Here is a 57,622-nt window from a genome sequence, read left to right as displayed (position 1 = left end):
GCTCGGGATGTGTATAAGAGACAGTTTTTATACCCCCCAGCAGATTTCGACCAACCTTTCTCGAATCGTTATACTTGATAGCCAAAAACCAAGTGAAGGGAAAAAAAAGTATATTAATAACCTGCTGGACTTTGCTTGCGGCTCTGGTTCTCTTCTAATTAACGTTAAAAAGCAACTTGAGCCAAACAGCATTGGGCAGATATATGGACAAGAAAAGAATATCACGACTTACAATCTTGCGCGTATGAACATGCTCCTTCATGGATTCAAAGACTCTGAATTTCAAATATTTCACGGAGATTCATTATTGAATGATTGGGACATTTTCAATGAAATGAACCCAGCCAAGAAATTGGAGTGTGACGCAGTTGTAGCAAATCCACCTTTCAGTTACCGTTGGGAGCCGAACGATACACTTGCTGAAGATTTTCGTTTTAAAAACTATGGATTGGCACCGAAATCAGCAGCAGATTTTGCTTTTCTACTTCATGGTTTCCACTTTTTAAGCGATAGTGGCACAATGGCAATCATTCTGCCACATGGTGTTTTATTCCGTGGTGGTGCAGAAGAAAAAATAAGGACTAAATTGCTTAAGGACAATAATATCGACACGATAATAGGATTACCCGCAAACCTCTTTTTCTCTACTGGTATTCCGGTCTGTATTCTTGTGCTAAAAAAGTGCAAGAAATTTGATGATGTGCTGTTTATTAACGCAAGTGAGTACTACGAAAAGGGGAAACGTCAAAATATCTTATTGCCAGAGCATATTGACAGAATAGTTGACACATATCAATATCGAAAAGAAGATGACAAAAAATATTCTCGCCGTGTCTCCATGGAAGAAATTGAAAAGAACGGCTACAACCTGAATATATCAAGGTATGTAAGCACAGCTCCGGAAGAAGAAATTATTAATCTTGCGAAAGTAAAAGAGGACTTAGACTGCATTGAAAAAGATATAAATGAAGCCAAGGAAAAACACAATCGGTTTTTAAGAGAGCTTGGGTTGCCGGAGTTGAAGTAAGCTAGATTTCGCTATTAGGTGTTTGTCGGTCCAATAAATCATCCAAAGGTGATCTACAATAATAATTTAGAGATGCCACCTTCACTTTGAAGAAACACTTTCATTTCTGCGTCTTAATACTTTTCAAGAAATTTATTAAGTCTTCTAACTATATTGGCTGAATGCGAAAGACCACCTTCAACGAATGCGAAGGTGGCTTCTCATGCCAATTTATTGCTGACTCCCTGTTTTTTAATCCACCTCGTAAAAAACAGAATACCGGGTCGTTATTCGCATACGTATAGCGGTTTAGCGAAAGCGGATCATTGATTTTCCCCTCGTACGTATCCTCGGAAATAAACCGCCCGATATACGGATCATAATACCGCGCGCGGAGGTAGTACAGGCCCACTTCGGCGTCGTAGAATTCCCCGGCGTAGCGGATGGAGCCGGCGTACATTTCGACCGTCAAGGTCGGGTTGCCGAAAATGTCGTAGTCGTACCGGTTCTCGACTGCGCCGCTCTCGCTCACGGTCTGCACGGCGTCGCCATGTCCGTTGAACAGGTAGTAGGACAGCTTGTCCGAAGCGTCGATCCGGGCGATGTAGTTGATGCCGCGCACGTAGCGAACTGCTGCGTTGCCCGAGGCGTCCGTCTCCTGGATGACATACCGGCGGTCATAGAGATAATTCGTGACCTTTGCTGCGTATCCTGCTTTCGAGCTGCGGACGACTTTGCGGGTGCGCAGGCCGTCGCCGTCGTAGGTGTACTCGGCGATATTGCGCTCGCCGGCTTGGGTTCGCTCGGCTTTCTTCAACCGGTTGAAGCCGTCGAACGTGTTGCTCACTTTCTCGAGCAAGGTGCTGATCTCTCCCGTGATCCCGTCGCCGACCGGGTTCGCGCCGCTCACCTGTCTCCTGTCGCGGCTGTGCGGGCGAAGGTAGCCGGTCTGCCGGCGCACTTCGTTGCCGTTGCCGTCGTAGAGATAGGCGTCCGTCTTCTCCAGCACTTCCTTGCCGGCGGCGTCCTCCATCCGCTCGATAAGCTGGAGCAGCTCCCCGGCCGCGGAGTAGACATACTCGCTTTTCTTGACGAGGTACGTCACTTCCGCTTTGCTGTTCGGGTCGGCATACCCGCTCGGCTGCTCGGACGTGTACGTCTCCTGGAGCGAGATCCGGTTGCCGTTCTTGTCGTACGCGTAGACGGCCGTCTTGCCGGGCGCCTCCACTTTCTGAATGCGGCCGGCCGCATCGTAGGCGTAGTTCGTCGTCCCGTAGCTGTCGGTTTTGGACATTTGCCTGCCGGCCGCGTCATAAACGTACGAGAACTCGGACAAAATGCTGCCGCCGGGCTTAAGATTCTTGAGCGTCAGCAGCCGATTGGCCCGATCGTACGTATACGTTTCCTGGACGCCGCCTTCATACGTAATCGACTTTCGGTTGCCGTTCACGTCGTACGTATAAACCGTCGTCTTGCCGGCGGCGGTGACGGTTGCCATCCGGCTCGATTTGTCGTAGGCATAGGCCGTGGTGAAGCCGGTCTTGTCCGTGACCGACTGGACGTTGCCGATGGCGTCGTAGGTGTAGGCAAGCTGCACGGCGCCGTCTTTGGCGATTTCGGCCAGACGGCTGTTCTTGTCGTACGCATAACGGGTCGTGCCGCTTTCGTCGGTCATGGAAGCGCGGTTGCCCTTCCCGTCGTACGTATAGGCGATCCGGTCGCCGGTCTCGACGACCGTCTTCTCGAGCAGCAGGTTCCGGCTGTCGTACGCATAGCGGGTATTGCGGCCGTTGCGGTCGGTCATCCCGGACAGGTTCAAAGCCAGGTCGTAGCGGTAGGACACCGGCTTGTTCGCCGCGTTCACGACTTCGAGCAGCAGGCCGAATTCCCCGTAACGGTAACGGGTCGCTTTGCCTTTGCCGTCCGTCATGTCCACTTTGTTGCCCGCCAGGTCGTAGCGGTACGAAACGGCGACGCCGAGCGGGTCGGCAACCTGCATAAGCCGGCCGGCCTTGTCGTATCGGTACGTATAGGCCTGGCCCAGCGCATTCGTCTCCTGTACCTTCTCGCCGGCCGGGTTGTACCGGTACGTCTTCTCCGATCCCTCCTGGTCGACCTCCATCACGAGCCGGTTCGCCAAGTCGTACGTGTACTGCGCGCCATACCGCTCCGTGTCGGCGCTTCCCGAGAGGTACCCTTTGGCGTCGATCTTCTTGACGATATTCCCGTTCGCGTCGTACAGATTGCGGGTAATGACGACGTTGTACGGGTCTTTGACGGTGACGAGCCGGTTCAGCTTGTCGTAGGCATACGTCATGCTGTTGTTGCTCGCGTTGGTCTCGCTCGTCTTGTTGCCGGCCAAGTCGTACCGGTACTTGAACGTACGGCCTTCGGGATCGGTCACGGCCGCGACCCGGTTCGCCTCGTCGTACGCATACAGGGTGACCATGCCGCGCTCGTCGCGCTCCGCCGTTTTGTTGCCGGCCTCGTCGTACGCATACTGCACGAACAGATCGACGCCGTTCACCGTGCGGAACACCTTCGAAGGACGGTTCAACGCATCGTACGTGTAAGTGACGGCAAATCCTCGCGGATCGGTTTCTTTCGTCCGGTTGCCGAGCACATCGTAGGCGTAGCCGGTCGCGATGCGGATTTTGCCCGGGTACGCTTCGTCGCGCAGAGCGGCGGCGGCGGACAGGCTGTCCCCGTCCAGCACGCCTTCGTCGACGAGACGGACCCGTTCCACCATCCGGTCCTGATTGTCGTACGCGAAGGTCTCGATATCGGAGGCGGACGCGTTGCGCAGTTTCTCCGTCCTGATCAGGTTGCCGTTCTTGTCATAGTCCTTTTTGATGAAAGCGCCGCTGTTGTCGGACTCGGTCTTGACCCGGTTGCTGTCATCGTACGTATACGTGGTTTCCCGCAGGAAGGACGCATCGTTCGAGCCGGACAGGCTTTTCCTGAGCAAATTCCCGTTCACGTCGTACGCATACGTTTCCACCGCATACACGACGCTGCCGCTGCCGTCCCGGTCCAGGGGCATTCTCTTCTCGATGAGCCTGTTGTTGCCGTCATACTGAAACAGGGTCGCGCTGCCCCGTTTGTCCTTGGACGAGAGGAGATTGCCGGCCAGATCGTATTTGGCTTCGGTCGTATAGCCGTAAGCGTCCTTGACCGTCTTCTCCTTGCCGAACGCGTTGTAGGCGTAAAAGGTCGCCGCGCCGAGCGGGTTCGTCTCGGACGTCTTCCGGCCCAGCCTGTCGTAGGTGTACGTTAGCGTTCCGCCATCCGCATTCGTCACCTGAGCCAACGTGCCGTCGCCGTTGTAAACATAACGGGTCGCATTCCCGCGGGCATCGGTCATCTTCGTCAGATTGCCAAGCACGTCATATTCGTAGGTCGTGCTATAACCAAGCGCGTCCGTCTTCTTCGTCATCCGGCCCAAGCCGTCGTAGACAAACGCCGTTCCGGCCGACGAAGCCATATTTCCGTCGTACCTCAGTCCGTCCACGACTTTGGCGGCGCGTCCGAGGGAGTCGTACCGGATGTACTCCACGCCTTGGCCGTCGGGCGAGACGGTGGAGGTACGGCGGTCCATCGCATCGTACGCATAGCCTGTTCCGATCATCGCCAGCTCGGATGAGGCATTGTCCAGCGAAGGATCGTACCGGTTCGGAGATATTTGCTTGATGAGATTGCCGACGGCGTCATACACGTATCTCGTCGTGGCGGCGGAACCGTCCGAGGCCGGCGCCTTCTTGCGGACCAGCCGGTCCAATTCGTCGTATTCGTATCGAACGGAGACGCCTTTGGCGTCGATTTCTTCCGTCAAGTTCCCTTTCCGGTCGTACCGGTAAACGAACGCCGCCTGCAGAGGATCGATTTTCCTGATAAGCCGGTTGTCAAGGTCATACGCAAACACGGTCGCATAACCGTTGGCGTCCGTTTGTCCGGTCACATTCCCGTTTTTGTCATAGCGGAACGTCGCCGTGGACAGCACCCTGTCGGCGTATTCATCGTCAAATCTCGCTTCGGCCAGTTCCCCTTCGCTTACGTCACCCGTCCTGACGAGAAGCGACTCGGCGATTTTGCGCGACCTGGAATCATAGGTGAAGCGGGTTGCCTCGTCGTACCCGTCGGAAATTTTTTTCCTGACCTTGACGACGTTGCCGGCAGGATCGTACTCCTGGGCCGTCTCCCGTCCGTTCGGCCCGGACACGCGGACAAGCCTTCCCGCTTTGTCGTAGACATTGTCCGTTCGGTCGCCGGCCGGCGTTCTCGTTTCCGAGAGTCCGGTTGTTGCCGGCTTGCGGAGCTTGAACGTTTCGCTGCTCAGGAGGCGGTTCGCTTCGTCATACCGAAGCTCCGTCAGCTTGTACGCCGCATAGGCGTCGTCCGCTTCGATAAACTCCTGTTTCCGGATCGGGTTGCCGGAAGCATCGTATTCGTAAAAATGGGTTTGGCCTGCCTGGTCGATTCGCCGGATCAGCTCGCCTTTCGGGGAGTAGGCCATCTTTTCTACAGTACCGTCCGGATACTCGATCCGATAAGGCTTGTCGAAGACGGTCTGGAACGTCCGGGTCACCCTTCCTTTCCGATCTTTCTTCACGATCGTCGCTTTCCCCGTCAGATCGTAATCGTACGATTCCTTGCCGCCGTCCGCGAACGTCTTCTCTTGCGGCAATCCGTTCAAGTAATAGGCATACCGCATCTTCCGGCCCAGCGCATCGGTGTCGGAAAGCACGTTGCCATTGCCGTCGTATTCGTAGCGGGCCGTCGCATAGGCGGTGCCATTCAGCGCGTTGTCCGCCATCGTCTGCGCGGAGACGAACGCGATTTTCCGGTCGTTCGCGTCGTACTCGTAGACGTTGCCGTAGGACTTTTCCGGCTCGGACGGATTATAGCCTTCGCCGCCGGCTTCCAGGACGACATTGCCCCGCCCGTCATATCTCTTGTAACCAACCACTTCCCTCGACCGGCCATCGAAAGCGGTCGTGAGCACAAGGCGATTGAGCGCGTCGTACTCGTACTCGATTCCGGGCGCCTCGCCTGCGGACAGCGCCTGATAACGGGGATCGATCTCCTTGATCCGGTTCCCGTTCGCGTCATATACGTACCGGGTCATGTTGCCGAGCGGATCGATCCTGGCGGTCGTTCTTCCGAGACCGTCCGGCACGAGGGATACCGTCGCATCGACTCCTTGCACCGTTAACGTCTCGGTCAGCAGTCGGCCGGCTTTATCGTACGTATAGCGTGTCCGCTTCCCTGCGGGATCGCCGCCGTAGGGCTCGGTTTTCGATGCGACCTGGTTCCGGTAATCGTAAGCGAATTGCGTCGTGTCATACCCGGAGGCGCTTGCGACCTGCTGCTTCACGACGTTGCCGGCGTAATCCCGTTCATATACGGTTTGGTAGTTGCCGTATTCGACAATAGCGCCGTCGGCCTGGATCTCGCGGTAGCTTCCTTTCTCCTCCGTCACTTTCCCGGCAAAATCATAGCTGTATTCGAACAGGCGATATTTGTTTCCGTCCTCGTCTGCATATTCCGCCGTGCGCGTTCGGTTGCCGTTCTTGTCGTACTCATGCCGGATATGACCGGTTCTGGTTGCGTCCATTTTCCGGTATTCGTCGGTCATCCGGTTCAATGCATCGTAAGCATAGCCGATGTCGGACGCGGGCGAATCCGCCCCCGCCGCAACGGCGCCTTGCCTCATACGGACGACATTGCCGGCGGCATCGTACGTGTAACGGATGTACGTGTAATCCGCCGAGCCTTCGAAATACACCTTCCTCTCGGTTACCCGTCCGAGCCCATCGTAAACCAACCCGGTCGTTTTGTTTCCCGGTTCCTTCTGCGTTACCGCCTGATCCAAGGCGTTGTATTCGTATGCCGTCTCGTTGCCCAGAGCGTCTCGCTTGGCGATTTGCCTGCCCAGGTTATCGTACACGTATTCGGTCGTGACATTTCTCGGGTCCGTTTCGCTTATGACGTTGCCCGTGTAATCGTAAGCGTAGTCGGTCGCGTCATAACGAACGCGATCCGGCGTCGTCTCTTTCTTCACAATCCGGTTCAACATGTCGTAATAAAACTTGCTCGGATACCCTTCCTCGTCCGTAATCGTCACCAACAGCGGAGTCGCGGAATTGTAGCCGATTTGGTATCCGACGGTGACGGAGCCTTTCAGCACCGAGCCGTTCTGATAGAACGACTTCTTGACCAGCCGGTCGTCGCTGTCGTATTCGTAGCGGATGCTGTGCCCGTTGGCGTCGGTTTCCTTGACTTTGTTGCCCATAAAATCGTATTCGTAAGATTGCAGCAATGCCCATTTTCCCTGATCGAAGACGCTGGCTTTCGCCAAATAACCCATGATGTCATATTCGTACCGGTACGGCACTTGCAACGGGTCCGTTTGACGGATGGCGAGATTGGCGAACGGATTCTCCTCGTAGACGTAGGTTTCGGCCACGCCTAGCGGCTTGGCGGTCTTGACGAGCCGGTTCAGGACGTCATACTCGTAAATCGTCTTGTTCCCGTTCGGATCGATCTCGGCCGTCCGGTTGCCGGTCTGCATGTCGTACCCGTACTTCCTAGCGATCACGGTGCCGTTCAGCGTGCTGAATTCCTTCGTCAAGTAAGCTCCTTTGACGTCGGAGCCGTTCGCATCGGTTCCGTACTCGTATTCGGTCACGAAAGACCGGCCGCCGGATTCGGCGCTTTTCCGGGTCAGGTTGCCGTACGAGTCGTACCCGTAGTCGGTGACGACCGAACGGTCGGCATTTTCCGTGTTAATCTTCGTCTCTTTCGTGACGTTGCCGGCGTTATCGACGGTATAGAGAATCTGGTTCGTCGTGTCCTTGTCCTGCTTCCACGTCTTGGAGGTCAGCACATGGAATTTGTCGTAGGCGTACGTGTAGACGACGGTGTACTCATTGCTGAGCGGAATCCCTTTGTCGTCCCTCGGCGCTTCGGGTCCGGTGTAGTTGGTCAGGTTCCCGAATTCGTCGTAACGGTAATTTTCGATTCGCTTGACCGGACTCCCCGCGGCTTGTCCGTTCACCGTCCGGTAAAGCCGGCTTTCCTGCTTTTTGACCAGCTTCATCTCGTCCCGCTCGGTGTACAGAAGTTCCTTATGCTCTTTCCCCGACTTCTCCGTCTCGATCAACTGATGAAGCCCGTCGTACGTATATTTCGTTTTGCTTCCCCGATAGTCGGAAATCTCCGTAAAATACCGGTAGGTGTTCCGCAAATAGTCGTCTTCGTATCCCTTATACCCGTCATAACCGAAGCCGTCCGCCTCATTGGTGTATTGATACGTCGTCTTGTCCTTTACGTCTGCGGAGAAACGGTCTTCGAACTTCGTCCTGGCCGGATCGTAACCCTTCTTGACCAATTCTCTTTTTTCGAAAATTTTCCGGTACTGCATGCTGCCCTGGCTTAATCTCTGGGTGTAGGAATTGTAAAGGTACCTTGTCATTCGGTTCGTCTTGACGTAATCGATCTGGATCAGATTCTCGTACCGGTTATAAGCGGAATATCGGGTTCCGTTCGTGAACGTGAACCCCAGATCCGGCTGCTCGTACCAGAAATGGTATTTCGGCAAGCCGTCGGCATCGTAAACCCGCTGCAGCCTCGTCCGGATGACGTTCTTGGACGGGCTGACGAGAACCGCCGTTTTGTCGTAGACGATGCTTTTGCCGTTCGGCAGGCGGATCACGACCTGGAATTTCCCCTGCAGATCGCCGGAATCGATATTGTTCGGATTTTGGGAGGCTTTGTATCTCTCTTCCGCGCTGTATGCAGGATTCGTGATCGGCCCGACCTTGAACTGATCGTCCTGTTTGTATTCGATGGTCGTGACTCTGCCGATAGTGTCCGTGATGCTGGCGATCAGCTTCTTCTGAATCGCGACACCGTCGATGGTGTACGTAAGCGTGGAGTAGCGAAATACGATGGAATTCCCGTAGCGGTCCACGATGCCCAGAATTCTTCCGTCGCCTGTGAAGTAGGTTTTCTTGCCGTTTTTCCCTGCCATCACGAACCTGGAGACGCCGTCGCTTTGTCCATTGCCGAACTCGGACGTTTCACGGACGACGACATCCTTGATCGTCTGCCCTTCGGGCAAAAAGACCGGTTTCCCGTCCATCGTGGCCGGTTTCAACCGATAGACGTCTCCGCTTTCGGTATGAAGGAACCGATAGCTGGTGCCGTCCTCGTTGGTACGGACTTCGATGCTCGGGAACGAGAACCGCGTCCCGATCCCCAGGTTGTAACGGTCTTCGTAGAAGGATGAAGTCTTGGCGTCGGATTGGACGTAATCGACCCACGCGCCGTTCACGTATTGCACGTTCATCTCCTGAACGTTGGAGATGCCGCTTTTGTAGATCCGCTTGATTTCCAGATCCAGTCCGTTGCGTCCCGGCAGGACGTAATCGGTCTGGATCAACGTAAGCTCGCCGCTTTGAGGGCTGATCGATTCCTCGTTCGTGTTCGTTCGCAAATAAACCGGCGACAGCATCGTATTGTACTGCTTCTGCGGCCCGATCAAGTTTTTCATTTGTTCTTCAAGCGTTTCCGCGTAAGCCAGTTGGCCGGGAACGACAAGCAGAAAAAAAGCAAATACCAAAAGAGAAACCCAACGTTTCACGATTACACCCCCGGCTTGTCCGATCGCGGATTAGTTGTATTTTTCCGTGTAGCTTTCCGCCATGACGGCTTCTTCGGTCTTTCCGGCTTTCATGAGTCCCGCTATCGTTTCCGGGGTTTCGCCGAGCTTCTGCGCCAGGACGAACGCTTCCGCCACCTGCCGTTCCGTGAATGTCCCCGACACGAGCCTGGCCATCTGCTCTTCGGTAATCTGAACCCTCGGCAGCGTTGAAGCGCTGTGGAGAATATCCAGGTCGGCGGCGATCTGCTTCCAGGTTTTTTGCGACTCGAGCTTGTCCGCGATGATATCTTTCACGGGAGAACCGGAGACGAAGGAGATTCGGTCGGCCAGCATAATATCGTCAGGGGTCATTCCAGCCGTTGTCGTCAGACTCTCCAGGTAGTCCGGTTCGAACGATCGCGGGACGAAATCTTCGTGATTTCGGTTATATTCTGCAAACACGGCGGACCACGTTTTGCCCGATTCCTTCTGAGTCGCCAGAGATTCCAACTCTTGTTTTTTGCCGAAATTCTGATAGAGAAATTCGTAGGCGATGAGCAGATCCGGAAGATCGTGTCCTTCGAGGATGAGCCGCTCGATTTCGTTCTTGAATTTCTCATGTACGTTAAGAGTGAGCAGCAGATTTTTGAAGCGGCTCACATTGAGATCGTACCGACCGGGATCCGTTTCGTTCAGCTTGTTCAACACTTCCTGGGAAATGTCGGTATTCACGGCATCGCCCGCGGCCGGCGATTCCCCCGACAGAGCGGTCTCCGCGAGTACGCGGCCGATTTGAATAACCGCTCCCAATGCCAATAAAACGACCAATGCCCGGGAAATTTTTTTTATGTTCAGCTTCAATTTCGCTAACCCCTTTACGGCCGATTTGGATTCAAAGCTTCGACTTCTTTCATGATTTGCTCCGTCGGATTTTCCGGTCTTACATCTGCAAGCCCGGGTTGAGGAACGTCGGGCAGCAGCGGCTCCTTCTCGGAATCCGGCGATGGTGAGGAGACAATCTGCCCCGGCTGCACGGCGAATCCGCCATCGGCCGCCATTCGATTGTCCTGTTGGACTTGCTCGAGCAGGACCGTTTCCACAACGGATACGGTAATGATTTCGTCCTGCGCGAAGCCGGCGCTCTTCTCCTCTTTCTCTTTCAAATAGGCTTCTTTGTCATCGAGATACTTCTCGAAACGGATGCCGATCTGCAGGGCCAGCAGATATTCGTCCAGCGCCGCCTCCAAACTTCCGAGTTCTTCTCTCAGCATCACCATGCCGTACACCGCCGCGCTCAGGTCGAACTGTCCGGCCAGCTTGCGAATCGTCTCCGTTCTCCGGTCCTTCTTCCCTTCTTCCGTCATAGCGGCGGGCAGGGGGATTTCCGGCCGAGCAGCGCGATCGTTCGCCATTTCTTGCAACTGGAACTGAAGTCTCTCCGCCGCCATCTTGGCTTCCAGAATGTCTTCCTCTGAGAAACCTTTCTTCTGCAATTGGGAAATCGTCTCTTCCATCCCCGCTCCGGCGAGCAGCTCGCTCCGTTTTTCCCGATCCGCCCGGTTATCGTTGCCGTTTTTCTTCAGTTTTCCCAGCACTTCGTTCCAGGTAAATCCCGATTGTTTGAGCTTCAAGATGTCTTCCGCCTTGACCCCGGTCATATTGGAAATATCCGCGGCGATCGCGGCATCCTCCCGGGCTTCGGGAACGGCGGCCTTGCCCCGGCTTGCCTTGCCATTCAGGACAAACGCAAACGTCTGTGCAAGGATGGCGATGCCGACGGCCAGGGCAACCCATTTGGAATGCTTCTTGAACATCAGTTCCATTCGATCAACCCCTGCTGTCTATTGGATTATTCGACGAACGCGTCAATCGTCATTTGTCCGGTCACTTTGGACTTGAACACGACCGACGCGATCTCCCCCGACCAGGACGTTCCCGGCACGACGTTCCGATTTGCCTTGAAGGTGATACGGCCAGGGGTGTAGGCGGCTTCGAGCGGCGAACCCGGAATTTTACCTCCGCTCACATCCGCTTGAGGCGTGAATTGATACAGGTCGACGACGTCCATTTCATTCGGGTTATACGTTACGACATACGTCAGTTCGCTGAAATCCTGAACGTTATAGGCGAACAGCGATAAGTCGAACTCGGCTCCTCTTGTTCCGTTGACGAGATACGACGGGCTGTTCGTACTCTGCACGATCGAGGGGCTCCAAGCCGTCACGCCCGTGACGTTCTTGGCGCGGACACGGTACGTATACGCGGTGCCCGGGGCCAGATCCGGATGCAGATAGGTCGCTTCGGCCCCGACGCTGACCGTCTTTCCGTCGATCTCGAGATCGTATCCGGTTGCCCCGTCCACCTTCTCCCAGCGCAGTTCGATCGAGTTGGTCGTCGGGAAGGCCTGGATGTTGGTTGGCGCATCCGGCGGGTCCGGCAGCGTCGACAAGGAAAGAACCGCCACCCAATCGCCGATGCGCTCCTGGTCTTTGACCCGGATTCGATAGGTATGGAACTCGCCCGCCGCAAGGCCCGTATGGTTGTAGATCGTGTTGCTGCCGTTATCCATCATCACCCCGTCGACTTCGACGTCATATTGGGCGTTCGGCGCCACTGTGTCCCAAGAGATGGTAATGAACGTATTTGTGACGATTGCCGCGATGTTGGTCAGCGATAAGGCCGAATTTGGGCCGCTCGGCAACGTAGCCATCGTGACCGGACTGCTCCACTCGCTGTCTCCGCTGATATTCTTTGCCCGCACCCTGTACGTATGGCGGCTGTCCGGACCCAGGTCAGGATGCACGAATTGGTTGTCGGTCACGTTCACTATGTTGGCGCCGTCGATCTCGACGTCATAGCTGTCCGTATACGGCACCTTGTACCAGGTGACCGTGATCGAGCTTTGTTCCGATGTGGCCATCAGGTTGGTCGGCGCCGTCGGGATTTCCGGGTGTGTCATAATATCAATCGGGGGGCTCCAGGCGCTCTTCCCGCCGATGTTCTTGGCGCGAACCCGGTACGTATGGCCGGTCACCGGCTCCAGCCCATTATCCGTGTATTGCGTCTGATTGCCGGTATCGATAAGGAATCCGTCCGCTTCGATCTCGTACCCGGTCGCTCTTTCCGCGGCGTCCCATGTAACGGTAACCGAGCGAATCGAGGGCTGCGCGGCTACGTTCTCCGGAGTCGGCGGCGGATCAGGCCATGTCGTGACCGTGATCGGCTCGCTCCAACCGCTGATGCCTCCTATATTTTTGGCCCTGACCCGGTATACATGCGGGGTCTCCGGCTGCAATCCGGAATGCGTGAAGGTCGTCCCGCTTCCGGCATCCATGACCTTGCCGTCCGCTTCAACCTCATAGCTCTCCGCTCTTGCCGCGGCATTCCAGTTCAAGGTTACGTACGTCTGCTCGTAGGCGGGCACAATATCGGTTGGCGTTTCCGGAGGATTCGGCAGGGTGAAGACCTGCCGTTCTGCACTCCATTTGCCGATGCCCCCGGCGTTTACGGTTCGTACCCGGTACGTATGACGCGTGTCGGGGGACAAGCCCGTATGCGTATAGCTTACTGCCGTTCCGTTCGCGATGACGATGCCGTCCGCTTCGACGTCATATGCCGAAGCCCCGCTAACTGCAGGCCAGTTCAATGTGATCGAGGTTTGGGTTCTCGTTGCCGCGATGTTCGCTGGAGGATAGGCAAGGGTTGTTCCCGCTACGACCCCGCTCCAATTGGTTGCCGTCCCTTCCTGATTGATCGCCGATGCCTGAAGATTGTAAGTTGTACCCGCGATCAGCCCGTTCACCGTGGTTTGTTTGTTGATCAGGGTGATCGGGACCGGGCTTGCCGTGAGGTTTCCGGCTGCGTCTATGTATTGGTTTCCAACTTTTATCTGATAGCGGGTAGCGGAAGGATTACTGTCGCCGATCTTGATCCCCAGCGTTGATTCCGCAGACTGGATGACGCTGACCGCGGGAGTCTGCGCCTTCGTATACACAACCTGCTGCTTTGCCGAAATACGTTCAAGCTTGTCCCTTGCCTCAACGGTTACCGGATATGCCGTATCCGGGGACAACTGATAAAACGTATAGGGATTGGCGGTCCATTCGCTTCTGCTGTTTCCAATCGTATAGCGGTAAGGCGTTTCCGCCAAACCGACGCCGCTGTCCGTTGCCGATCCGGCCACCGTAATATTGCCGTATGTCGACGAGCTTTGAATGTTTCCGATCACCGGACCCGATTTATCGACATAGAATTCAACGGTTTGGACGACGGGATTGTAGTAATTGTCCGTAACGGCAACTTTCAGGATATGCCTTCCTTCGGATAATCCGTCCACACTCAAACGGCTGAAAGCGACCTCCTGCGCTGTAGCCGTATTGGATATGGTCCTGCTTTCCCTGACGGCCGATTCCCCATCGATGGTATACGTGCTTGTCAAGGTGTCGCCGTCCCGATCGGATACCGATATTCTGGGAACGAAGGAATCGGCCAGCCATTGGCCGTTCGTCGGAGAGAGAATCGCCAAGCCGGGCGAAGTTCCCATCACCGGGCCGCTGGTTACGGATGTCGTCCTCGTCACATACCCGTATTCCGGCGAAACCCAATAGGTTTCATTGATCCAGCCGTATTCAGGCGGTACATAGTAGGTTACCGTGACATACCCGTACCGATCCGGAACCCAGACCAACCTGGTGATGAGGCGGGTCGTTTCGTTTTCATCTTTTACGCAAGGAGTCTTATGCTCGTACGTAATGCCGCTGTCCGATCTTCCGACACACCAAGACTCCTGAATCTCTGTTCGTTCATAATGTCCGGGTTCGACGATCTGCCATTCTTCCCGTGTATAACTATATCCGTTTCTGACGATGCCCCAAACACTTCTTGTTCGGTAATATCCGCCCCCGATTTGTTCGTAATTTTGATAGTTCAACGTATAATTGTAGCCGGTGCTATAGCGAAGTGCGCTATCGATGTAGCGGGTGTCGGACCCGCTGTAGATCTGGGTTCCACCCCGGTATAGAACATAGGGCCCGCTTCCGGTGCCCGCCCAATCCAACTGAACCGTGCTGTTGTCTGTCACATTTGCAGTCAGCGCCGCAAACGCGGTCTGCGGTTGCCGGAATATCCCCACCATGAATAAAAGGAAAAACGCTGCTGCAAGCCCTATTCGTTGTCCTCTGCCCTTGGTCATGTTCGGTCACCTCGCCCCCTTCACATCGGCAATGTAGAGGAAATGTAATAGTTGTTCGATTCTTTGTCGTATGACGCGACGATTTCCAGATTCCCGAAGCTTGCGCGTATCCGCCCGTCGATTTGATATCCTTTTTCTTTCGCATACCCGGCAAGGTTTTGATTGATCTTGTCGCTGAAGCTGTGTCATAGGAAAACATGCTGGCGAGCAGCTCGTATGCGACCTCCGGGTCCGCAACGTCAACGTTCGTGATCAAATCCCAAGTGAGCGTGCCGTCATCGGCTATTTGATAGGAGGAGGAGTAAAGAAACGAATCCTTGGCCGTTTGATTGGATGAATCGTGATTCGAGACAAGTTGAATAAACGTCCTGCCCGACTGCTGGTAGGTTTTCATCTGAAGACCGAGCTTCTTGGCAAATAGCTCATGCTTGGCCAGAATACCCTTTTGGTCTGCAAACGTTACGTTTTTCAACGCTCCCCAATCGTCATTTGAAACAACCGCCTTCAATGAGGTCAGGCCGGACTTGTTCACAAAACGGTAGACAAACTGGACGGCTTCCGCCCTTGTCAACGAATCGCCGGGCATGAATCCCTTGATCGTTTGATCCGTCTTTCCGCTGGATAACCCTCGACTATAGAGATCCGTGATGGACGATTCCACCGATCGGGCACTGTCATCCGGATAATAAGCGCCCAAGGCAGAGGACAGAATGATCGCCACGTTTTTCCGAAGAATCGGTTTATTTGCCGCCGTTTTATCGGATAATCCTTTTACAAACCAATTTTTTTCATAGGCATAGGCATAGTATTTGTCGTACCAGCTTCCTCCCTTGCCGGACAAAGATTCGTAGGATGAAATGAGAATCTTTAAAAATTCCGCTTCCGTAACCGGCTTCTCAGGAGCAAACGTTCCATCCGAAAATCCGTCCAGCACCTTTTTCCCGACTCCCCATGTTATCGCGTCGAACGCCCAGTGCTCTCGGGAAACATCGGAAAATCCCGTTCCTTGTTCCGCGCTTGTCGGAGGTAATACGGCAATAAAGAAAACCGCTAGCGCCATCAAAAATGACATGACCGGCCTTGACATAAACGAACACGCTCCGTAATTGGATTTTTTACTCAACGGTGTAAGTGATCTTCGAGTATTCGTTGGATTTCGCCTGGAACTTGATCGTATTCATGATCGTCTTATCGGCATTGATCACGTCGTAAACGATTCGGCCGCCGGCGAACTCGATGACGGTCATGTTCGTGCCCGGAATCGGCCCCGCCGCAAGCTCCATCTCCGGCGTAGCCGCGCTTAAATCCAGAACCTCAAGCTCTTCCGGGTTATAGGCAACAATCATTCTTCTCCTCAAACCGTCCGGTTTCTTGGGCACCACGACGACGAAGTTGAAAATCGTGTCCTGTCCGGCGTTCACCGTCAGTTCGGGAGTCGTCCGTTGCTTCAATGGATCCGACCATTCGCTTGCACCGTTCCCGTTCACAGCCCGCACCCGGTAAATATGCATCGTATTCGGTTTCAGGCCTTGATGCGTATAGCCGGTTCCGGTAATCACGCTTACGATCTGCCCGTCGACCTCGACATCATAGCTTAGGCTTCCGGCGACCGCCCCCCATTGCAGAGTGATGGAGGCGGTCGCAGCCGTCGCCGCTAAATTTGCCGGCTTCTCGGGAGTTGTCGATTTCGTCGCAAGGGCGCTCCACCCGCTCCATTCGCCGACCTCGCTGCCGATCCTGGCCCGGACGCGATACGTATGAGGAGTACCCGGTTTCAGGCCCTGATGCACGTACCGCGTTTCCGGGCCGACATCAACAATGCTCGAGTCCACTTCCACCTCATAACCGGCCGCTCCGGCCACTTCTTCCCATGCCACGGTAATTTGCGAGCTGGCGGCGTCGAGCCGGATAATCTTCGGAATGCCGAGCGAAGTCGCTTTCGTAATGGCGCTGCTCCAATCGCCGGCGACCGCTCCGTTCTTGGCTCTGACGCGGTAAGCGTGCCATGAATTCGGAGCAAGCCCGATGTGCGAATAACTCGTGACGGAGCCGACGTCAATCAGTTCTCCATCCACCATCAGGTCATATTCTGTCGCGCCCGGAACGGCATTCCAGGATACGGTTATCGAAGCAGCCGTCACGGCCTCGATGACAGGCTGCGGTTTGTCCAGGCCGGTCGATTTCGTTACAGCCGCGCTCCACTCCCCGGCTCCCGCGCGATTTCTTGCACGGACTCTGTAGCTATGCTCGGTGGAAGGTTGCAATCCGCGGTGCACGAAGGTTGTGTTTAAGCCGTTATCCTTCAGTTCCCCATCGACTTCCAAATCATATCCGGTTGCGCCGATGACCGGATCCCAGGATACCGTAATCTCCGTGCTGGAGACTGAAGCCTGCAGGTTGCCCGGAATATCGGAAGGCGTTATCTTGGTTAACTCTGCGCTCCATTGTCCGATGACCGCTCCGTTCTTCGCCCTCACCCGGTAGATATGCTCCGAATTCGGACTTAAGCCGGTATGGACGTAAGTCGTGTCCGCACCGTTATCCAGAACGGCCCCGTCCGCTTCCACATCATACCCTGTCGCCCCGCTTACCTCGGACCAGGTCAGAACGATGCGGTCGGCGCTAACGTCCGCCTGGAGTTGTCCAGGCACGGACGGCAGCGTCATAACCTTAATTGCAGAGCTCCACGCGCTCGCTCCTTGGGCGTTGACCGTTCTCACCCGGTAGGTGTGGGCAGTATTGGGCAAAAGTCCCGTATGAACAAAAGTCGGTTGGGTCAGCTTCTCGATCAAGACACCGTCTGCTTCCAGGTCATAACCGGTTGCTCCTGCAACGGCATCCCAGGTCAACGCAACGTCCGTGTCCGAAGCGGTCGCGGTGAAACCTGCGGGCACACCCGACAAAGTCGATTTGGCGATGATGGCGGTCCATTTGCCGGCCCCGCTTGCGTTAACGGCGCGAATCCGGTACGCCCGCTGGGTGTTCGAATTTAATCCGGCCTCGGTGTACTGCAGCGAGTTCCCGTTATCTTCGACGGTGTTATAGATGTCGAGCTCGTATCCTTCGGCGCCCCTTACCGCTTCCCATTGAATCGATATCGAAGTGCTTGTCGCGGATGTTCGTATCCCGGTCGGGATATCCGGCAGCGTCCACTTTCGCGCCAATGGCGACCAAGCGCCGGTGACCGCTGCCGTCTTCGCCCTCACCCGGTAGCTGTGTTCCGTCCCTGACAATAGCGATACGTGCACGTAATTCGGCGATTCTCCCGCATCCACGATGACTCCGTCCGTTTCGATATCGTAACCGGTCGCTCCCGGAACCGGCGCCCACGAGACGGATATGGCCGTTTCCGTCGCCGCCATCTCCTGTATGGTTGTCGTCCCGAGCTTGGTCGCCACGGTCGCCGATGAACTCCATTCCCCGACAACGATGCCGTTCTTGGCCCTGACGCGATACGTGTGGAGCGTCCCGGGAACAAGTCCGTCATGGACAAAGGTTGTGCCCGATCCGTTATCGACCACCACTCCGTCGGCTTCGACCTCGTAACCTTCCGCATAGCTGACCGCTCCCCACCGGAGGGTAACCGACGTCTCCGATGATCCGGCCGCCTCAATCCCAGGCACTCCAATCGGGTACAGCAAGGACGGGGGAATCACGGATTTTCCTTGCGAGGCGCTCTCCCAAAGCAGCTTGATGCGCGACGTTCCGTTCGTTTCCCTGTATTCCAATTGAATGTCGTAGCGTCTGCCGGCTTCAAGGGCGATGGTCCCTTGCCGATAGATCATGTTGCGCCGCTCCCAGTCGTCGATCAGCAGCCGATTGTCCACCCAAAGCCTGACGCCGCCGTGCGCTTCCACATAAATCGTATACGTTTCGGAAAACAGAGGCTCGATCTGCCCGGTCCATCTTGCGGAAAATTGATCCGGGTCGATTCCTGCCGCCGGAGCGCCATTTCTCCAGTCAAATTCAACCGTTTGGTCAATCCGTGTTTCTTTCAAAGCCGACAAATTTTCCTCGTCAAAATATTCCCCTTTCAGTCCGATGCCGCGACCGGCCTCAGGCAACGTGGATTTGCTGATGAAGACGCTCCACGCTCTCGGGCCGTCCGCCGTTCTCGCCCTGACGCGGTAGGCGTGCGAGGTGTTGGGCGCCAAATCGCTATGCGTAAACGCTGTGTTCATGCCATTGTCCAGAACCGTCCCGTCCGCTTCCACGTCATAGCCCGTTGCATTCGGAACCCCGTCCCAGTTCAGTGTTATGCTGCGGCTTGTTGCGCTTGCCCGGATATTGGTCGGAGCCTCGGGCAGAATCGTCTTCTGCAAGATGGCGCTCCAGTCTCCGGCACCTCCGCCGTTCCTCGCCCTGATTCGGTAAGAATGCTGTGTATTCGGCATCAGTCCGGTATGCGTATAGGCGGTTTCGGCGCCGTTATCGATCAGGCTGCCGTCCGCCTCGATGTCATAGCCCGTCGCTCCGGCCGCCGCGTCCCAAGTCAGAACGATGCTCTCGTCCGAAACCGTCGCGGCGAAATTGGCCGGTACGGCAACTTTCGTACGGATCGCCTGAAGATTGCTCCAGTCACCCTCGATTTCCGGCACTTTCGCCCTGATACGGTAAGAATGCTCCGTATTGGCCGCCAAGTTCGAATGCGTATAGGTCGTATTTGACCCCATATCGATCACCTGGCCGTCCGCCTCCAGATCGTACCCGGTTGCCCCTTCCACCGGATCCCATCCGATCGTCACCGTATAACTGGTCGACGCAAGCTGCATGTTCGCCGGAACGCCCGGAATGAACGGAGGGTTCAGCTGGCTTTTCGGTATGACTTCCTTCGGCTGACTCGCGCTGGACCACAGAAGCTTGGCGTTGGCAGCCCCCTGGTCCTCCTTGTACTCCAACTGCAAATCGTAGGAATTCCCGGCCGTCAACGGAATCGCTCCGCTCTCTTTGGTCATGCCGTTTCCGTCCCATCGGTCGACTAGCAATTGCTGGTTCACCCACAAGCGGACGCCGCCATGCGCTTCCACGTAGAAGGTGTAGAGCTCGGAGTATCGCGGCTCCGCTTTGCCGCTCCACCGAACGGTGAACGCATCCCTGTCCAAGCCCGGGTCGGGAGAATTTCCTCCCCAATCGAAACTGACCTGATCGTCCAGGCGAATGATTTTTCGGTCGGTAAAATCCAGGCTGTTGAAGTATTCCGCTCTCAATCCGCGGCCTTGACCGTAAGTGGCAGCTGGAACCGTCGTATCCCCGTAGACAGAATCTGTGACACCGGTTTCTCCATAGACCGGCGCAGCGAACTCAAACGATGCGAACCCTATCGGAACCATAAGTTGCAAAAACAGCGATAAAACCAGAAGCTTTGAAACTTTCTTTTTCCAAACCGACATCCGTGAATCCCCTCCGCATCCCCAAGTAGATTGACCTGACATAGCCGAGCGAGCGAGCAAGCTTTGTGGCTGCTCCTTCATGATTGGCAAAAAATAAAACCCCGTGCAAAAGCCATAGCTTTGCCCAGGGTTTACTAGATGAAAAATGACAAAACGCGCTTGTTGTCGAGACCGTTGGCAACCTGGCAATCAGTGGCCCCGCTGTCAACGAGGCTTTAGACCCATGGCTTTGCGTCATTCCCTTTCGGGAATTTTGCCTTTTTCATAAGTTTCTGGAACTACCTGAATTATAGGACAAATCTCCCTATTAATCAATATGTTTCCTGAATTTATGTCGAATTTCAATAGGATTTCAGTAAACCCATGTCGAAATCATGGACAACCAACAAACGATATAGGGAATTACGAGGTTACTCACCGAGCGGTAAAAGACAAAATCAAAAACGCCGGGGAATAGGAAAGGAGCCGCGCAAAAAACGGCTCCTTTCGTCTGTTCCTATGGTTTTCGGACTGCCCAGCGTGATGCAGCCGAATTTACATTGAGCATATTAATCCAGCTCATAGTCCGCCAGGCCCGCCGGAAGCGGCGCCGGCTTCGCGCAGGTGCTGCGCATCGTGTAATGCCGGCCTTGCTCGGACGCGTCGTGAAAACCGTGCATCGTCTCCAGCACGTGATAGGCCAGCTCCCCGGCGGCGCGGTAGCTTCGCCCGGTGCGGATCGCCTTGGCCATATCGGCCGCGCCGATGCCCCGCGCATTCTCTGCATTGGCATGCGTCAGCGCGATATCGGCCCACTCCCTGGAGCCGGCGCGCGACAGCCGGATTTCGCCGCTGAACATGTTCGGATCGGGCACGACCAGCGTTCCCTCGCTGCCGTATACTTCAATGCGCGGGAGCACGGAACCGCCCTTCACGTCAAAGCTGGTCAGAATCGTGCCGATCGGACCGGACGCGAAGTCGATGATGCCGGCGACATGCGTCGGCACGTCCACCGTTATCCGCTGCCCCTTCAGCGGCTCGCTTGTAATCAACCGCTCCGGATAGGAGATGCGGGCCGATCCGGTAACCCGGCTGATCGGCCCGAGCATGGCGATTAATGCCGTCAAATAATAAGGCCCCATATCGAACATCGGGCCGCCGCCCGTCTTGTAGAAAAATTCCGGCGCCGGATGCCACATCTCGGTACCGCCGCTCATCATGAAGGCGGTTGCCCCGATCGGCGTGCCGATCGCGCCGTCTTCGATCAGCTTGATGCACGTCTGGATGCCGGCGCCCAGAAACGTGTCCGGCGCACAGCCGACGAGCAATCCCTTGCTCCGCGCAATATCCAGCATGCGCGATGCGTCCTCGCGCGTGACGGACAGCGGCTTCTCCACGTATACGTGCTTGCCCGCTTCAAGCGCCTGGATGCATACGGGAGCATGCGCCGCCGGGATCGTCAGATTAATGACCATTTCGATCTCCGGATCGGCTAGCAGCTCCTCCACCGAGCAGCCGCGTACGCCGTGTTTGGCGGCCTTGGCCTTCGCCCGCTCCACATCGAGATCGGCGCATGCGACGATTTCCATCGACTCGAAGCGGCCGCCGTTCTGAAAATAAATGCCGCTGATGTTGCCTGTGCCGATGATGCCAACTTTCACTCTATCCACGCTGCTTCTCTCCTTCGTCTTCCAGCTCTAAAGCTGATTATCAGCCATACCCGAATAGGCTTCGCGACGCCCCGTCCCGGCCTTCCCTGCCTCGTGCTTGCCTTCCGCAGCCCACAGAAAGCCGCGGCGCATCAATTCGGTTACGACAGGCATCCGCACGATGTCGGCCACATGGCCGAGCGAATTGTAGTAGACGCGGCCGACTCCCCAGCGCTTCGTCCATACGACCGGCATATCGACGGGCCCGTTGGGCGAATGCGGTCCCTCCACGACGGGAAACCGCGTCGTCGCCAGCACCTCGACCGCCGGGTCGACGTGCAAATAATATTGCTCCGACTTGACGCCGAAGTCCTCAATCCCCGCCACCAGCGGGCTGGAGCTGTGCTTGACGTTCACGACATACTCGACGCCGTCGTTCCCCGGATGGGCCACCCATTGCCCGCCGGTCATGAATTGCCAATCCACGTTCTCGCGGAACGCGTCGCACATGCCGCCGTGGCAGCCGGCCAATCCCACGCCGCTCTGAACCGCCGCCGATACGTTGTCGACCAGCTTTTGCTCAATTCGTCCCATCGTCCAGACCGGCACGATCAGGTCCAGCCCGAGAAGCTTCTCCGCATCGGCAAACGACTCCAGCGAATCCGATACCTCGACTTCAAAGCCGTCCCGCTCCAGCATCCCGCGAAAATGGTCCGCGACCCGCTCGGGCTCATGCCCGTTCCAGCCGCCCCATACGATCAACGCTTTACTCATGGTCATCACTCCCTGTCTTTACACGCATTCAGCCCTTCGGCGGACCAAGGTTACATCTCTTCGATTCCGACCCAGCGCCGCTCCTCGATCGACCGCTCCACCGCTTCGAGCACAGCCTGGCACGCAACCCCGTCACGGAAGTTCGGCACCGGCTGGCGGTCTGCGGCGATCGCATGAAGCAGTTCCACTACCTCATGCGTGAACGTCTGGCCATAGCCGATCGTATGGCCGGCCGGCCACCAGGCATTCATGTAGGCATGCGCCGGATCGGTCGCAAGCACCCTGCGGAAGCCCTGCACATCTTCGGCGTCATCGCCCAAATAAACCTGCAGCTCGTTCATTCGCTCGAAATCGAATTTGACGCTGCCCTTGCTGCCGTTGATCTCGAACGCATTCGTGCACCGGTGGCCCGATGCGTAGCGCGTCGCCTCGAAGCTGCCGAGCGCGCCGTTCGCGAAGCGCGCCAGGAATAGCGTAGCGTCATCGACCGTAACGGGCCCCTTCGGGGCGTCCGCGCTGCCTTTGCCGCTTAGACCGGTCATGGAAGACGGCATCGGACGCTCCTTGATGAACGTCTCGCTCATGCCGATGACCTCTTTCATGCCGCCGATGAGGAAATGCGCGAGATCGATCAGATGCGCGCCGAGGTCGCCGTGCGAGCCGGAGCCGGCGATATTTTTGTCCAGTCTCCACACCAGCGGAAAATCGGGATCGACGATCCAGTCCTGCAGAAACCAGGCGCGATAGTGGTAAATGCGGCCTAGCCGCCCTTCCTCGACGAGCTTCTTCGCCAGCTGCACGGCCGGCGCGAACCGGTAATTGAAGCCGACCATATGCTTGACGCCGGCCGCTTCCGCAGCCTCCAGCATCTCGCGCGAATCGGAGAGCGTCAGCGCAAGCGGCTTCTCGCAGAATAAATGCTTGCCGGCCTTGGCCGCGGCGAGCGCGATCTCCTTATGCACGTTGGACGGCGCGTTGATATCGATCAGATCGATATCGTCCCGGGCCACAAGCGCCCGCCAATCCGTCTCCGTCGATTCCCAGCCGAATTGCGCCGCCGCTTGGGCGAGTCCTACCGGATCGCGGCCGCAGATCGCCTTCATCACAGGCGTCGGCGCATCGGGAAAAAACATCGGCGCATCCCTGTACGCCTGGCTGTGCGCCTTCCCCATAAACTTGTAACCGACCATACCGACATTCAGCTTCATCTCTTAACCCTCCCGATAAAATGGTTATCTTGCCGATGATTTCCTGATTACCAGCTCGGTCGGCATCGTCCTGCGGAAAACGGACGCCTCGCCCGACCAGTCGGGAATCCGTTCCAGCAGCATGTCCGCCGCCGTCAAGCCCATCTCATAAAAAGGCACCTTCACCGTCGTCAGCGGCGGGTCCGACATACGTGACGCGTCGGAATCGTCATAGCCGACGATGGGGATGTCGGCCGGCGCCCGGCACCCTTTCTCGCGCAGCCCTTGCAGCAGTCCGATCGCCATCCGGTCGTTGGCGGCGAATATCGCGTCCAGCTTTTCCCTGTCCGCATACACCGCCGCGGCAGCCGCCCGGCCGCTTGTCATGCTGTAATTTCCCTCATACAGCAGCCGCGGATCGAAGCCTAGTCCCGATTCCTTCAGCGCCTGGATATACCCCGCAAGCCGGTCGGCGCTGGTGGAGTAGTGGGGGGACCCGTTAAGGAAGCCGATTCGCCGGCAACCGCTTTCAATAAGGTGTTTAACCGCGAGATAGCTTCCCGTCTTGTGAGCCGCGACAACGGTGCTGGCACGCGGATCGTCGAAGCTCTGGTCGATCAGGCAGAACGGCAGCCCCTCCTCCGCCATAGCCGCAATGCCGGCCGTTTCGGACGGCAGCGAGCTGGCGCCGAGCACGAGACAGCCGTCGATGCGTTGGGTCCGGAACAGCGACACGTAGTCGTACGGCTCCGCCGGATCCCGATACAGCAGCAGCAGGCCGCAGCCGTGCGCGCGGGCCGCTTCGCCGATGCCGCTCATCATCTCCGAGAAATAATAGGTGGAGAAAAGACGCACCTTCGGCACATGCGGAATCACGACACCGAGATTGCCGCTTCGGCCGCGGGCGAAGCTCGAAGCGATGGCATTCATATGGTAATTCAGCTTTTGGGCCGCTTCAAGCACCCGCTGCCGCGTCGACTCGCGAATCGGGCCGACGCCGTTCATCACTCTCGAGACCGTTGCCTCGGACACGCCGGCCATGTCCGCAACCTCTTTGCGTGTAGCCATTTTTGTCTGCCGAAACCACCTTGAATCGCATTATATGTACGCGCGTACATTTTCGCATGCAAACCATCGTTTTGTCAATCGGAAAAAATGTCGAAGGGCGGCAGGTCTCACCGGCTGCCGACGCAGCCCGATGAAGCCTCCCGCCCTTATCGAGAATTACTTATTCGAATCCGTGCCGTCGAGCCAGACCGTTTTATCTGCGGCCCGCCTCCGCCTGCCGGCAGGCGCCGGCATGTCCGGCACGCCCGCATACACAAGCCCGACCGGCCACTCGTTCTCCTCCAGGCCGAGCGCCTCTTTCATCCGGGCATGATACAGCGGTTCGCCCGACCGCCAGATGGCGCCAAGGCCGAGCGCATGAGCCATTAGCAGCATATTCTGTACGGCGGCGTGGGCCGCGGCGAATTCCTCGATCCGCACCACTCTCGGGTTGTCCGACGGCTTGACCGCAACGGCGATCACGACCGGCGAACGGTACGCTTTTGCCCCATGCTTGGCTTTGAGCTCCGCCATCGCCGCTTCGTCCGATACTTCCGCCTGCTCTGCCGCGATGTCTCCGTACGCTTGCGCCAGCACGTCCCTGCCGCCGCCCGTCATGACGATGAACCGCCAAGGCTCGGTGGCATGGTGGCTCGGCGCCCAGTTGCCCGCTTCCAATATTTGCTCGATCGTCTCGCGCGGGATCGGATCGGCCTTCACCCGCCCGATTGACCGGCGTCCTTTGATCGCTTCCATCAGTTCCAACGCTCATCCGCCCTTCCCCTGCCTGCCGGCAGCCTTACCCTGATTTTACCTTCCTTCCGCACGCGGGGCAAACGGCAGCCGCCTAAAGGCGACAAAAAACGCCATCCCGCGGCAGACCGCGGATGGCGTTCATACGTTGTGGCGGCTTACCGTCTTTAGCCTTATAGTTTCGACAATAAATTGTATATCGCCTGAGCGCCCTCGGCGCGGGTCACCAGAGCCGCCGGTTCGAATGTATGATCCGAACGGCCTTTGAGAAGGCCTGATCCGGCCGCGTCCGCAATCGCTTCGGCCGCCCATGGACGGAGGCCGGCAGTATCCCGGAACGCCACGCTCAAACGGTTCGCCGCCTTGTCCGCAACAGTCGAATGTCTGTAGGCCCTCATGAGCATAACGGCCATTTCCGATCGTGTCATCGCGGCATTCGGCTCAAAGGCGCTGCTGCTCTTGCCGTTTACAATACCTGCGGCATAAGCGGCCGCAACGTCGCCGGCATACCAGGTATCAGCCGGAACGTCTCCGAACGGCACGGCTGTCTCTTCGCCGGTTGGCAGACGAAGCGCACGAACCAGCATCGCGGTGAACTCGGCCCGGGCCATGCTCCGGGACGGAATGAACTGTTCGTTCTCCATGCCTTTCACCACTTGCTTGGCAGCCAGCGCCCGGACCGCCCGGAGCGCCCAGTGCGAAGGGCCGACGTCCGTGAACGTCTTGACAACCCGAAGCACCGCATATTTGCTGAAGTGGCGGACCTTCGCGGATACCTCGCTTCCGTTCCAGTCGCCTCCCGCGTACTCAAGCTTCCCGTCATCTCCGATGAAATAGACGCCGCTGATGTCCCGATCCGCTTCTCCGTCGACGTCAAAGGTCAGCGTAATCGGCTGCTCGAAGGCGGTAAGGAATTTCCGGGAAGCATCCGACCCGACAACGGACAGGCGGAACTCATATACTTGGCTGAGCGCCCGTACGCCGCCGGCCGTTCCCGCAACCTGTCCGATTGTCGCTTGCGCTGCTGCTGTATCCGCAGGCTTCATCTCCAATGAGATCTGCATGCCGCCCGCCGCTTCTCCCTCCGCCAGACTTTGCAGCGCTTTCAGCACCTCGGCCGGGATTTCGATATCCAGCTTGCTTTGCTTCAGCACCAGCTTGCCTTCGTTGACAATTTCCGCCGCCCGGAGCGGCAGCAATACCTGCTGCGCGCCGTCGGCGATTTCGACGGTCACTGCCCCCCCTGCTTTCGGCGCTGCTTCTAGAGCGGCTTCATTCACCGTCCGGGACGGCGCCGGCCGGTCAGTCGGAGCGCTTGGGGCGGCACCGTTACCCGAGCCGAGCCCCGGTTCCGGCGGATTACCCGCTCCCAGGCCGGCCCCCGGTTCCGGCGGATTACCCGCTCCCGGGCCGGCCCCCGGTTCCGGCGGATTACCCGCTCCCGGGCCGGGCCCCGGTTCCGGCGGATTGCCCGCGCCGGAGGTGCGCGTGATCTTAAGTTTCAGCGTCTTCGTCGCCTGTCCGGCACGCCCCTTGTCGGTATACCACGGCAGATTGAGCGTCTCCTGCGTCGGTTCGATACGAAGCTCGAACGCATTCGGCCCCGGGTTCAGCGGAATCGATTCGATATCGACTTGACCGAACTCATCCATCGCATTGTCCGCAATCGGCTGACCGTTAATCGTGAATTCAACCCCGTAAGGAACGTTCGCCTTCAGCCGGAAACGGTCGTCCGCCGTCGTATATTCGATATCCTCGCCGTATGAGATTCTCGGCATCGAAACGATCATCGGCATATCGGCCCAACGCAGCACATAATCGTTCACGAGCATCCTGTTGCCGCCCTGGTTTGCGATTTTCAGCTGCATGTTCGTATCCGTCGAGCTGTACGCCCAGTTGCCCATGTCCGAAGTGTCGTTCGGTACCCTGCTGTGGCTGGCAAAAGCTTCAGTCGCCCAGCTTCCGCGGGCGTACTTGTATTGGATGGACTTGCCGGCCATCATTTTGAACGAGTACTCCAGAACGCTGCGATTCGTCGCGCCGCTCGGCACCGCAAGCTTGGTCGACTGCACGTTCCAGCCGTTGAAATCGCCCGCGATGGTAATGTCATCGGTATCCGGCGTATAATCCGGGATTTGGAGCCTCATCGTCACATCGATCATGACCAGCTTCGGCGTCACCGACTGCTCGCCCGACATCGTTCGGTTGTATGCCTGATCGTATGCCGCGACCTTGTACTTGTATTGGATGTCGTTGTTAACCGTAAAATCGGTAAACGCCATAACGTCTTTTTTCACTACGGCGATTTTTCTCCAGGCCGCGTCAATGGATGAAGAACGATACACTTCAAAACCGGCAATCGTGTCGTCCGTCACGCTCCAGGCCAACGCCGCTCGGCTTGATTCCTGAAGGATGGCCGCGAGCTCCGGAGCCGCCGGAGGCGTCGTATCTTCTGTGTCCGGAAGAACATTCACCCGGTTTGCCGCCGAACGGGTCCATGTCTCGCCGTTGTCCGTGGAGAAAGCGGCGTAATAGTTGTACACGCCCTGCTCCGTCGGCTCAAAGGAAGCTTTGTATATCTTGGCGTTCCCCGAATCCTGTTTGTACTTCATGTCGACCGATGCGGCTGACTCCTCCGGTGTACTGCCGCTGTAGTAATAAAGCTTGCCCATCAGATTCGGCGCGCTTTGTCCCGCATAAACCGAGTCCGTCAGGCCATAGGCGGTAACGGTGACGGTGATCTCACCCGTTTTGGACCCAACCCCCAACGTCACGTCTGCAGCCGCCGAAGGCGCCGACACCTCGCTGATCGGGAAAGAAGGCGTAGCGGACACCGTTTCGGCCGGCACGCTCTCGGACGTTCCCGCAAAGGCGGTTACCGTGTAATAATACTTCGTTGCGTTCGTGACGTTCGAATCGGTGAAGGATAAACCCTCCGGTGTTCCCATCAGCTCCGCTTCGCCTCCGTCGATTAGCGACCGGTAGACGCGATACCCCGCCGCCCCGTTCACTGCGTTCCAGGCAAGGTCTACCTTGCCGTTGCCGGCTTCCGCCTGAAGGTTCGTTACGGAAGGCAGGCTGCTCAACGCTTCCTCCGATACCATCATCACACCTGTCTTGGCCGGCAGCGTAATCGTTGCCTTGCCGCCTGCCGTAACCGCCGTGATCGCACCGCCGAGCCGGTCGACAAGCGTCAAGCCATCCGGCAGGAAACCGGCCGTCTTCGCCTCGATCGTCTGCGCCGCGCCGCTCCGGTTGATCGCCACCAGGCCGCCCTTCGATGCGCTCTTCCTGGCATAAGCGATAACATCGCCTTCCGCATAAACCGCCTTGATCTCGCCCGTACGGAACAGGTCATAGCCGTTGCGGACGGCGGCCGCCGTTTTGTATGTGTCGAACAGCTTCTCATACCGTCCGACCCCTTCGTAATTGCCGTCGCCGCCCGCAACCCGTTCCCATGGGAACGTCCTGCGGGAATCCGGGTCCTTCGTGCCCGCCAAGCCCACTTCATCCCCGTAGTAGACGGTCGGCGCACCCGGATAACCCATTTGGAAAATCGCGACCAGCGCCTGGTCCGCCAGCGCCGCATCGCTCGCTTCAGGCGCGATTTTCGTCCGCTCCTCCTCATAATTCGGGAAGTCCAGCTTCGTGATCGAACGCGTCGTATCATGGGAGCCGACCAGATTCAGCATGACCCGCCACGCTTCCTCCGGATAATCCTCCCGAATCGATTCGAGCGCCTGATTGAAATTGGCGGCGTTGCCGCCGATCATGAAGCTTTGCAATGCGCCCCTGAAGCGGTAATTCATGACCGAGTCGAACTGATCGCCGAGCAGGTAACGGGTCGCTACACCCCACTCTTCGCCGAGGATGATCGGTTCCTCGATCGGCTGCCCGTTCGCGTTGGCGCGGCCTTCCTGCGACTTTACGGCCTCGCGGAATTTTTTCCAGGTGCCGCTCGAGACGTCCGGCGCGACGTCCAGCCGCCAGCCGCTTGCTCCCATCCAGTTCCAGCGCTGGGATGCGGTATTCTTCATTTCCTCTTCGGCCTGCCCGTCCGAAAGCCCGGACAGATCATATCCGATGACTTCCTCCCGGTAGTTGACGTTGTTCCATTCATGAACGCCTGCAAGCGCTTTTGAATCGCCCGCTTGCGGCTCTACGGCATCCATTGCCGGCAGCGAGTCATACCCCCACCAGGCGTCATATTTGTAAATATCACTCGTCCCGTCGCGGTCTTTCACCAGCTCATTCTTAATCGTGAACCAGTTCACGAATTTGAAATCGTCCGGGTAGACGTAATTCTTGCCCGTCTGCGGATTGATCAGGCCTGTAAAATAATCCCGCGCCCGCTCCTCGGCCTGCTCCGCCGTCATGCCCGGCGTTGCGTTCTGAATGTCGTACACTTTCGCCCAGTACTCGTAAGAACCGATCTCCGGATACTTCTCGTACCGGTCGAAGTAAACCGAATCGTCGCCGACGTGGTTGAACACGCCGTCCATAATCAGCTTGATGCCTTTCTCGCGGGCGGCGTTGGCAAATTCGATGAACACCTGATCCGATGCGATCCGCGTCGCCTCGGCATCCAGGCCGCTGGCAGGATCGCCGGGCGTGTTGTAAACCGGCTGGCCGAACATCGGATCCAGATGCTTGTAATCGGTGGCGTCGTATTTATGGTTGGACGCGGCCCATGCGATCGGGTTGAAATAAATCGCCGTCACGCCTATCGATTTCAGGTAGTCCAGCTTCTGCCGCACTCCTTGAATGTCCCCGCCGTAAAATTCGTTGGTCCAAATGCCGTCCGTTTCTGAATCCGGATAATACGGCTTGTTCTCCGGCAGGCTCCGGTCCGGGTTCTCGGGAATGCTGCTCCAATCCCCCTTCACCTGTCCCGGGGCGGGATCGTTCGCCACGCCGCCGTCGAAATATTGCAGCGGATAAGGCGTAATCGTGCCGATGCCGTCGCTCTCCGAGCGGAAGCCGCGATAGCCGTCCTTCAGCTTGGCCCGGTTGTTCGCTTCGCTGCCGTCAAAGAAACGGTCCGGGAGAATTTGATAGACGACGGCATTTTTCATCCAGTCCGGAGTGGTGAAGCCCGGATCGTATACCGTCAAATCGAAAGGCACAGCCCCTTCGTCGACGGCGGTTCCGCTGCCGCCGCGGTTCGTGTCGTCGCCATACTCGACCTTGGTTCCCCCGTCGATCAGAATAAATTTATAGCCCCAAACGCCGATACCCGCGAAGACCGTCTTCGGTACGGTAACCTCGAAGTAATCCTTGTCTCCGAGCGCCGTCGCCTTGCGCATATCGAACGTGGACGCCATGCCTTCGCCGCTGTTCAACTCAAGCCGCGCAAGCTGCACGTCGTCCTTCGCCGCCGCGATGCGGAACGTCACGTCCTGCATCCCTTTCTTGACGGCGCCGAACGGCTTCTTGAATGTGACGCTGCGGCTGTCGAACTGAAGGCTTTGCTTCTTGATCCGGCCGTCAAAGCCGCCGGTCGGCAGAACGGTTTCCGCCGTAAGCAGCTTGTCGCCCGTGTAATTGATCGAGAAGATCGTATATCCGCCTTCAACACCCGCAACCTGCAGATTGGCCCCGTCCATGCCGGTTGTTCCGTAATTTTCGCTCCAGTCGGAGCCGAACGTCACCTTCGCCTCGTAAGTTCCCACCGGAACGGTGCGCTGCAGCTTATATACCGAGCCGTCGAAATTGTAATCCGCGAAATACAGCGTCGACGTTCCCGGCGACCACTCGGCCGCTTCCCCGAGCGCCGTCTGTATGCTTCCGACCAGTCTGGGCCACTTGGCGTCCGTTAATGCCGGGGTATATTGGGGAAGCCCCGTTACGCCCGCAGCCGAAATTCTGGCCTGATTGATCTCCTCGTTCACATATATGGCAATGGGCGTTTCCTCCGTCAACGTCAGGGAAAAGTTCCCCCCATTGTTGTCGAATCCGTTCCACGTATCGTTCTTCGTCAGCTTGAATTCGTGCGTGCCTGCCGGCAAAACCGTGTTATAGATATACAAACCGCCGACGATGTGCCGCATTTTGCCCTGAGTGTTGGATGGATCCCACGCGGTGAACGTACCGGCAACCACCCACTTGCCGGCGCCTCCGGGCTGCTCAGCCCATTGATTCTCCATCGGCGCGGACGCGGCCGGCGTGAGGAAGACAAAGGCGGACAGAATCTGGAACAACAAAGCGGCGGACAAAAGCGCTGAAATCATGGTCATACGTCTGGAACGCATCAGGTGCATGAAACGGACTCCTTCCGGATTAGGTTGGTGAACGTGCCGAATATTGGGGCGCAGCCCCGTCAGATCGCGATGAAACGACAATAGATGAGCTTTCTCCCCCCCTTTCATGCGGCAGGCAGTGCCGACAGGACGACCAAAACCGACAGATCGCGCAAACGTTTGCATGAAACAGCGACGATGACCGGCTTCACAAAATCATAGGGCAGTTTCATGAAAACGCTTTAATTCTTGGTAATTATCATAAGCATAGTCGCAATCGATTGTAAAAAGTTATTCTTAGCCCATTTTCCGGCTTTACACTAAAGAAAATCTTATTTTCTTATATTATCTAAATAATCCTCACTATTTCTTGATTTTTTGGTATATGTATTTATCCTCCCACAAAGGACTTCCGTACCTTAAAAACTTATTTACATACCGGGTTGATTGCGCTAACATAGTAAAAAAAGCGGCCGCCGCATCCCGCGCCCTATATAATTCAATCGTTTGCATCGGAGGTGACCTCTTGAGCGTAACTATAGTCGATATCGCGAAAAAAGCGGGTGTATCGCCTTCCACGGTCTCCCGCGTTCTGTCCGGACATCCGAAAATCAGTCCGGCCACGGCGCGAAAAGTAAAAGAAATTATGGAAGAGCTGAACTATCATCCGAACGTGATGGCCAAGAGCCTCGTCTCCAAGGTGACGAGCACGATCGGAATCGTGCTGCCGAGGCCGGCCGAAGAGCTGTTCCTCAACCTGTTCTTCTCCGAGGTGATCCGCGGCGTCGTGACGCAGGCGACCCGTTCCGGATACGATCTTATGCTGACGACGGGCGCGACGGAGCGCGAGGAGGTCGAAGCGGTTACCCGGCTCGTCCGCGGCCGGCGCGTGGACGGGCTTATCCTGCTCTATTCCCGCGACCGCGATCCGGTGATCGGATTGCTTAAGGAGAACGATTTTCCGTTCGTGCTGATCGGCCGCAACGAAGAGCATGACGACATTCTGACGGTCGACAACAACAACGTTCAGGCCGCTTACGACGTGACGCGCCATTTCATTTCCCAGGGCCACGCCCGTATCGGCTTCGTCAGCGGCCCTCCGGATCTCACCGTTTCCAAGGACCGGCTTGCCGGCTACCGGAACGCGCTGAAGGAAGCGGGCCTCGAAGCCCGCGCCGACTGGATCGTCGAGGGCGACTTCCTTCAGGAAAGCGGCTACCGAGCCATGTCGTTCATCATGAACGTGCCGGACCGCCCGACGGCGCTTGTCGTCATGGACGACGTCGTCGCGCTCGGCGTGCTGGGAGGCGTCACGGAGCTCGGCTACAAAGTGCCGCAGGATCTGGCGATCGCCGGCTTCAACAACATTCCGATGTCCGAGCTGACGTCGCCGCCGATCAGCTCCGTCGATATCGGCATCTACCAGCTCGGCTACACCGCGTCCCAGACGCTGCTTCGCGCGGTTAAGGGCGAACCGGTTCACCAGCATCGCCACCTCATTCCGCACCGGTTCGTACCGCGCGAATCGTCGATTTACACACCGTAAACGCCGGCTTTTTACAGAGCGGTTCGCGCTTGAACGAGAACACCAGGCGGGAAATCCGGGATGCCGTGGCAGGCATCCCGGATTTCCCGCGTTGCTTGGCGGCAAGGGTTATTTGAGCACCTTGTACGCTTCCGCCACTTTTCCCGCGAAGGAAACGGGCTGTTCAACAGACGCATAGTGCGCATAAACCAGGCGGGGATTCTCGAATATCCAGTGATTATGCAGGGCAGTCATGATGATTCCGCTTCTTTGCAAGCTCCAAATGAACGGATAGACTTCTTCCTGAAGGAGCGCCGTTTCGCCCAGGTTTAATGCTCTCCCTTGCTCGTCGATCGATTCGAACGACCACATCGAATGCAGGGTTAATCCGGAACGGCTCGGTCTTCCCATTATGGTTGCTTGAATATGCGAACGATCTTTCTCCACCATGCACACCTCGTTCTTGACATCCGGTTTCCCGCCGAGTATCCGGGCAAATTGCTGGCATAGCATGCCGATATCCTGCATCGTATCCCCTCCTTGCCGTTTGCATCAGCATATGCCTATTGTTCCTCCGTTGTGAGCGGATGACGGCGACTTCATCCTGAACCGAGCCGTTGCAGCAAAGACAGCTGACTATATTTCATATGTCCCCTCACCCGTCCATACGGTTGCATTCACTTTGTCATAAGTTAGTGTTGTAGTTAAAAACAAACGAAGGGAGCAATGAACAATGGGTGCTGTCGGAGGTTTCGGCGGATACGGTGCAGGTGCAGGTTATGGCGGTGTGTTCACGAGTGCGGGAGTTATTCTCGTGCTGTTCATTCTGTTGGTCATCATTTCAAGAGCGATCGTATTGTAATCAAAAGGAGCGGCCTGCGCCAGTCTGGCCCAGCGCTTCTTAGCTTCGAATCCTTACGAAAAGCTCCCTGCAACGGGAGCTTTTCCCTTGTCGGGATAAGCCCGCGCGCTCCCTTCCATGCCGTGTTTGGGTAGCACACAAATAACCGGCAGAATTCTCTGCCGGTTCCCATGTGTTATTCGACAAATCAGATAAAGAAAAACGGAAGCAGGAAAAGCGAGGCGATCAGGGCCAAACTAAGCCAATATGATCCGTACCCATAACCGCCGTAGCCGTAGCCGCCATAGAAGCCTGACAGCTTTGCCTTCTTCTTGGCGTTCATTTTTTTTCTTCCCCCCGCGGTTTTTCCCGCAGCGAGAGTCACGGCGCCTTCACCGAACGCGCAGTCGGTCAGCAGCACCCTGCCGTCTCTTACTTCGGCGACAGTTCCGTAATAATGCGTCCCGTCAAGGGTCACCGCGCAAACCCTCTTACCGATACACGGGTAGACCGTCTCATGGCAAACCGGATAAATTTGTTGCATTGCCTCTCTCCTCCCTAAGGTAAGGCGATCATCGCCTGAAGTGTACTTTTCAGTCTATGGCTGTCCCCCTGCCGCCGCTTGTATGATCGCCTGCCGATTGCGAAATTGGGTGGTTCACCGATGCGGAGCAGTCATAGAATATCGAAGGATACCGAGGGAGGAGAGGTGAGAAGGCGGTGGACTATGCTACGTTGTTAGCCTTGCTCGGGGAAGGGAGCGCGCATCCCGGAGGTTTTCAGGCCACTAAAGAGCTGATTGGCCGAATCAAGCTCCCCCCCGGCACCAAGGTGCTCGAGGCGGGGTGCGGGACGGGGCGAACCGCCTGTTACCTGGCCGGTCTCGGCTGCGATGTGACGGCAATGGACCGGAATGCATCGATGATTGAAAAAGCGAAGCAACGTGCGGGGCTGGCCGGCGCTTCCATTCGGATTATCCAGGCCGACGCCGCTTCCATGCCGTTTCCGGACGGCGCGTTCGATGTGGTATTGGTGGAGTCGGTCACGGCTTTTACGGAGGGGGGATCGGCTTTACGGGAGTACCGGCGGGTATTGAAACCGGGCGGAGTCCTGTACGATCATGAAATGGCGCTCGCCAGAAAATTGCCGCCCTCGCGTTTGCGTGAGCTTCGATCGTTCTATGGGCTCCGCCATCTGCGGACCGTTCCCGAATGGCTGAAGCTGGTGCGGGAATCACGGTTTCGCAAGCTGAAGGTGTCCCGGTTCGCTCCAATGGACCAACCGGCAATCGATCGGGATTCGTTTCGGGTTATCGAACGGGAACTGCTCCTTAACCGGGAAGCATTACGAATGATGATGAAAAATGAACGCTTGATGAACAAGTTTTCCAAACTGATGGGCGGGATTGTGATCACCGCTTGGAAATGATCGGGGCGATGGGCATATACCCAATTCCCCGGAGATGCAAACCATAATTCAGCAGATTGAATGATGGTTTACATCTATTATAGAAGCGTCTATCCTGTCAGCATAAGCAACCGGGAAGGGAAGTCTTGCAATGAAAAAACCGAGCGATTATTTGTCGAACGCGTGGACCATGCACCAATCCGCGTTTCCCATCGAAGAAAAAGCGCGGCATTACAAGGAATTGCTGGCGCAAATGCGCAGTCACTACGGCAATGCCTTAGGCGAGGATCCGCATACGATGAAATGCTATCAGCACATTAACGCTTTGATCGTTCAGATCGCCGCAGCCCGTCATTTGGCGTAAAAATAGACGAGCGCCTCCAATCAAGAATCATCGGAGGTGCTCGTCTTTCGTATTTCCCGATGCAAAGGCGCCCCAAAATACAAATAGCAGGATAATGACGATGGCTACCCAACGGTTGGGGAAATCATAAACCTGCGCGGGTCGCGATATATTCCGGTCTGGGTCGTTGCCCGGAATAAGGTTCCCCTATTTTGTTGCAAACGCTGTTATACACGATAAATATGTTGCTTCGCGGCATAGGTGTAATGTTGCTGTTGGAGCCATGCATAATATTGCAGTCAAACAGCACGACGGAGCCCGCCTTGCCGACCGGCGTATCGATTCCGCCTTGCTTGACCAGAGCGGTAAGGCTGTCATGATCGGGAACCCCGAACCGCTGCTTTCTCAAAGAGTCTTTGAAATGGTCTTCCGGCGTTTCTCCTATGCAAGAAACAAATTGCTTATGGGAACCGGGTACGACCATTAACGGTCCGTTATATGGATAATTGTCCGTCAACGCGATGGAGCAGCTCAGCGCCCGCATTCGCGGCATGCCGTCCTCCACATGCCAGGTTTCGAAATCCGAATGCCAGTAGAACTCCTTGCCGGTGAAGCCCGGCTTGTAATTGATTCTGGATTGGTGAATGTAGGTCAGGCTTCCGAGTATGTACTCGATGATCGCCAGGAGCCGGGGATGCCGCGACAGCCTCTGGAATACCGGATTGCTTTCATGGATGGCGAACACGGACCGGACTTCCTCGCTCTCCGGCTCCCGTATGATTTCATCGGATTCCACCGTCCGGGAGGCCGTCTGCAGGCTGCGGGCTTCCTCCCGGTATTCATTCAATTCTTCTGCGTCAAAAAAACCTTCGAGAAACAAATACCCGTTCTGCTCATAGAAATCGGACTGTTCCTTGCCGATCGGACTCGTCGGATTCCAGTCGGAATAAACAACGGGATCGCGCCGCGGAATGATCAGAGGCCGTGCGCTCATTCTGGACGGATACGCGTCCTCCATACTTTGTCTCAACCGGATACTCATCGTGTCACCATCTCCCTAATCCATGGAATGTGCGAGCAGCGGGTAAGTGCCCTTGTCATCATGCACCTCGGCGCCCGTAAGCGGCGGGTTGAAGACGCAGATCATCCGCATTTGGGTCGTTGCGCGGAGACGATGCTTCTCATGGCCGTCCAGCGCATACAGCATGCCCGGTTGAATCCGGTACGTCCGGCCGCCTTCGACCTCGATTTCCCCTTCCCCTTCGATGCAATAGACCGCTTCAACGTGATGCCGGTACCAGATGAACGTTTCCGTTCCCGCCTTGACCAACGTATCGTGCAAGGAGAAACCCATCTTGTCCTTGTTCAGCAGCAGCCTCCTGGAATTCCACGTCGGCGTGTCGACATCGTCTTTGGTGTTTACGATATCATTCAAGTGCTTTACGATCATGAACCATACTCCTCTTCCCTTGACGTTTTGTTTTCTTGACGGACAAGCTCCGCCAATTGATCCAATCCTTGTTCAAGAATGCCCAGTCCTTGCACCAGCGTCTCACGCTCGATCGTAAGCGGCGGCATCAGCTTGGCGACTTCGCTGCGCGGGCCTGAGGTTTCCATGATCAGCCCCTTCTCGAACACGATCGCGCATAGCCTTTCGGCTATTCCTTCTTCGTCGAAGGCAATGCCTTGAATCATGCCCTTGCCCCGAATTTGCCCCCGCAGCTCGGGGTGCTTGCTTGTCATCTTCTCCAACGCGGCCCGAATCGTCTGTGCATGGGTTAAGGTCGTCAATTCGAGCTTGTTGGACTCCCAGTAGGACAATGCTTCTGCTGCAGCGACGAATCCCAGGTTGTTCCCCCTGAATGTGCCGTTGTGCTCTCCCGGCTGCCACACATCGATCTCCGGCTTCAGCAGCGTGATCGCCATCGGGAGCCCGAATCCGCCGATCGACTTGGACAGACAAACGATGTCCGGCTCGATTCCGGCATCGTCGAAGCTGAAAAACGAACCGGTGCGGCCGCAGCCCATCTGGATGTCGTCCAGAATGAGCAAAATCCCTCTCTGTCGGCACAAACGCTCCAACTTTTGCAGCCATGCCGTGCCAGCCGCGTTCAATCCGCCCTCACCCTGGACCGCTTCCACGATAACAGCGGCCGGCAGAGGTATTCCGCTCCCCGGGTCATCAAGCAGCTTGCCGATATATTCGGTCGTATCTACATCGCTGCCGAAATAGCCGTCATAGGGCATAAAAACGGAACTGCCCAGCTCGACGCCCGCACCATTTCGTTTAAAGGCATTGCCCGTTACGGACAGCGAGCCCAGCGTCATCCCGTGAAAAGCATTGGTGAAGCACATGACGGTGCAACGCCCTGTCACTTTACGGGCGATTTTCATCGCGCTTTCCACCGAGTTGGTTCCGGTCGGACCCGGAAACATGACCTTGTAGTTCCAGCCTCGCGGCTGCAGAATCACGTCATGAAACCGATTCAAAAAAGCTTCCTTGGCGCTTGTCGCCATATCCAGGCTGTGCGTCACACCGTCCTGCAGCATGTAGTCGATCAGCTTCGAGCGAATCACCTCATTGTTATGTCCGTAATTCAGGGCGCCTGCCCCTGCAAAGAAATCAATGTACTCGGTTCCATGCGTATCCCACAGCTTCGCATTTTTTGCCTTTTGAAACACCGTAGCGAAGCTGCGGCAGTAGCTTCTCACTTCCGACTCACGGGTTTCGAACACTTCCATACTCGGCGTTTCCATAATTTTACTACTCATAGGTTACCTCCATTTACGATCAATTGTTTTGAACACGATTCGGCAACTTCTTCCTCACGCAAGCGGACCGATCCGAAACAGCCGCTCGGGCTCATGCCGGCTCTCCTGTGGAAAAAAACGCTCCTCATACCCTTGTTCCGACTCGCATATCGTTTGCAGCTCCGCGGCCAATCCGAAAAACATCCGGCGGGAAGCGATATTGGAAGGGGTAACGGTCGTCTCGAGATAACGGACGCCGCGGCAGGCTTCACGCTCCAGCACCGTCTTGATCATCGTTTTTCCCAGGCCGCGTCCGCGATGGGTGTTCGCAACGGCAACCTGCCAGATAAATAAAGTATCCTCTCGATCGGGAGCACGGTAAGCCGACAAGAAGCCGACCGTCTCTCCGTTCTCTTCCGCCACCACACAGGTTCGGCGGAAATAATCGCACAGCATGATGTAGCAGTAGGGCGAGTTAACATCCAGCGATCCTGCTTGCCGGATCAACTGCCACACCTTCATGCCGTCTGCCGTCCCGGGCTCTCGATAACAAATCGCGGTCTCCGTAATCATGTGCTCGCTCACTCCTGTTCCGGTGCTTCGCCGTCACGGACCTGAATCGCTTCAGAAACGATTGCAGCCGCTCGCTTTGCGGATGGTCGAAAATCTGTTCCGGCGTTCCCTGCTCCACGATGCGCCCTTCCGCCCCGAAAATGACGCGGTCGGCGACTTCCTTCGCGAAATCCATCTCATGGGTAATCAGCAGCATCGCCATGTCGCCCTCTTCGGCGATCTCCCGGATGACCTCCAGCACCTCGCCTACAAGCTCAGGGTCCAGGGCTGACGTCACTTCATCGAATACCATAACTTTAGGCCGCATGACCAGCGCCCGGGCAATCGCAACGCGCTGCTTCTGTCCGCCCGACAATTGAGACGGATAAACCGTCAGCTTGTCGTCCAGGCCGACCTTGCGCAGCATGGATACCGCCCGTTCCTTCGCCTCCTCTTTCGATAACCCGAGCACCTTGCGCGGGCCCTCCGTTACGTTGCGCAGCACGTTCATATGCGGAAACAGGTTGAAATGCTGGAACACCATGCCGACATCGCCCCTCATTCGGTGCAGATGCCGCTCGTTGGCCCGGACAAGCCGACCGTTCACGCGCATATGCCAGAGTAGCTCTCCATTCAATTCGATCGTGCCGGCGGTCGGCTCCTCCAACGTCATCAGCATGCGGCCGAGCGTCGTTTTGCCCGAACCGCTCGGGCCGATCATCGCCACCTTCTCGCCCGGATCAATTTCCAGATCAATGCCGGAGAGCACCTCAAGCTCGCCGAACTTTTTCGCCACTTGCGAATATTTCACAATGGGTTGCATAGGCATCACTTCCCTCTTTGCGGATTCAATCTTTTTTCCAGCGTTCTTGCGAGCAGGGAAGCCGGATAGCTGATGGCCAGGAATAACAGGCCGACCAGCGTATAAGGTTCAAACACCCGGTAAGTATCGGACACGATATTTTTCGCCGTGAGCAGCAGCTCGACCAGCGTGATCGCCGATAAAATCGGCGTCTCCTTGAACATGACGATCAGGTAATTGCCCAGCACGGGAATAATCGGCGGTATGGCCTGCGGCAGAACGATGCTGCCCCATGTCCGCCATTTGGGAAAGTTCAATGCGACCGCCGCTTCCCATTGCCCTTTGGGAACCGCTTCGATCCCCGAACGGTATACCTCGGCCAAATAAGTGCTGTAATGCAGGCCAAGTCCGATGACGCCGGCCGAAAAAGCAGACAGCGATATACCGGCCATGACCGGCAGGCTGTAATACAGGAACAGCACCTGAACAAGCAGCGGCGTGTTCCGAATAAACCCGATGAATCCTTTTGCAAACCATGACACAGGCTTCCAACCGGAACGAACGGCGCCTGCGAGCACAAGGCCGCCGACACAGGCCGCGGCAAACCCGGCAAGCGTAGCGGCTGCCGTCATTCTCAAAGCGGCCAACAGCTCCGGCAAGATGTCGGCAACCAAACTCCAATCCCACATCGCTACATCCTCCCTGCCGCCATCTTCCGCTCAAGCATACGAATGCCGAAAGCAACGACCGCGGAAATGACAAAATAGATGAGAAGCAGCAGCGCAAGAATTTCGGTTGTGAAAGAGATATAGTTGTTTCTCAATACCATAGCCTGATAAGTCAAATCCGCCATCGTAATGAAATAGACAAGGGATGTGGATTTGACCAGCTCGATAAGCAAATTTCCGAAAGGCGGCAGCATCCGGACGAACGCTTGCGGTATGACGATATGCACAAGCCTCTGCCATGGCTTCATGTTCAGAGCCAACGCGGCCTCCCATTGTCCTTTCGGAACGGCGAGGATCGAGCTTCGCACGATCTCGGAGCCGTAAGCTCCGAAATTAAGGCCCACCGCCAGAATGGCCGCCCACATTTTGGGGAGCTCAATCCCGAGAAAGGGAAGCGCGAAGTATAACCAAAACAATTGAATCAACAACGACGTTCCCCTGAAAATCTCCACGTATCCGGCAGTCGCGGCGCGCACCGCCCAAAGCCTGGAAAGCTTGCACAGTCCTGCAGTGAAAGAAGCGATGATGGCGAGAACCGAAGCCGCAACTGCCACCTGCACCGTCACTTTCGCCCCTTCGAGCAGAGAAGGCAGAAAGTCGATCCATGAACTCGGCATCGTTATGCCTTATTCCTTGCACAGCTCTACAGCCGTCACGTCGCCGGGAAGCTCCTGCTCGGTGAAGCCGAATTGCTGCAGGATCGTCAGCAGCTCGCCCGAATCCTTCAATTTCTGCAGCTCCGCATTGTACGCCTGCCGAAAGGCCGCATCCGCTTGGCGGAACGCCGTTGCCCCGTAACCGCGCACGCTTTTGCCGCCGATCACCGGCTGCTCGAATTCGGCGACCCGCTCGATATCGGCGTCATTCGCCGAGTCCAGCATCGCCTGCAGCGCCGGTCCCGTCATCGTAATGACCTGCACCCTGTCCGCCTGGAGCGCGCTGATCGCCGACGCCTGATCCGGCACCTGAACGATTTGCTCCTTCGGCACACCCGAGTCTTCCAGATAGCCGATTTCCACAGCGCCGGTCATTACGGCCACCTTCACATCCTTGTTCTGCGCAATGCCGGCATAGCTGCTCAAGTTCAACGGATTTCCTTTCTTGACCGCGATCGCTTCTCCGATGCTGTACTCCGGGTCGGCGAAAAGCACCGCCGCGCAGCGGTTCGGGTTGATAAACATCCCCGCCGTAATCAGATCGAACCGCTTGGCCTGAAGTCCCCCGATCAAGGAACCGAATTCGGTCAGCTCCCCTCTCATTTCTTCGATGCCGAGATTGGCCAGAATGACCCGCGCGATTTCCACCGCTTCCCCGGTTAATTCCCCGTCGGCCGTCTTGTAAGCGTATGGTTTCTCGTTAGCGAAGCCGACCGTGATGTACCCTCTCTCTTTTGCCTCCGCCAATGTTCCGCTTGCGGTGCCGCCGGCAGCCGTATCCGGCCCCGACGTCCCTTCCGTCGCGTTATTGGATTGACCGCAACCGGCGATCAACGCCGCAAACACCAGACCCAACAGCAACAGCAAAGCTTTTTTCAATCCATCCCACAGCCTCTCCCATATATTTTCTGAACACACAATTGTGTGTATGCCAGCAGCTATATAACTACTTTTCGCATCGTCAAACATGGATTAAATGCATTTCCTTCGCCCGTTATGTATGTCGATTACCCCCACACAACTCCCCCTCTCGACTATTAAAATAAAATGAACCCCGGGCCGAGGAGTTAAAAAAAGCACAGCTCCGCCAGCAGGGGTCCAAAAAGACGCAAAAGACCCTATAAAAGGGTCCGCATGTCTAAATTAGCTTGAAAAGAAACAGACCCATCCACTGCTGACGAGGTTAGCTGACGGACTCGGGTAAGATGGTACCCTACATTCAAAAAACCTGAATGACTCGCCCCAAAAAACTGGTTCCCCCGCTTTCCGGCTCAACAGCCGAAAACTAAGCGTACGGTTATAATAAACTGAAAGATTAGAGAAGTCAAACAATTATGAGGTAAATGAGAGGTTTCTCAGAAATCCGTCTCCGAGCCCGATCGCCCTTCGCGTTCCCGCTTCACCACCGCTTTAAGGTCGTCCTGCACACTCCCGCCCCACAAGGAAACGCCCGTACGGTAGGCGGCCCTTCCATTCAAATGCCCCGCTACCGGCGCCGTCATGAATACGAACACGATACCCAGAATCAGCTTCGCGCTGGCATGCTCCAGATACAGCCAGAAATACAGGAACGCGCCTCCCAGCACCAAAAGCACGCCGAGCGTCGCGCTTTTGGTCGCGGCATGCGACCGCAAATAAACGTCCGGCAGCCGAACGAGCCCGAATGCGCTCAGCGCGCTGAGCAAAGCTCCGATCAGCACCAGGATGCCGATCAGCAGCTCACCTGCCGTCGCCAAAGTCCCCGCGTTCAATGACGTCACCCCTTTCGATGAATCTCGCAAACGCCGTCGTGCCGATAAACGTAACAATGCCGATGACAAGGATAATATCGAGGTAGACCGCCGTCTTCAACAGCATGGAGAGGACGGCGGTCATCGAGAGCAACATGACGCCGATCGTGTCCAGGGACATAATCCGGTCGGCCATCGAAGGCCCCTTGAGCAAGCGGTACATGCAGCCGAGAATTGCCAGCGACAATATGACCAGGGATGCGCTCAGCAAGTAGTCCATCACCGCGTCACCTCCATAATCGCTTTTTCGAAGCTTCCTTTAATCTGTTCGGACAGCTGCGCCGCGTCCTGTATATCCATCGCATGGATATACAGAATCCGTCCGTCGCGCGAAACATCCAGCGTCAGCGTGCCCGGCGTCAAGGTAATCAGGCAAGCCAGCAGCGTGACCTCCCAGTCCGATTGCAGCCGGGTTTCAAGTGCGAATATACCTGGCCGGACGTTAAGCCGCGGACGGAGAATCTGGCGAATGACCGCCAGGCCGGAAAGGAGCAGCTCTTTCATGAACAGCGCGAGCAGTCTGATGACCGCCCACGCCTTTTTCAAATAAAAGTCATGCGGCCAGAACCGGTTCAGGCCCCCGATAAACAGAGCACCGATCAAAAAACCGACAGTGAACCGGGGAGCCGACCAATCGTTAGAAAGAAGCATCCATATAACGGCGATGAGAAGATTCAGCAGGATTTGCACAGCCATGTCCACTACTCCTTTAATACCGCTTCGATGTATGGCTCCGGATTGACAAGCCCGTCACCCGCCTGCGAAACGAACGCGTACACCCATTCGGACCCGATCCCCAGCACCGCCACCAGCACGGATACCGCCGCAAGCGCCCAATAAGCCGCACCGCCCGGCTTTACGGGTTCTCGGTTCGGTGCCGGCTTCTCATCTCCCCAGAACGCCTGCATGAATATTTTCATCATGGAGTACAGGACGACGAGGCTCGAAGCAAGCGCGATCGCCGTCAACCCGTAAGCCCCTGCGTCCAGGCCGCCCCTTATTATGAGCAGCTTTCCCGGAAAACCGCTGAGCGGCGGTACGCCGGCAAGCGCGAGGGCCACCACGAAAAACAACCAGCCGAGCAGCGGATACCGCCCGATCATCCCGCCCATATCCTTCAGCCGGTGCGTGCCGGCCGCGGCGACGATGAGTCCTCCGAGAAAAAACATCATCGCTTTGGCGGCCATATCATGCAGCAGATAAAACACCGCCCCGTCCAGCGCGTCTTTGGTGCCGACCGATAATCCGAACGCGATGAAGCCGACGCCGATGATCACGTTGTAATTCAGGATCCGGGGGATATCGGAGTACGCGACCGCGCCGAGCCCGCCGAGGATCATCGTGGCCGCCGCCATCCCGCCGATCCATGCCTGCATGACTCCCGGGTCCTGATAGAAGATCAGCGTGAACGTGCGGATGAGCGCATACAGCCCGACCTTGGTCAAAAGCGCGCCGAACAGCGCGGTGACCGCCGCCGGCGGGGCGCTGTACGACCCGGGGAGCCAGAAAAACAGGAACAATCCGGCTTTCAGCGAAAACACGATGAGAAACAGGACGGCGATGACGTTCAGTACGCCTCCTTGTCCGGCTTCCGCCACCCGGACCGACAGGTCGGCCATATTCAACGTGCCCGTCACCCCGTACAAGTAAGCGACGGCGGCGACAAAGAGCGCAGAAGACAAAATATTGATCAATATATATTTCAAGGTCTCCCTCAGCTGCAGCTTCGTACCGCCCAGAACGATCAGCGCATAGGAGGAAATCAACATGACCTCGAAGCAGACGAACAGGTTGAACAAGTCGCCGGTCAGAAACGAGCCCATGACGCCCGCCAGCAGAAATTGAAAAAACGGATAAAAGTAATGGCGCTCCCGCTGCTCGCCGATCGTTCGAAACGCATAGAACAAGCAGGCCGCGCCGACCGCCGCCGTCGTCAGCACCAGCAGGGCGGCAAGCATGTCGGCTGCGAAAACGATGCCGTAAGGCGGCAGCCAGCCCCCCATATAGAGCGTCTGGATACCGTCCGTTCGAACCTGCGCGACGATGGCGGCCGCTGCGGCGGCGTTCAGCAGAATGCTCGCGGCGCTGATCCACCGCTGGGCCATGATTTTATTTTTGAGAAAAATCAGAATAACGCCGGTGCATAACGGAATGAGCAAGGGGAATACGAGCAGATTATTCATCCTTGTCCCCCCTCAGCTCCTCCATATCGTCCGTGCCTAGCTTCTGATACGCTTTATAGGCGAGCACGAAAAAAAACGACGTGACGCCGAAGCTGATGACGATCGAGGTCAGGATCAGCGCCTGCGGCAAAGGATCGACATAGGATTCCGCTTTGTCCCCCAGTAACGGGGCGGCGCCGGTTTTCAACCGCGACATCGTCAGCAGCAGCAGATGGACGCCGTTGGTCAGCATCGAGGTGCCCAATATAATGCGCAGCAGGCTTTTGGACAAGATCAAGTATACACCGACGGCGAACAGTACGCCGATCGCCAAAGACATGAACAGCTCCACGGCTACATGTCCCTCCCTATCGTATAGATGATGGTCATGGTGACGCCCACGACCGCGAGGTAAACGCCCAGATCGAACAGCACTGACGTCGCCAGCGCGGTCTTCCCCAGCAGCGGCAGCTCGAAATAACCGAAAGTATGGCTGAGGAAAGGCGCATCGAACAAGAACGAACCGATCCCCGTTAGCAGGGCGATCGTCAATCCCAGCGCCGTTACTTTGCGAAAGTCCACGGGAATAACTTTGCTTGACAGCTTCATGCCGAACGCCATGGACAGCAATACAAGCGCGGCCGCCGTCATCAGCCCGGCGATGAAGCCGCCTCCCGGATTGTAATGGCCTGCGAAAAACAAAAACCAGGCAAACGTCAATATGATGAAAATCGCGGCTTTGGATACCGTCCTGAGAATGACGTCATTGCCGCCGGGCGCATGAATGTCCGCCGGTTTCGCCGGCATGGCGCCGGCATCGTCCGAATCGGGCCCCAGCTTGATCAGCGCATAGATGCCCAGCGAGGCGATGCCGAGCACCATGATTTCCAGCAAGGTGTCAAAGCCCCGGAAATCGACGAGAATGACGTTGACCACATTTTTGCCTCCGGCCGAATTATAGCTTTCCGCCAGGTAAAAGTCCGAGATCGAATCGAACGCCCGGCTGCCGCTCGCGCTCAAAGCGATCAGCGTGACGACGGCTCCGACGACGGCTGAAATGACCAGGTTCGGCAGCTTGAAGCGGAGCGGGACTTTCTCCCGCTTCAGCTTGGGCAAATGATAGAAGCAGAGCAGGAACAGCGCGACGGACACCGTCTCTACGATCATCTGCGTAAGCGCCAAATCCGGCGCGCGGAAAAGGACAAAGAACAACGTTACCATGTAGCCCGAAGCGCCGGTCAGAATAATGGCCGTCATCCGCGAACGGGCGAACGGGACGGCGACGGCGGACAAAATCAGCGCGGCGGTGACGGCCGCTTCATACACCGACATCGGCGCATAACGGGAAGCGTCGATCACGAGCGCCTTCGATCCGATCATCGTGAGCCCTAACGCGGCAATGAAAAAAGCCAAGATATAAATCAGGTAATGGCGGACCGAGCCGGTCATATAAGCGTTTGTCAAACGATTGGAGGAACGTTCCAACGAACGAAGCGCCCCATCATAAGCCCCGTTCAAGGAAACGCGCCGGAACAGGGGGCTGTTCAACGCCTTGAAGCGCCCGTACAGCTTGTACAGCACCGTTCCCGCCGCCGCAACCCCGATCGTCATCAACAGCTCCGTCGTCCATCCGTGCCAGAAATAAATATCGACCCGGAAGCTTTCGCCCGGCGTGAGCGCCTGCGGGATAATCGACGCCATGGCGGGCTCGATCAGCGCATCGGCAAGCCGATTGGGGAAAAAGCCGAATATGACGGCGAGCGAAACGAGCAGCACCGGCGGCAGCAGCATACCGAGCGGCGCTTCATGCGGCTTTCTCGCCAGCTTGTCGGGCTGCAGCTTTCCCGTGAAGGTGCGAAACAACAGCAGCATGCTGTACACGAACGTAAATACGCTGGCCGTCCAAGCGATGACGGGAAACAGAGCGCTCCAAGCCTCCATGCTCCATATGTCCATGTCCAGCGTATTGAGCGCGGCCGCAAAGAACATTTCCTTGCTGAGAAACCCGCTGAACGGCGGCAGCCCGGCCATCGAGAAGGAACCGATCAACGCAACCGAGAACGTGATCGGCATCAGCGCCATCAGGCCGCCGAGCTTGCGGATATCCCGGGTTCCCGTCTCATGGTCGACGATGCCGGCCACCATGAACAAGGCGCCTTTGAATATCGCTTGATTCATAAGGTGGAACACGGCTGCCGCGATCGCTTTTGTGTACACGGACGATTGATCCGTCCCCGCATATTGCGCGGCGGCGGAGCCGAATCCGAGCAGGCTCATAATCAGCCCCAGCTGGCTGACGGTGGAAAAGGCGAGCAGCGCCTTCAAATCCGTTTGCTTGATCGCCCGGTAAGCGCCGTAAAGCAACGTGAACAACCCGAACCCCGATACGATCCAGAACCATTCCGCCCCTCCGGCGAAAATCGGGCTGAAGCGCGCGACCGCATACAGCCCGGCCTTCACCATCGTGGCGGAATGCAGGTACGCGCTGACCGGCGTCGGCGCCTCCATCGCATCCGGGAGCCAGATATGGAACGGGAATTGGGCCGATTTCGCAAAAGCGCCCAGCAGGATGAGCAGCATGGCCGGCAGACCGAGCGCGTGGCCGGTGATCGCCTCCGCTTGCCCGATCATTTCCCGAATACTGAACGTACCGGTGATCGTGTACAACAGGATGAACCCGGCAAACATGGCGAAACCGCCGAACACGGTAATCAGCATCGACTTCAACGCGCCGTATCTCGATTTCTCCCGGCGGTGCCAGAATGCGATCAACAGGAACGAGGAGATGCTGGTGAGTTCCCAAAACCCGTACAGCACCATCAGATTGTCCGAGAGGACGACCCCCAGCATGGCGCCCATGAACAGCAGCAAATAAACGTAAAAGCGATTGACCGCTTCTTTGGTTTTATCCAGGTAGAAAATCGAATACAGCACGACGAGCGACCCGATCCCCGTAATCAACAGGGCGAACAGTAAGCCGAGTCCGTCCAGATAGACGGTAAAGTCGATTCCAAGCGAGGGAATCCATTGAACGGTTGCCGTCGAACTGCTTTCGTCCTGCACGGACGGAATCCGGCCCAGGAAGTACGCGAACAGAAGGATCGGTCCCGGCACAACGAACCACCCCGTATGAAAGCGTCGCAGCAGGTTGTTGAAGATCGAAATGCCGACAGCCATAATGAAAGGCAATAAAATTGCGGCATGAAGCAAAGACAAGCCTCTTCCTCCTCAAATCCAAATTTATCCGTATTAGCTTTACCAATTTCCCTCAAAAGTTGTGAGAGAGATGAACGCAGCCCGCAAAAACGCAAAAAGAGCCCGCTGTTGGCAGGCTCCTCCGATTAAAACGATTATGAAATTTATTGAACATCGCTGATACATAGTATAGCTTCTCCGCCTGCCGGCGGTCAAGGGGACGATTCGGGATCCTGTCCGGTCCATTGCTCAATCGTTCGTTCACCGCCCGTCGCCGCATCATCCGTGTTTTCCACGACGATCCGTTTCCTTACAGCAAGAGCCGCCGCTTCCGCCCGGTTGCTCACGTGAAGCTTTTCCAGAATATGCTGCAAATGCTTTTTCACCGTATGTTCGCTGATATACAATTTCTTCGAAATCATTTTATTCGTTTTTCCCAGAGCGACCAGCTGCAGCACCTCCTTTTCTCTCACGCTTAATTCGTAGTGATTTTTCTCTTCATCCTTTAATTTTTGGGAAATTTGAGAAAACTGCGCCAATATTTTGTTCGCCAATCCCGGCGAGAAGGGGGCTTCTCCGTCATAGGCCTTCTTCACATGGGCAAACAACTGTTCCAAATTCATATTTTTCAATAAATACCCATTGGCTCCATGCTTGATGGCATTAAACAAATCCTCTTCCTCATCCGATATGGTCAACATAATGATTTTTACTTTCGCATTTTGCCTCCGAATGAAGGCAGTGGCTTCAATCCCGGTCAATCCCGGCATTTGAATGTCCATTAATATGACATCCGGCTTTACGGATTCCGCCAACCGGATGGACTCCAGACCGTCTGTCGCTTCACCTACCACTTCAAATCCGGACTGAAGCTTCAGCAGTTGAACAATTCCTTTTCTTAGAATTTCATGGTCGTCACAGACCAGAATACGGATTTTATCCATGAAGCTCTCCTTTGTTCGGCAACGTTAAAATAACCTGCGTACCGCAGTCAGGTTCAGAATGGATATCCAGACGTCCCTGTATCAAGACCGCGCGCTCCTTCATCGTGCTTAGCCCGTAATGGCCGGCCGATTCCATTGCCGCCGGTTCGAAGCCGATGCCGTTATCCTCTATCAAAAACAAGCATGGATCTCCACAATTGATGGATATATGGACTTTGGTCGCTTGGGAATGACGTCTAACGTTCGATAATGCTTCCTGCAGAATACGGACTACATGTATCTTTGTATATTCCGGCAGATCAAATCCGCTGCTTTGGCGGCAGGACTGAACGTCGACGTTTACATCAATTTTATTTTGCTTTGCAAAGCGGGATGCATACTGCCGGATGTGTTCGATAAATGATTCGTCGGTGTAGATCGGCATGCGCAGGTTGAAAAGATTTTGCCTGACCTCATGATACGCCTCTTTCACAATCAAACCCAGTTCATCCGTAGTTTCCTGCAGAATGACGCGAACATCGGTGTTTTTCTCTTGAATGGACGCTCTCATGATTTGAATTTTCATATGAATAGAACTGATGACCTGGGCCAGCCCGTCGTGCATTTCCCTTGCCAACCGTTCCCGTTCTTCCAGCATGGCGACATCCTTCATCCGATGGTACATCTTCAGATTTTCTAAAGATATGGTCAGAATATATATAATGCTTCTCAACAATTCCTTTTGGTGCAGCGACTCAAACGCTTCTTTTTTTCCGCAAACCGCCAAGTATCCCAAGGCCGTGTTTTCCATCTGCAAAGGATAATACGAAAATTTTTTCTCTCCCGCGTGGACCACTGTCGCTTCCTGATGTTGAAGGCGGCCTTTGCTTTTGGTTTCTGAGAATGATTCATCCAAAGTCTGTCTTTGTTGCGGATCGGTCAACCCGGCCAGCTCAAACACCCCGTTGGAAAAATCATATAGAAATAATCCCGCGAACTCGGCTTTAAGCAGCTTGTTTATTTCTTTTACGACTGACTCAAAGAGGCTTTGTTTATTATCGGCAGTCAAGTCGCGAATCGATGCGATTTTTTGGGCTATGCGGTACTGAGTCTCGGCTTCGAACTGCTTCTGAGACGCTTCCGTATACAATCCTTTGATCACATCCTCCATCTGCTTTCGTTCCGTTAAATCCCTCACAATGACCGCGATTTTTGAATCTTTGTTTGCTTCTCCCGGAATGCGGGACAAAGCGGCGCTTACCGGAATCCAGCCTCCGTTGCGCGCTTTAAGCAGCGTTTCCTCTATCTTCATGCTTGTCTGGTGTTTATTTATAAACTGATGTAAATCGGTTTTGTCGTCCGACTGAAACATGAAGAGTAACGTATGCGTTTCTACCGTCTCATTTATGCTCCAACCGGTCATTGTCTCAGCTCCGTGATTCATATCGACCAGCTTCCCGATTGAATCAAAAACAAAAATGCCGTCAATGCTATTGTCGAACAAAGCGTTTGCTTCTCTCTCTTTTTGAAGCCGTTTTTTTTCAATTTTCTCTATGATGTTAAAAACATAATGGGAAAATATGATGGAGGCGATTATAAACAAGGTAGAGGAAATGACGATATCCAGCCGAGGAGTCAAATTGGGCACCATCACGGTGTGGCGAAATAATTCGAAGGAAACGATGAACAAGCTGGTTAAAATAATGGACAGCTTCTTCACTTTGGCGAAATTTCTCATTATCCCCACCTCCCATCACAAGCTTATCAGGAGGTGAAAATAAAAAAAAGGGGGGGCTCCCCTTTTTCACAAAAATTCGATAAATTCCGTTTTTTTATTCCATATCGAGGTGTACGACCGGCGAGGAGAAAACGGCGTATATCGTCAATATGAGCAGCGCAATCGCAACCGCGAGCCCGACGGAAACGATCCATTTTCTTTTTCCGATGGAAGAATCGCTCCCGCGGTCGAAAAACGGTACGGCCAGCATTCCCGTGAACAGGATGGTACTGGCTATGACAGCGCCGTTGATCCCGAACCATTCCTCAACCGAATAGATCCAGAGGAAAGGCCATAACGGTTTGGTCACTTCTATTCCGGTCAGAGGAGCGGGTCCGAGTGAAGGCGGAACCAGAACGGCCAATATCACGACAATTCCGAAGATGATAAATCCATAACCGAATAATTTGCGGAAATGCTGGACGAATGTATGTTTTTTGACGTGCAGGTTGCTCACTTCGGCTGTAGCGGCTATTTCGGCCGTTACTTGCGAAACGGCAGGAACAACGCTTTTTTTCTTCCAGGGAAGCTCTGAAATCTTCATCCGTTTAACCAGCAGCATATGAATAAACAGCAGTACGACCAGCAGCACCGGCAGAATGCTGACATGAGCTATAAATAACCGGATCAACACCGGTACATATGCCGTGCTGAACAATCCGCCCAGCCCAAAGGTTCCTGCGATTGATTCGGCATGCTCTAGAGCCTCGAAGCCTTCCTGGTCCCATTTCAGCGAAGTACCCGTAAAGTAAAGTCCCACCATGACGCCGAATAACAATACCCCTACGAGCCAGTTGCCTTCGCGCGGTTTTTTATAAGATCCGTACAGGAAGACGCGCAATACGTGAAGAACGAGAGCAATCATTGTCAACTGTGCCGACCAGTAATGAATGCCGCGCACCATTGAACCCCAGTATACCTTTTCCATGATCACGCGAATGCTGGTATTGGCTTGTTCGGGCAGAGGCACATACCAGAAGGCAAGAACGATTCCGGAAATCATGGTCAGCAGCAGGCTGACGGCCGTAATGCCTCCCAACGTGAACGGCAATGTGTTCGCATGAGCCGGTACTTCATAATTTAATGAATCCAATCCAAACCGGTCATATATAAACTTGAATATTCCATTCCGCTTGTTGCCGACTGCCGCTTGATGGGTGATTTGCCGTTTCATATGCTCACCTTCTGTCTGATTTTTTTAGAATAAAGACGCCTATCGCCGCAAACAGGACGGACACAACAAGCAGCAACGATGTTCTCGTATTTGCGGTATATTCTTTTTCATATTCCTGCAGCGGACTCCCCAATTCCGGATTCTCGCCTTCCGGATCTTCACCAATCGACTGAAAAAGCGCCTGACTCGCTTCCCCGTACTTCTTCTCCATGACAAGCGACATCGCTTGCTCTACTTTGGCGATATCGACTCCTTCCGCTTCTTCCTGCTGTTCGACCACTTCTTTCAGTTTCGCATCAATGACGCCCGTGTTCGGCTGTCTTTGATCCAGCGCAACGATAGCCTGTTTAATGTAGGTCTCCGCATTGAACTCCTCTTCATCACCGCCGGGGTCGGCCAGTACGGGAACAGCTCCGACCGAGAGCAGGATCGACGTCAGCAATAGAGATAAAAACGCTCGTTTCATAGTTTTTTCCTCCCTTGCGCTTTTTTTCGCCAGCAGCATCATACTGAACCTGTTAGCTTAAGTATAAGATGGGAGCCGCAATAACACATTTCCCCAAAAGGAGTAAAACACGATACATATAAGGAGTATTTTCGCGTTTCCTCGGTAGAAGTTCACACATAGAAAAAAGGAGTATTCATGAATACTCCTTTAGGCTCTTAAGCTCTTAAGTACATATATCTTTTAATTGTGTAAAGAAACTCGGTAAACCCGGAAAAGACAACAGGAAACCAAGGACTGTCAGAAACAGCCCAGCCAGGCGGTGAGAGTAGGCGAGCCAATTATGCCCGTTCATGTAGAACTGCAGACGGAACGGACACCATGTTGGAACGCGAAGATAACAAAGCCCGAAATCCGGATCGATGAAGTAGAAGTAATAGTGCAGACATTTGCTTGAATCGTTTTTTACGAAGTTCTTCCCGGTTGTCTTGTCGTGCCAAGGCTTGTAGCTGGCGCAGGTCTCCATGGCCGAGAAGATATGTACGAGTCCCGGATGGTTACCCCGCTCTTTGATGATGGACTGGATGCGGTCATCTTTACGAAAAGCATCAAGCTTGCGGATAAACTCGATTTCCAATCCGTTGTCTTTGGCGATTTGTTCGGCATGTTCCCGCAGTTCATCCCGAAGTCCGTTAGCCCACTGGGGATAGTCGAAAATTTTGATGTCGTTTTGAAACAGATACGATGTCATCCCGCCGTCAAAACAAAGTACCGGAATATTACCATGGATGACGATCCGATCATAGCAAGCCAACACGCCGGCAATCTTGTCTTTGTAACGTTCCGTGAGTAACATTGTATTTCCCCCATATCGCTTCAGTTTCTTACTAAGTTCGACATGGGGATCCTATTGGTTCCGGCTCGTCCGGGTTAGGGGTACTTTGTGATAACGCTTTTTGGCAGGCTCTTCCGATTGAAACGATTATGGGGTCGGTACTAAAATCATTGCCTTTGTCGAATACTAACAAAATGCAGAAATGTCCATGGTTGCTACCCGATTAACTTTAGGATGTGAAATGATGCTGCACCATGATTTTCGAAATACCGGCAGTTCCATGAAAGTTTTACTCTTCAGCATTCTGTTGGCCCACTTGGGATATTACATGATCCTTCCGATTTTGCCCATTTACCTGAAACTGAACAAGGCGTTAAACGTTGCCGAGATAGGACTGATCCTCGCTGCCGGTTCTTTTTCCTTCCAGGCCGCCAGTGTTGTCGGGGGGGTCCTTGCGGACCGAATAGGCCGCAGAACGATTATCGCTTTAGGAGCCGTCATTCGTGGGGCGGGCTTTGCAGGGTATGCGTTATTTCAGCCTTTCTGGGCATTAATGGCCATGGCTCTATTGAACGGCTTGGGCGGCGGTTTCAACGCTCCAGCGACCAAAGCTGCAATCGCCGCATTGGCATCGGACACCGAAAAAAAAACGACGGCTTTTTCCCTCCGCGGCATCGCGGCGAATATCGGAACCAGTTTAGCGGGGCTCCTGGCTTATTTTGTGCTGGGGGGATCTTCTCCACTTATTTTTTATGTATCGGCCGGGTTATTTGTTTTTCTGGCAGTTATTAGCTGGTATTACATACCTAAAAATTGTGGAGAAAAGCCCTGTCCCATCATTCCGGCAAAATCTTATTCACAGATCGTTCGCAATAAAGCCTTTGTCGTTTTTTCTTTGATTAGCGTGCTGATTTGGGCGTTATATACCCAGTTAGCGTTGGCAATTCCCCTTCGCGCCGCAGCCATTTTGCCCGACCCAAGCATCGTCAGCTTGATTTGGACGATTAACAGCATCATTGCGATTTTGCTGCAGGCTCCCGTTTCAGCTTGGCTGCTGAATAAAATACAGCCTATGTATGCACTTGCTCTGGGCATTGTTTTTATCGGAGCCGGAATCAGTTCTCTATATTGGTCAAGGAATTTTTACGGTCTTGCCGCCAGCGGAGCAACCTTTATTATCGGTGAGATGCTCATTATGCCCACCATGGACAGTACGGTTTCGCGGCTTGCGACCGCCCAAATGATTGGCGTGTTTTTCGGATTGGCTAATTTTATTTCGGGTCTGGGGGAGGGAGCAGGAAATTATACCGGGGGACTACTGCTAAGCTTCGGAATCCGTTCTCCAATTCCGTGGGCAGTATACGCCGTTTCTTCGGTTGTGATCATTGTGCTGCTCGTTGCTTTACGATTCTGGCTCCCCATGAGAATGGCCATGGGAGATCATCAACATTCCAATTTAAACGAAAAAGGAGGGGTTGAATGATCAAGAACATATGCAGAAGAGGAACGGAGCGCATATGTTGATTCAAAAGGAGTGTTGCCTTTTGAACGGCACGTATCATGATTTACTGGCAAAGCTGGGGGCAGGAAGCGCTCATCCCGGAGGATTTGAAATATCGATGGACCTTGTTTCCGAATTAAATATGGACGAAAATACGAAGGTTCTGGATATTGGATGCGGAACCGGAAGAACGGCATGCTATATTTCAAAAAAATATGGTTGTCAAGTGACAGGTTTGGATCGTCATCCTTTAATGATTGAAAAGGCGAACAGGCGTGCGCAAAGGAATAATTGCACGGCCGGTTTTATTCAAGGAGATGCCCTTTCGATGCCATTTCAAGACAATGATTTTGATGTGGTACTGGCAGAATCATTGGCGGTCTTTTTACCGATTAAACCGTTACTGTCGGAATGTCGGAGGATACTTAAACCGGAAGGCTTAATGGTAAATTTAGAATTTTGTTCTCACTTGGATACACCTCATGAGGTTTTGGAAGCCGCAGCCGACTTGTACGGTGTAAAACAGTTCCCTACCTGTGATGAGTGGAGAGATTACTACAGATCTTGCCGATTCCGCGATATTCAACTTTGGAACCCGCGCGAGGCTGATTCGCAGCTTTTTATAGAGAATGAACTGAAATATCGCGATGAAGATCAGATGATTTCAGAGGGGATATTCCATGACCAGAAGTTTGTCAACAAGATCATTCACAACATGGAATTCATGGAGCAATATGATAAGCATCTTGGGTTTACCGGCATTATAGCGAAAAAATAACCGATACTCTTCCGGTCCTGAAAAGGTGAGCACCAAATAACTGCATTGAAAAAGACGGCTCTTTCTCCGCCGAGAGAAAGGCCGTCTTTTCAAGTTAACATGTTCTTCCCGTTATATGAAAAACCCGGAGCCGAAAAACGGCAGTGCGAATAAAAGAGAAACCAGTCCCAAACCTAAACCCAACCCTCTGCCAATTAAACCGCCGAATCGGCCTATGCCTCCTAAACTGCCTAAGCCGCCCAAGCCTCCAAAGCCTCCACCGCCGAACCCGAATCCTGGGAATCCCAAGCCAGAGACTTTTGCTTTATTGTCGATCCGAACTCGTTGTTTATTCTTTTTTGCGCTTATGGACAGACTGCCTGCTCCTTTAACGTTATGGTTCAAAATCAGCTTCCCATCTCTCACTCCCCCGCATATTCCATAATAATTGGTACCATCGTGCAATATAGCACAGACTGGCTGCCCCACGTAGGGCCCAAGTTTTTCTTCACAAATAGGATGGATGAACGGCACGGTGGATCTGCCTCCTTTCGGACTACCCTGAATGCACTTTTACAAGTTTAAATAAAGAACAGAGTGGCGAATAAGAGGGCTATGAGTGCCAGATCCAATCCAAAACCTCCATAACCATAAGGGTACCCATATCCAAAAGCAGAGGTTTTGGCCTTATTGCCTATTTGGGATAATTGTTCCTTGGCCTTTTTGGCGCTGATGGCTACCGTACCTTCACCTGGTGCATAATCATGCAGAATAAGTTTACCGCCTTCAATCCCACCGCAAAGTCCGCAACAATACGTTCCGTCCTGCAAAACAGCAACGACCGGTTTCCCAATATAGGGATTGACTGTGTTAACATTTACTGGATTAATTAAATGCATGCCTTTCGCCTCATTTCATGATTCATTTTCTTCTTAACGTTGCAGGTTTTAAACTACACACGTTAGTGTATTTTATTTGTAATCCAGATGATTGGATGTTTGTTCTTATAAAACAAGATTGTGCTGGACAAAAATCAAAGTCTGGACGCCGACGATTCTTGACCAGAGTGTTATGGAAGGTTGCAAGCATTGAACAGGCCGTTGCAGGAAAGACAGGTATCTATATTTCATACGTACCGGTCACTAGTCCATACGTTTACATCTACTCATTCATAAGTTGATGCTGCAGTTAAAAATCTGAAGGGAGCGATGAAGAATGAGTGGTGTCGGAGGTTTAGGCGGATATGGCGCAGGTATAGGCGGTGTGTGGACTAGTGCGGGGGTTATCCTCGTGTTGTTCATCCTTTTAGTTATAATTTCCAGAGCAATCGTTTTGTAGTTTCCAACAACCGAACCCCCGGGGCCGACCAACGGCCCTGAGGGGGTTCTTTTCTAAATTTTCTAGTGGGAGGAACAGTACCTTAATTTTTCGATGAGCTAATTGCGATGGGTTGGACAAGCAAGTACCCCTGCATTTCCTGATGGTGCGGATCGCAGAAGATCGTGCAGTAGAAGGGGAATACGCCCGCTTGTGCTGCATCGAATTCCACTGTTTTTGTTTCGCCTGGGAGGACTTCAATGTTGATGTTGTATAGGGAGA

Annotated in this window: 42 protein-coding genes, 1 pseudogene and 2 riboswitches; of the genes and pseudogenes, 8 read left to right on the top strand and 35 right to left on the bottom strand. The window is 55.1% G+C overall.

Features of this window, described 5'->3' with window-relative positions:
• The coding region (locus RWM61_RS08975) for a type I restriction-modification system subunit M (protein ID WP_313999714.1) at nucleotides 1-1,027 on the top strand (1,027 nt) is incomplete at its 5' end.
• 148 nt (nucleotides 1,028-1,175) lie between these two features.
• On the opposite strand, the gene RWM61_RS08970 is transcribed toward RWM61_RS08975, so the two are convergent.
• The 12 genes from RWM61_RS08970 to RWM61_RS08915 form a co-directional block, all read right to left on the bottom strand.
• Nucleotides 1,176-9,650, bottom strand: coding sequence for an RHS repeat-associated core domain-containing protein (locus RWM61_RS08970; RefSeq protein ID WP_313999711.1), 8,475 nt, complete (start codon nucleotides 9,648-9,650; stop codon nucleotides 1,176-1,178).
• Nucleotides 9,651-9,680: 30 nt separating this feature from the next.
• Nucleotides 9,681-10,511, bottom strand: a complete 831-nt coding sequence (locus tag RWM61_RS08965; RefSeq protein WP_313999709.1) for a hypothetical protein — start codon at nucleotides 10,509-10,511, stop codon at nucleotides 9,681-9,683.
• A gap of 14 nt (nucleotides 10,512-10,525) precedes the next feature.
• The gene (locus RWM61_RS08960) at nucleotides 10,526-11,473 is read right to left on the bottom strand and encodes a hypothetical protein (protein ID WP_313999707.1); all 948 of its coding nucleotides are present in this window, start codon (nucleotides 11,471-11,473) and stop codon (nucleotides 10,526-10,528) included.
• Nucleotides 11,474-11,499: 26 nt separating this feature from the next.
• On the bottom strand, nucleotides 11,500-14,730 hold the full coding sequence (locus RWM61_RS08955) for a fibronectin type III domain-containing protein (protein ID WP_313999705.1): 3,231 nt from the start codon (nucleotides 14,728-14,730) through the stop codon (nucleotides 11,500-11,502).
• Complete coding sequence (locus RWM61_RS08950) at nucleotides 14,615-15,928, bottom strand: S-layer homology domain-containing protein (RefSeq protein ID WP_313999703.1); 1,314 nt, start codon at nucleotides 15,926-15,928, stop codon at nucleotides 14,615-14,617. Before RWM61_RS08950 ends, RWM61_RS08955 begins: the two co-directional genes overlap by 116 nt.
• Before the next feature lie 28 nt (nucleotides 15,929-15,956).
• Entirely contained in the window at nucleotides 15,957-20,231 is a 4,275-nt protein-coding gene (locus RWM61_RS08945) for a fibronectin type III domain-containing protein (RefSeq protein WP_313999701.1), read from the bottom strand.
• 173 nt (nucleotides 20,232-20,404) lie between these two features.
• Nucleotides 20,405-20,499, bottom strand: a riboswitch (cyclic di-GMP riboswitch).
• 280 nt (nucleotides 20,500-20,779) lie between these two features.
• Nucleotides 20,780-21,880 carry a Gfo/Idh/MocA family oxidoreductase gene (locus tag RWM61_RS08940; RefSeq protein ID WP_313999699.1) on the bottom strand — a complete coding sequence of 367 codons (1,101 nt, stop codon included), beginning with the start codon at nucleotides 21,878-21,880 and terminating at the stop codon, nucleotides 20,780-20,782.
• Nucleotides 21,881-21,907: 27 nt separating this feature from the next.
• The gene (locus RWM61_RS08935) at nucleotides 21,908-22,633 is read right to left on the bottom strand and encodes a ThuA domain-containing protein (protein WP_313999697.1); all 726 of its coding nucleotides are present in this window, start codon (nucleotides 22,631-22,633) and stop codon (nucleotides 21,908-21,910) included.
• A gap of 50 nt (nucleotides 22,634-22,683) precedes the next feature.
• Nucleotides 22,684-23,841: a Gfo/Idh/MocA family oxidoreductase gene (locus RWM61_RS08930; protein ID WP_313999695.1), complete on the bottom strand. Its 1,158-nt coding sequence runs from the start codon at nucleotides 23,839-23,841 to the stop codon at nucleotides 22,684-22,686.
• 24 nt (nucleotides 23,842-23,865) lie between these two features.
• Nucleotides 23,866-24,888, bottom strand: coding sequence for a LacI family DNA-binding transcriptional regulator (locus RWM61_RS08925; RefSeq protein WP_313999693.1), 1,023 nt, complete (start codon nucleotides 24,886-24,888; stop codon nucleotides 23,866-23,868).
• A 156-nt stretch (nucleotides 24,889-25,044) separates the two neighbouring features.
• Nucleotides 25,045-25,632 carry a nitroreductase gene (locus RWM61_RS08920; protein ID WP_313999691.1) on the bottom strand — a complete coding sequence of 196 codons (588 nt, stop codon included), beginning with the start codon at nucleotides 25,630-25,632 and terminating at the stop codon, nucleotides 25,045-25,047.
• A gap of 161 nt (nucleotides 25,633-25,793) precedes the next feature.
• Nucleotides 25,794-31,880: an alpha-amylase family glycosyl hydrolase gene (locus RWM61_RS08915; RefSeq protein ID WP_313999689.1), complete on the bottom strand. Its 6,087-nt coding sequence runs from the start codon at nucleotides 31,878-31,880 to the stop codon at nucleotides 25,794-25,796.
• A gap of 505 nt (nucleotides 31,881-32,385) precedes the next feature.
• Between RWM61_RS08915 and RWM61_RS08910 the strand changes: the two genes are divergently transcribed.
• Nucleotides 32,386-33,405, top strand: a complete 1,020-nt coding sequence (locus RWM61_RS08910) for a LacI family DNA-binding transcriptional regulator (RefSeq protein WP_313999687.1) — start codon at nucleotides 32,386-32,388, stop codon at nucleotides 33,403-33,405.
• Nucleotides 33,406-33,513: 108 nt separating this feature from the next.
• Here the strand turns inward: RWM61_RS08910 and RWM61_RS08905 are convergent, their stop codons facing one another.
• Nucleotides 33,514-33,912 (bottom strand): DUF1259 domain-containing protein, encoded by a 399-nt coding sequence (locus tag RWM61_RS08905; RefSeq protein WP_313999685.1) that lies wholly within the window; start codon nucleotides 33,910-33,912, stop codon nucleotides 33,514-33,516.
• A 205-nt stretch (nucleotides 33,913-34,117) separates the two neighbouring features.
• Between RWM61_RS08905 and RWM61_RS08900 the strand changes: the two genes are divergently transcribed.
• Nucleotides 34,118-34,246: a YjcZ family sporulation protein gene (locus RWM61_RS08900; protein WP_313999683.1), complete on the top strand. Its 129-nt coding sequence runs from the start codon at nucleotides 34,118-34,120 to the stop codon at nucleotides 34,244-34,246.
• Nucleotides 34,247-34,433: 187 nt separating this feature from the next.
• Here the strand turns inward: RWM61_RS08900 and RWM61_RS08895 are convergent, their stop codons facing one another.
• Nucleotides 34,434-34,769: a hypothetical protein gene (locus tag RWM61_RS08895; RefSeq protein WP_313999681.1), complete on the bottom strand. Its 336-nt coding sequence runs from the start codon at nucleotides 34,767-34,769 to the stop codon at nucleotides 34,434-34,436.
• Between the two features lie 176 nt (nucleotides 34,770-34,945).
• On the opposite strand from RWM61_RS08895, the gene RWM61_RS08890 reads away from it, so the two are divergent.
• Nucleotides 34,946-35,653 carry a methyltransferase domain-containing protein gene (locus RWM61_RS08890; protein ID WP_313999679.1) on the top strand — a complete coding sequence of 236 codons (708 nt, stop codon included), beginning with the start codon at nucleotides 34,946-34,948 and terminating at the stop codon, nucleotides 35,651-35,653.
• A 130-nt stretch (nucleotides 35,654-35,783) separates the two neighbouring features.
• Nucleotides 35,784-35,996 (top strand): hypothetical protein, encoded by a 213-nt coding sequence (locus tag RWM61_RS08885; protein ID WP_313999678.1) that lies wholly within the window; start codon nucleotides 35,784-35,786, stop codon nucleotides 35,994-35,996.
• 124 nt (nucleotides 35,997-36,120) lie between these two features.
• Here RWM61_RS08885 and thpD read toward each other — a convergent pair whose 3' ends face one another.
• The 19 genes and pseudogenes from thpD to RWM61_RS08790 form a co-directional block, all read right to left on the bottom strand.
• Nucleotides 36,121-37,017, bottom strand: coding sequence for an ectoine hydroxylase (thpD, locus tag RWM61_RS08880; protein ID WP_313999675.1), 897 nt, complete (start codon nucleotides 37,015-37,017; stop codon nucleotides 36,121-36,123).
• A gap of 15 nt (nucleotides 37,018-37,032) precedes the next feature.
• On the bottom strand, nucleotides 37,033-37,425 hold the full coding sequence (locus RWM61_RS08875; protein ID WP_313999672.1) for an ectoine synthase: 393 nt from the start codon (nucleotides 37,423-37,425) through the stop codon (nucleotides 37,033-37,035).
• Nucleotides 37,422-38,747: a diaminobutyrate--2-oxoglutarate transaminase gene (gene ectB, locus RWM61_RS08870; RefSeq protein ID WP_313999670.1), complete on the bottom strand. Its 1,326-nt coding sequence runs from the start codon at nucleotides 38,745-38,747 to the stop codon at nucleotides 37,422-37,424. Before ectB ends, RWM61_RS08875 begins: the two co-directional genes overlap by 4 nt.
• Nucleotides 38,748-38,801: 54 nt before the next feature.
• Entirely contained in the window at nucleotides 38,802-39,248 is a 447-nt protein-coding gene (ectA, locus tag RWM61_RS08865; protein WP_313999668.1) for a diaminobutyrate acetyltransferase, read from the bottom strand.
• 88 nt (nucleotides 39,249-39,336) lie between these two features.
• A pseudogene (gene ehuA, locus RWM61_RS08860) lies at nucleotides 39,337-40,107 on the bottom strand (ectoine/hydroxyectoine ABC transporter ATP-binding protein EhuA); the annotation flags it as partial.
• Nucleotides 40,107-40,769, bottom strand: a complete 663-nt coding sequence (ehuD, locus tag RWM61_RS08855) for an ectoine/hydroxyectoine ABC transporter permease subunit EhuD (RefSeq protein WP_313999664.1) — start codon at nucleotides 40,767-40,769, stop codon at nucleotides 40,107-40,109. The pseudogene ehuA and the gene ehuD, both read right to left, overlap by 1 nt.
• Before the next feature lie 2 nt (nucleotides 40,770-40,771).
• Nucleotides 40,772-41,425, bottom strand: a complete 654-nt coding sequence (gene ehuC, locus RWM61_RS08850; RefSeq protein WP_313999662.1) for an ectoine/hydroxyectoine ABC transporter permease subunit EhuC — start codon at nucleotides 41,423-41,425, stop codon at nucleotides 40,772-40,774.
• Nucleotides 41,426-41,434: 9 nt separating this feature from the next.
• Nucleotides 41,435-42,343 (bottom strand): ectoine/hydroxyectoine ABC transporter substrate-binding protein EhuB, encoded by a 909-nt coding sequence (ehuB, locus tag RWM61_RS08845; protein WP_313999660.1) that lies wholly within the window; start codon nucleotides 42,341-42,343, stop codon nucleotides 41,435-41,437.
• A gap of 280 nt (nucleotides 42,344-42,623) precedes the next feature.
• Nucleotides 42,624-42,766: riboswitch (cyclic di-AMP (ydaO/yuaA leader) on the bottom strand.
• 53 nt (nucleotides 42,767-42,819) lie between these two features.
• Nucleotides 42,820-43,215 carry a monovalent cation/H(+) antiporter subunit G gene (gene mnhG, locus RWM61_RS08840; RefSeq protein ID WP_313999658.1) on the bottom strand — a complete coding sequence of 132 codons (396 nt, stop codon included), beginning with the start codon at nucleotides 43,213-43,215 and terminating at the stop codon, nucleotides 42,820-42,822.
• Nucleotides 43,184-43,474: a Na(+)/H(+) antiporter subunit F1 gene (locus RWM61_RS08835; RefSeq protein ID WP_399538244.1), complete on the bottom strand. Its 291-nt coding sequence runs from the start codon at nucleotides 43,472-43,474 to the stop codon at nucleotides 43,184-43,186. Before RWM61_RS08835 ends, mnhG begins: the two co-directional genes overlap by 32 nt.
• Complete coding sequence (locus RWM61_RS08830) at nucleotides 43,474-43,950, bottom strand: Na+/H+ antiporter subunit E (RefSeq protein ID WP_313999654.1); 477 nt, start codon at nucleotides 43,948-43,950, stop codon at nucleotides 43,474-43,476. The genes RWM61_RS08835 and RWM61_RS08830 overlap by 1 nt, the downstream gene beginning before the upstream one ends.
• Nucleotides 43,951-43,955: 5 nt before the next feature.
• Nucleotides 43,956-45,437: a Na+/H+ antiporter subunit D gene (locus RWM61_RS08825; RefSeq protein ID WP_313999651.1), complete on the bottom strand. Its 1,482-nt coding sequence runs from the start codon at nucleotides 45,435-45,437 to the stop codon at nucleotides 43,956-43,958.
• Complete coding sequence (locus RWM61_RS08820) at nucleotides 45,430-45,768, bottom strand: Na(+)/H(+) antiporter subunit C (RefSeq protein ID WP_313999649.1); 339 nt, start codon at nucleotides 45,766-45,768, stop codon at nucleotides 45,430-45,432. Before RWM61_RS08820 ends, RWM61_RS08825 begins: the two co-directional genes overlap by 8 nt.
• Before the next feature lie 2 nt (nucleotides 45,769-45,770).
• Nucleotides 45,771-48,632, bottom strand: a complete 2,862-nt coding sequence (locus tag RWM61_RS08815; protein ID WP_313999647.1) for a Na+/H+ antiporter subunit A — start codon at nucleotides 48,630-48,632, stop codon at nucleotides 45,771-45,773.
• A 191-nt stretch (nucleotides 48,633-48,823) separates the two neighbouring features.
• Nucleotides 48,824-49,555: a response regulator transcription factor gene (locus tag RWM61_RS08810; RefSeq protein WP_313999645.1), complete on the bottom strand. Its 732-nt coding sequence runs from the start codon at nucleotides 49,553-49,555 to the stop codon at nucleotides 48,824-48,826.
• Nucleotides 49,548-51,272: a PAS domain S-box protein gene (locus RWM61_RS08805; RefSeq protein WP_313999642.1), complete on the bottom strand. Its 1,725-nt coding sequence runs from the start codon at nucleotides 51,270-51,272 to the stop codon at nucleotides 49,548-49,550. Before RWM61_RS08805 ends, RWM61_RS08810 begins: the two co-directional genes overlap by 8 nt.
• Nucleotides 51,273-51,366: 94 nt before the next feature.
• Nucleotides 51,367-52,485 carry a cytochrome b N-terminal domain-containing protein gene (locus tag RWM61_RS08800; RefSeq protein ID WP_313999640.1) on the bottom strand — a complete coding sequence of 373 codons (1,119 nt, stop codon included), beginning with the start codon at nucleotides 52,483-52,485 and terminating at the stop codon, nucleotides 51,367-51,369.
• 4 nt (nucleotides 52,486-52,489) lie between these two features.
• Nucleotides 52,490-52,993: a hypothetical protein gene (locus RWM61_RS08795; RefSeq protein ID WP_313999638.1), complete on the bottom strand. Its 504-nt coding sequence runs from the start codon at nucleotides 52,991-52,993 to the stop codon at nucleotides 52,490-52,492.
• 163 nt (nucleotides 52,994-53,156) lie between these two features.
• On the bottom strand, nucleotides 53,157-53,786 hold the full coding sequence (locus RWM61_RS08790; RefSeq protein WP_313999636.1) for a hypothetical protein: 630 nt from the start codon (nucleotides 53,784-53,786) through the stop codon (nucleotides 53,157-53,159).
• Nucleotides 53,787-54,009: 223 nt separating this feature from the next.
• On the opposite strand from RWM61_RS08790, the gene RWM61_RS08785 reads away from it, so the two are divergent.
• Both RWM61_RS08785 and RWM61_RS08780 read left to right on the top strand, forming a co-directional pair.
• Complete coding sequence (locus RWM61_RS08785) at nucleotides 54,010-55,248, top strand: MFS transporter (protein WP_313999634.1); 1,239 nt, start codon at nucleotides 54,010-54,012, stop codon at nucleotides 55,246-55,248.
• Nucleotides 55,249-55,309: 61 nt separating this feature from the next.
• Nucleotides 55,310-56,044: a class I SAM-dependent methyltransferase gene (locus tag RWM61_RS08780; RefSeq protein WP_313999630.1), complete on the top strand. Its 735-nt coding sequence runs from the start codon at nucleotides 55,310-55,312 to the stop codon at nucleotides 56,042-56,044.
• A gap of 111 nt (nucleotides 56,045-56,155) precedes the next feature.
• Here the strand turns inward: RWM61_RS08780 and RWM61_RS08775 are convergent, their stop codons facing one another.
• Both RWM61_RS08775 and RWM61_RS08770 read right to left on the bottom strand, forming a co-directional pair.
• Nucleotides 56,156-56,557 carry a hypothetical protein gene (locus RWM61_RS08775; RefSeq protein WP_313999628.1) on the bottom strand — a complete coding sequence of 134 codons (402 nt, stop codon included), beginning with the start codon at nucleotides 56,555-56,557 and terminating at the stop codon, nucleotides 56,156-56,158.
• A gap of 47 nt (nucleotides 56,558-56,604) precedes the next feature.
• A complete protein-coding gene (locus tag RWM61_RS08770) occupies nucleotides 56,605-56,922 on the bottom strand; it encodes a hypothetical protein (RefSeq protein ID WP_313999626.1) in 318 nt (105 codons plus the stop codon).
• 316 nt (nucleotides 56,923-57,238) lie between these two features.
• Here RWM61_RS08770 and RWM61_RS08765 point away from each other — a divergent pair, with 316 nt between their 5' ends.
• A complete protein-coding gene (locus tag RWM61_RS08765; protein ID WP_313999624.1) occupies nucleotides 57,239-57,361 on the top strand; it encodes a sporulation protein YjcZ in 123 nt (40 codons plus the stop codon).
• The last annotated feature ends 261 nt before the right edge of the window (nucleotides 57,362-57,622 follow it).

The sequence above is a fragment of the uncultured Paenibacillus sp. genome, assembly GCF_963515335.1.
Taxonomy (GTDB): Bacteria; Bacillota; Bacilli; order Paenibacillales; family Paenibacillaceae; genus Paenibacillus_I.
Note: the sequence above shows the minus strand (reverse complement) of the source record. Positions and strands in the feature narration are given on the sequence as shown.

What these genes read in the sequence shown, in the direction of transcription:
- RWM61_RS08960 (WP_313999707.1), bottom strand. Translation starts at nt 11,473, where the DNA reads ATGGAACTGATGTTCAAGAAGCATTCCAAATGGGTTGCCCTGGCCGTC.
- RWM61_RS08950 (WP_313999703.1), bottom strand. Translation starts at nt 15,928, where the DNA reads ATGTCAAGGCCGGTCATGTCATTTTTGATGGCGCTAGCGGTTTTCTTT.
- RWM61_RS08945 (WP_313999701.1), bottom strand. Translation starts at nt 20,231, where the DNA reads ATGTCGGTTTGGAAAAAGAAAGTTTCAAAGCTTCTGGTTTTATCGCTG.
- RWM61_RS08935 (WP_313999697.1), bottom strand. Translation starts at nt 22,633, where the DNA reads ATGAGTAAAGCGTTGATCGTATGGGGCGGCTGGAACGGGCATGAGCCC.
- RWM61_RS08930 (WP_313999695.1), bottom strand. Translation starts at nt 23,841, where the DNA reads ATGAAGCTGAATGTCGGTATGGTCGGTTACAAGTTTATGGGGAAGGCG.
- RWM61_RS08925 (WP_313999693.1), bottom strand. Translation starts at nt 24,888, where the DNA reads ATGGCTACACGCAAAGAGGTTGCGGACATGGCCGGCGTGTCCGAGGCA.
- RWM61_RS08915 (WP_313999689.1), bottom strand. Translation starts at nt 31,880, where the DNA reads ATGCACCTGATGCGTTCCAGACGTATGACCATGATTTCAGCGCTTTTG.
- RWM61_RS08905 (WP_313999685.1), bottom strand. Translation starts at nt 33,912, where the DNA reads ATGCAGGATATCGGCATGCTATGCCAGCAATTTGCCCGGATACTCGGC.
- RWM61_RS08900 (WP_313999683.1), top strand. Translation starts at nt 34,118, where the DNA reads ATGGGTGCTGTCGGAGGTTTCGGCGGATACGGTGCAGGTGCAGGTTAT.
- RWM61_RS08895 (WP_313999681.1), bottom strand. Translation starts at nt 34,769, where the DNA reads ATGCAACAAATTTATCCGGTTTGCCATGAGACGGTCTACCCGTGTATC.
- RWM61_RS08885 (WP_313999678.1), top strand. Translation starts at nt 35,784, where the DNA reads ATGAAAAAACCGAGCGATTATTTGTCGAACGCGTGGACCATGCACCAA.
- thpD (WP_313999675.1), bottom strand. Translation starts at nt 37,017, where the DNA reads ATGAGTATCCGGTTGAGACAAAGTATGGAGGACGCGTATCCGTCCAGA.
- RWM61_RS08875 (WP_313999672.1), bottom strand. Translation starts at nt 37,425, where the DNA reads ATGATCGTAAAGCACTTGAATGATATCGTAAACACCAAAGACGATGTC.
- ectB (WP_313999670.1), bottom strand. Translation starts at nt 38,747, where the DNA reads ATGAGTAGTAAAATTATGGAAACGCCGAGTATGGAAGTGTTCGAAACC.
- ectA (WP_313999668.1), bottom strand. Translation starts at nt 39,248, where the DNA reads ATGAAGGTGTGGCAGTTGATCCGGCAAGCAGGATCGCTGGATGTTAAC.
- ehuD (WP_313999664.1), bottom strand. Translation starts at nt 40,769, where the DNA reads ATGTGGGATTGGAGTTTGGTTGCCGACATCTTGCCGGAGCTGTTGGCC.
- ehuC (WP_313999662.1), bottom strand. Translation starts at nt 41,425, where the DNA reads ATGCCGAGTTCATGGATCGACTTTCTGCCTTCTCTGCTCGAAGGGGCG.
- RWM61_RS08835 (WP_399538244.1), bottom strand. Translation starts at nt 43,474, where the DNA reads ATGGACTACTTGCTGAGCGCATCCCTGGTCATATTGTCGCTGGCAATT.
- RWM61_RS08830 (WP_313999654.1), bottom strand. Translation starts at nt 43,950, where the DNA reads ATGGCTGTGCAAATCCTGCTGAATCTTCTCATCGCCGTTATATGGATG.
- RWM61_RS08825 (WP_313999651.1), bottom strand. Translation starts at nt 45,437, where the DNA reads ATGAATAATCTGCTCGTATTCCCCTTGCTCATTCCGTTATGCACCGGC.
- RWM61_RS08810 (WP_313999645.1), bottom strand. Translation starts at nt 49,555, where the DNA reads ATGGATAAAATCCGTATTCTGGTCTGTGACGACCATGAAATTCTAAGA.
- RWM61_RS08805 (WP_313999642.1), bottom strand. Translation starts at nt 51,272, where the DNA reads ATGAGAAATTTCGCCAAAGTGAAGAAGCTGTCCATTATTTTAACCAGC.
- RWM61_RS08800 (WP_313999640.1), bottom strand. Translation starts at nt 52,485, where the DNA reads ATGAAACGGCAAATCACCCATCAAGCGGCAGTCGGCAACAAGCGGAAT.
- RWM61_RS08795 (WP_313999638.1), bottom strand. Translation starts at nt 52,993, where the DNA reads ATGATGCTGCTGGCGAAAAAAAGCGCAAGGGAGGAAAAAACTATGAAA.
- RWM61_RS08790 (WP_313999636.1), bottom strand. Translation starts at nt 53,786, where the DNA reads ATGTTACTCACGGAACGTTACAAAGACAAGATTGCCGGCGTGTTGGCT.
- RWM61_RS08785 (WP_313999634.1), top strand. Translation starts at nt 54,010, where the DNA reads ATGCTGCACCATGATTTTCGAAATACCGGCAGTTCCATGAAAGTTTTA.
- RWM61_RS08770 (WP_313999626.1), bottom strand. Translation starts at nt 56,922, where the DNA reads ATGCATTTAATTAATCCAGTAAATGTTAACACAGTCAATCCCTATATT.
- RWM61_RS08765 (WP_313999624.1), top strand. Translation starts at nt 57,239, where the DNA reads ATGAGTGGTGTCGGAGGTTTAGGCGGATATGGCGCAGGTATAGGCGGT.